This window comes from Kutzneria sp. NPDC051319 (genome assembly GCF_040682195.1).
In the GTDB taxonomy this organism is placed as follows: Bacteria; Actinomycetota; Actinomycetes; order Mycobacteriales; family Pseudonocardiaceae; genus Kutzneria.
Genome location: NZ_JBFBAM010000072.1, coordinates 1 through 48,631, shown reverse-complemented (window position 1 = coordinate 48,631; position 48,631 = coordinate 1). Strand labels below are relative to the sequence as shown.

The following is a 48,631-nucleotide window of genomic DNA, read 5'->3' as shown; positions in this document are numbered from 1 at the left end:
GCGGCGGGCGGCCACGAAAGGCCGCCCGCCGCGGTCAACCCGAAAGGCGGCTCAGAAACCGGCGAGGCCGTTGGGCACGCCGACGCCGGTCGGGCCGTCCCAGCCCTTGCCGGCGTTGCACAGCGCGATCTCGGCCGGCTTGCAGGAGCGCACCGGGGCGTTCTGGCCGAAGGTCACGTCGGTGAACGCGCCGGCCGGGGCGTTGTACATGGTGTTCGGGCCGATGACCTGCGAGAGGTGGCCGCCCCGCGCGTACAGGCCGGCGACGAACGGCGACGAGGCGCTGGTGCCGCCGACGGTGATCCAGTTCAGCGGCTGCCCGGAGAACGGCGCGTACGTGTCGTACACGGCGACACCGGTGGCCGGGTCGGCCACGGCGGACACGTCGGACGACGCCCGGTGGCCGCCGCAGACGGCGTTGACCGAGGCGGGAGCGCCGATGGCGCCGGGCAGGTCGGTCTCGCAGCCGCTGCCGGCCCCGGACCACACGTTGTCGACGTAGCCGTCGGCGGTCTGGAACAGCGAGGTGCCGCCGACCGACACGACCCACGGCAGGTTGGACGGCCAGCCGCCGTGCTGGTCACCCTCGTAGCCGCCGTCGCCGGACGAGGCCAGCACGGCCACGCCCGGGTGGAACAGGTCGCGGCCGGCCTGCCCGAACTCGACGACGGAGTCGCTCGGGTACTGGTAGCTCATGCTGACCGAGGAGGCCCCGAACTTGGCGGCGGTGTTGACCGCGGTGCCGAAATCGGCCATGGCGGCGTCCAGGTGGGCCTGGTCGCCGTAGTAGGCGTCGAGAATGGGCAGTTGGAGCTCGACCAGGTTGCACGAGGGGCAGGCCGCCGAGGCCATGTCCATGTCCAGTGCGGTCTCCACGCCGACCTGTTCCTCGCCGATCTGGAGGTCGGGGTCGGTGGACGGGGTCTGCGGCGCGCCGCCGTCGAAGCCGGCGACCTTGAAGCAGCCGCTGGCCGAGGTGCAGGCCGGCAGCCCGTACTGGGCGCGGTAGGCGTTGACGTCGGATTCCAGGGTCGGGTAGGCGCCGGCGTCGATGATGGCGATGGTGCCCTTGGCGCCGGTGGCGGCCGCGGGCAGGTGGTAGGCGGCGGCCAGCTCGTCGGCGCCGTAACCGGCGGGGGCCGGGGTCGACAGGGGTGTTTTCGACCCGGATCCGGTGGTGACGATCTGCGCCTGACAGGCGTCGCAGGCTTTCATCAGTCCGTGCGACTTCAACAAGGTGCCGCTGTGCACCTGGGCGCGCAGCGATTGGACCTGCGGGGTCACGGCGTGCGGATCACCGGCCGCGGAGGCGACCGGGGCCAGTGCGGTCAGTGCGGCGACAACGGCCGCGCCTGCGATGAACAGGGAATTTCTCGCGAACACGGGTCCTCCAGGAAAGGAATTACCGGAACCGACACCGCGAGCCTACCGAGACAATGCGGGAATCCCTTCACGACGACATCACTGTGAATAGGTTGCCCCGACCGCACCACAACGAAAGGAGGCATTAATTCAGCACAGACAGGAGTCGTGGCGGGCGGCGACCGAAACCGCCCGCCACAATTCACTGGTGAATCAGAACCCGGCCAGGCCGTTCGGCACGCCGATGCCGGTCGGCGCGTCCCAGCCCTTTCCGGACACACACAGCGCCGGCGTGGCGGTCGGGCAGGCGTGCGGCGGGGCGTTCTGGCCCAGCGTCACGTCGGTGAAGGCGCCCTGGGGCGCGGTGTACAGCGTGTTCGGGCCGATCACCTGGGAGGTGTGGCCGCCGCGGGCGTACAGGCCGGCGACGAACGGCGACGAGGCGCTGGTGCCGCCGACGAGGATCCAGTTCAGCGGCTCGCCGAAGAACGGCGAGTACGTGTCGAAGACGGACACGCCGGTGTTCGGATCGGCCACCGCGGACACGTCGGAGGCGGCGCGGTGGCCGCCGCAGTTGGCGCTGACCGAGGTCGGGGCGCCGAAGGCGGCGGGCAGGTCGGTCTCGCAGCCGCTGCCGGCCCCGCTCCAGGCGATGTCGGTGTAGCTGTCGCCGCTCTGCAGCAGCGAGGTGCCGCCGACCGAGACGACCCACGGCAGGTTCTGCGGCCAGCCGGTGTGCACGTTGCCCTCGTAGCCGGAGTCGCCGGAGGACGCCAGCACCGCGACACCGGGGTGGAACAGGTCGCGCCCGGCCTGGCCGAACTCGACGGTGGTGTCGCTGGGGTACTGGTAGCTCATGCTCACTGCGGTCGCGCCGAGCTTGGCGGCGGTGTTGACCGCGGTGCCGAAGTCGGCCATGGCGGCGTCCAGGTGGGCCTGGTCGCCGTTGAGCGCGTCGCCGATCGGCAGCTGGAGCTCGACCAGGTTGCACGAGGGGCACGCCGCCGAGGCCATGTCCATGTCCAGCGCCGTCTCGACGCCGACCTGCTCCTCGTAGTACGAGTTCGGGAAGTCGGTCGACGGCGGCAGCGTGGGGCCGCCGTTCAGGTCGGCCTGCTTGAAGCAGCCGTCGGCCGCGGTGCAGGCCGGCAGCCCGTACTGCGCGCGGTAGGCGTTCACGTCGGATTCGAGCGTCGGGTAGGCGCCGGCGTCGATGATGGCGATGGTGCCCTTGGCGCCGGTCGCGGCGTCCGGCAGGTGGTAGGCGGCGGCCAGGTCGGAAGCGCCGTAACCGATCGGAACCGTGGTCGACAGGGGTGTTTTCGACCCGGGTGCGGCGGTGATGAGCTTCGACTGGCAGAACGCGCAGGGCGCCAGGGTGCCGTGCGTCTTCAGCAACGTTCCATTGTGGACCTGGGCCGCAGGGACTGGACCTGCGGCGTGACGGCGTGCGGATCACCGGCCGCCTGGGCGACCGGGGCAAATGCGGTGAGCGCGGCGACGGCGGTCGCGCCCACGGCGAGCAGGGTTGATCTGACGAACGTTCCCGACACTTGTCCTCCTGAAATGGAAGAACACGTCCAACATCGGGAGCGTACCCACGCAATTGCAAACCCGGCCCACGTCAACTATTCACGGAGTTCTCTTGTGAATAATTCGTCCAGGTGGCCCACGACGAATGTCGTGAATCGCCGATAGCGGTCGGCGTACAAGACCGTGAAGGCATAAGGAACCAGATCCGAACCACGTCTCCACAACCACGGAATGCCCTTGAGCACGAGCCAGGCCACATGCTGCCACGCGGCGATCGCGGCCCCGCCGGCGCACTCCAGGCTGACCGGCGTCTCGATGGCACAGCCGGCCAGCTCCAGCTCCCCGGCGAAGGCAGTGGCCAGCATGCGGTGCCCCAGCTCGGACGGGTGCAGCCGGTCCACGCTCCAGGCCGCCAGGTCGTAGGCCCCGGGCAGCGCGTCGAGGTCGATGCAGCCGATGCCGCGGGCCAGCACGACCGAGCGGATCATGCCGTTGAGCTCGTCGACCCGGCGGCGCAGGGCGCGGCGCAGCGGGGCCGGCAGCCGGAACACCTTGGCGTGGTCGTGGTAGCTGGCCAGCACCACCACGGCGCCCACATCGAGCAGCTTGCCGACCACGTGGTCGAGATCGGCGCGCAGCTGGGTGGGATCGAAGTCCGAGCGCATGGTGTCGTTCATGCCGGCCACGACCACCACCGCATCGGGACGCAGCGCCGCCGCCATGGGCAGCTGCTCGTGCCGCACGGTGCCGATCCGGGCCCCGGTGCGGGACAGATTGGTCAGGTCGCAGCCGCCGAGCGCGTCGGCCAGCAGCGGGCCGAAGCCCCGCCAGCCGCCCCCGGGCAGCGGATCACCGAGACCGACGCTGGTCGAGTCCCCCAGCACCACGAGCCGTCCGACCGCACGCCGGGCGGGCACGCCCTCCGACATCGCCTGAACCGTCACCCGTCCACGATCACCCGCGGACAATCACTCCCGGTGATGGCCGGATGGCGTGACGGGGACAGCTCGGAAAACAGTGCTTGTTGGCGCCGCCTTCGGCGTCGCGTGCTCGGCCCCCCTTAAGCCCCTGCCTCGCCCTTGCTGGATTTTTCGAGGCCCGCGTCGGCTCGGGTGGTGGGGCGAGTTGGGTGGCGGACCTCGGAAAATCCAGCAACCGGGCGAAGCAGGGGCGGGGCCGAGCGCTCTGTGGGGTTGGAGGGGCAGAGCGTTATGTGCGGGCCGGGGGCCGAGCGGTCTCCGGTGTCGGCGGGGTGGTCAGCTGAAGGCGGGGAACAGGGGGAGGTGCACGGCTTCGGCACCGTGCTGTTCGGCGATCGCGATCGCCACCTGGTCGGCGTGCTCGGCGACGGCCGGGACCTTCATCCGGGCGGCGTCGTCACGCAGACGCAGCCAGCGGGCGTGCAGGGCGCTGCTGCGGCGGGGCGAGGCGAGGCGGTTGGTGATGGGACCGTCGGGCACGCCGGGCCGCGGCAGGTACATCCAGGTCGACAGCCACACCCACAGCAGCTGGCCGTGCAGCAGCTTGGGCATCAGCACTTCGTCGTCGTCCAGGTCGGCGAAGACGGGGCTGACCTCGGCCCGCCACGCCGCTACCATCGCCTCGGTCATGCCGTTGGGCAGCCGGAACGAGCAGCCGCAAAGCGGGAACGGGATGCGCAGCGCCGCGGCGTCCAGTGCGACGTCGCGCACGCAGCCGCCCTCGAAGTCCAGCACGCGCAGGCCCTTGCCGGTGATCAGGTTGTTGTCCGCGCACGCGTCCGACGGGCTGAAGGCCCGGTGCTGGCCGCTGGTGAGCAGCCGGCCGCCCTCGCGGGCGTGGACCAGCGCCTCGGCGCCGACGGTCACGCCCAGCACCGACTCCAGCAGCTCGGGCAGCTCGGCCAGCGCCACCTTGGCCCGGCGGGCCAGCGGATCCTGGCCCGGGCGGCCGCCCAGACGCCGGGTCAGCGCGTCGAAATCGGCCTCGCGGCCCGCAGTGGTGGCATGCAGCCGGCCCAGGGCACGGGCCCAGGCCAGCAGCGCCCGCTCGGCGCCGCGCGCGTCGTGTTCCAGCAGCTTGTCGGCCAGCGTCGGCGCCCGCCCGAGATCCTCCAGCACGATGACGCGCTTGGCGCCGTCGTGGGCGATCAGCTCGGGGCAGATGCGGTCTTCCTGGCCCAACGCCGTGAACAGCTGATAGCTCACGGCCTCGTGCGGGAACGGGTCGACCAGTTCCCCGGCCGGGGGCGTCTCGTAGCTCTTCACCACCAGCGTTCGTGGCAGCGAGAACGGCGTCGACGCAACACGGACCCGCAGCACGGTCGCCTTGCCGCTGCCGCGTAGGTCCTCCGGGTCCGCCAGTCTGATCGACGCCCCGAACCGCCTCGTGAGCACTGATTCGGCGGCCGCGACGGTCGCCAGGACCTCGTTGTCCGCTGCCCCGGCGGCGTTGGCGGGGCCGGCGGTGGTCTCCACGCTCATCCCTTCCGACCCTACTCCTTCGAGTGCACAGCACGTCCACACGATCGGTGCAATCGGCTACCCGGAGCAGCCGACGCACCCGTCATGTTCGAGCATCACCGCGCTGGAATACGGCTTGGTAACGGGTTGGTGCGGCCGGGGGACACCTGATCGGGTACCCCCGGCGGACTCACCGTCGATCAGGCCTTCGCGGCCTCGCCCTTCGAGGCCTCGGCGCCCTTCACGACCGGCTTGGCGTCCACGCCGGCCTCCTTGCGCTGCTGCGCGGTGATCGGCGCGGGGGCGGCGGTCAGCGGGTCGTAGCCGCCGCCGGACTTCGGGAAGGCGATGACCTCGCGGATCGAGTCGACGCCGGCCAGCAGCATGACGATGCGGTCCCAGCCGAAGGCGATGCCGCCGTGCGGCGGGGCGCCGAACTTGAACGCCTCCAGCAGGAAGCCGAACTTCTCCTCGGCCTCGGCCTCGCCGAGGCCCATGATCGCGAAGACCCGCTTCTGCACGTCGGGGCGGTGGATACGGATGGACCCGCCGCCGATCTCGTTGCCGTTGCAGACGATGTCGTAGGCGTAGGCCAGGGCCTTGCCCGGGTCCTCCTCGAAGCGGTCGATCCACTCCGGGGTGGGCGAGGTGAAGGCGTGGTGGACCGCGGTCCAGTTGCCGCTGCCGACCGCGACGTCGTCGCCGATCTTGTCGACCGACTCGAACAGCGGGGCGTCGACGACCCAGACGAACGACCAGGCCGACTCGTCGATCAGGCCGACGCGGCGGCCAATCTCCAGCCGGGCCGCGCCCAGCAGGGCGCGGGCGTCGGACGGGTCGCCGGCCGCGAAGAAGATGCAGTCGCCGGCGTTGGCGCCGACGGCCTTGGCCAGGCCCTCGCGCTCGGTGTCGGACAGGTTCTTGGCCACCGGGCCGCCGAGCGTGCCGTCCTCGGCGACGAGCACGTAGGCCAGGCCGCGGGCGCCGCGCTGCTTGGCCCAGTCCTGCCAGGCGTCGAGCGTGCGGCGGGGCTGGTCGGCGCCGCCGGGCATGACCACGGCGCCCACGTACGGGGCCTTGAACACCCGGAACGGGGTGTCGGAGAAGTACTCGGTGAGCTCGGTCAGCTCCAGGTCGAAGCGCAGGTCCGGCTTGTCGGTGCCGTAGCGGGCCATCGCGTCGGCGTAGGTGATGCGGGCGATCGGGCCCTCGATGGTGTGGCCGGCCAGCTCGCTCCACAGCGCCTTGACCACGGCCTCACCGAGCTCGATGACGTCGTCCTGCTCGACGAAGCTCATCTCGATGTCGAGCTGGGTGAACTCGGGCTGGCGGTCGGCCCGGAAGTCCTCGTCCCGGTAGCAGCGGGCGATCTGGTAGTAGCGCTCCATGCCGGCGACCATCAGCAGCTGCTTGAACAGCTGGGGCGACTGCGGCAGGGCGTACCAGGAGCCGGGCGCGAGGCGGGCCGGCACCAGGAAGTCGCGCGCGCCCTCGGGGGTGGAGCGGGTCAGCGTGGGCGTCTCGATCTCGACGAAGTCCCGCTCCTCCAGCACGTGGCGGGCGATGCGGCTGGCGGCGCTGCGCATCCGGATGGCCTTGGCCGGGCCGGTGCGGCGCAGGTCGAGGTAGCGGTGGCGCAGGCGCGCCTCCTCGCCGACCTCGAGGTTGTCGTCGAGTTGGAAGGGCAGCGGCGCGGCCTCGGACAGCACCTCGAACGCCGTGACCGTGACCTCGATCTGGCCGGTCGCGATGTCCGGGTTGTCGTTGCCCTCGGGGCGGCGCACGACCTCACCGGTGACCTTGAGGCAGTACTCGGCGCGCAGGCGGTGCGCGCGCTCGGCCATCTCGCCCTCGCGGAACACGACCTGGGCCACGCCGGAGGCGTCCCGCAGGTCGATGAAGATGACGCCACCGTGATCGCGCCGGCGTGCCACCCACCCGGTCAGGGTGACGGACTGCCCGGCCTGCTCGGCCCGGAGCGTCCCGGCCTCGTGCGTGCGCATCACGGGTACAGCACTCCTCGGTGACGTGGTCTTGTGAGTCAACGGACAGGTTAGCCAACCTCGCGCGACGCCATTCGCCGCGGTGCCGTTGACGAAGTGGTCCAGACCACCTACGGTGATGGACGACACACGCTTTGTCCCTTTTTCACGGGTCACGCACGGGCCCTCCGCCGCCGCCCCGCGCGCCGACCCCTCCTGCGGATTCAGGGAGAAACGCATGGCTACGTTCGGAAAGCGGCGGCTCATGGCGGGCGCCGCCGCACTGGTCGGCCTGGTGGCCGCCAGCCTCGTGGGCGCGGCCCCCGCATCCACCGCGGCACAGTCTTCACCCTCAAGCCTGGCGGCGGCCGGCAACACCATGGTCGGCTACTTCACCAACTGGGGCATCTACGACCGCGGCTACCAGGTCAAGAACCTGGAGACCAGCGCGACCGCGGGCAAGCTCAACGTCATCAACTACGCGTTCGGCAGCACGGCCAACGGCCAGTGCTCGCTGACCGACGCCTACGCCGACTACCAGAAGGTGTTCGACGCCGGCAGCAGCGTGGACGGCAAAGCCGACACCGGCCCGCTCTATGGCAACTTCGGCCAGCTGCGCAAGCTGAAGGCCAAGCACCCCGGCCTCAAGGTGGTGTTCTCGGTCGGCGGCTGGACCCTGTCGTCCGGCTTCACCCAGGCCGCGCAGAACCCGACCGCCTTCGCCAACTCCTGCTACAGCATGGTCAAGGACCCGCGCTGGGCGGACGTGTTCGACGGCATCGACATCGACTGGGAGTACCCGAACGCCTGCGGCCTGAGCTGCGACGCCAGCGGCGCGGCGGCGTTCAAGAACGTGCTGTCGGCCGTGCGGAAGAAGTTCGGCTCCGGCGCGCTGGTCACCGCGGCGATCACCGCCGACGGCACCAGCGGCGGCAAGATCGACGCCGCCGACTACGCCGGCGCGGCTGCCTCGGTGAACTGGTACAACGTGATGACCTACGACTACTTCGGGGCCTTCAATCCGACCGGTCCGACCGCGCCGCACGCGCCGCTGACCAACTACAGCGGCATCCCGACGGCCAACTTCTACGCCGACGCGGCGATCCAGAAGCTCAAGGGCAAGGGCATCGCGTCGTCCAAGCTGTTGCTGGGCATCGGCTTCTACGGCCGCGGCTGGACCGGCGTCACGCAGGCCACCCCCGGCGGCAAGGCCACCGGCGCGGCCCCCGGCAAGTACGAGGCCGGCATCCAGGACTACAAGCTGCTCAAGACGTCCTGCCCGTCCACCGGCACCATCGCCGGCACCGCGTACGCCAAGTGCGGCAGCCAGTGGTGGAGCTATGACACGGTCGCCACCGTGAAGTCGAAGATGAGCTACGCCAAGACCCAGGGCCTCGGCGGCGCCTTCTTCTGGTCCGCCGACGGCGACACCAGCAACGGCGAGCTGGCCGCCGCCATGAAGTCCGGCCTCGGCTAACCCTTCTCCCACCGCGAGTCCCGCTCTCGGGCAACCATGTGTCGAGTTCCGTAACTCGACATTCAGTTGCCTGAGCGCGGGACTCGCGGTTTTTCAGGTGATGGCGGCGGCGTCCTCGGCGGGGAACAAGATGGGGCTCAGCAGGTAGCGGCGCCGGTCCGCCGTCGGCTCCTGGGCCAGGCGGGGCACGATCACCTTGCGCAGCTCGGAAATCAGCGCCTCCAGCTCGTCACGGCTGAGCCAGATCGCGTGTTGACGGAAACCGACCAGGTCGGCCGCCGGGTCGGCGTCGTCTCGGTCGAGGTAGGCGGTGAACTCCGCCAGCAGCGTGGCCAGCGCGAGGTCGAAGCCGCGGCGGTAGTCGTCGACGGTCAGGTCCTCGGTGTCGATGGTCGCGTCGCGCAAGCGGTAGGTCCGCTCCACCGCGCCACGGACCCGGCGTTCCTCCGCGACCTCGATGACGCCACCTGCGGCCAGCGCCTCGACGTGCCGGTAGACCATCGCCTTGGAGACGTCCGGCAGCAGCTCGGCCAGCCGGCCGGTGGTCAGCTCGCGGCCCCGCAGGGCATGCACGATCCGCATCCGGACGGGGTGGGCCAGCAGTTCCATCACGGGTCCGATGTTCTCACATCGTGCTACCGTTCGCATATGTTGAGAACGGTTGTTGACCTGGCCGCCGCCGATCGCTTCGAGGAGCTGGCCGACCGCTTCACGCCGGAGCTGCGGGCCGCGGCGTCGGCCGACCTGGTTCGGCTGGCCTGGGCCAAGGAGGTCGGCGAACTGAGGTCGGTCGGCGAGCCGGTGGGCCTCGGCTCCGGGACGTTCAGCGTGCGACTCAACGGAAACGTCGACTTGTTCGCCTCGTTCGACGAGCAGGGCCAAGTGAGCGGGCTGCGGCTGGCCGCCGCCGCGCAATGGACGCCGCCGCCCTACGCCAGGCCCCGTCTCTTCACGGAAACCGAGGTGCTCGTCGGTCAGCGACCCGGCACATTGGCTTTGCCGCGCAAGGGAAACGGCGTCGGGGTGGTGCTGCTCAGCGGCGGCGGGCCATTCGACCGGGACGGCACCGCCGGGGCGATGAAGCCGTTGAAGGACCTCGCCTGGGGGCTTGCCGCCCGGGGCGTCGCGTCGGTGCGGTTCGACAAGCCGGTGAACGCGCCGACCTTGACCGAGGAGTACGTGCCGCACGCGGTCGCCGGCGTGGAACTACTCCGCGAGCACGTGGATCGGGTGTTCGTCGTCGGCCACAGCGCCGGCGGCAAGGTCGCACCCAAGGTCGCCCTGGCGGCGCCAGCGGTGTCAGGTCTGGTCTTGATGGCCGCCGACACCCAACCGATGACCGACACCGCCGTACGCGTGGGCCGACGCCTCGGGCAGGACCTCACCGAGGTGGCGGCCCGGACCGCCGCCGTCACCGCCGACACCCCGGACGGCGAGCTGCTGTTCGGCTTTCCGGCGACGTACTGGCTGGAGCTCAAGGCGTACGACCAGGTCGCGGTGGCCATCGAGGCCGACCGCCCGATGCTGGTGCTGCAAGGCGGCCGGGACTACCAGGTGACGGTCGAGGACGACCTGCCGGCGTGGCGCCGGGTGCCGCGAGCGGAGACCAGGATCCTCCCGGAGCTGGATCACATGTTCTTCCCCGACAACGGATCGCACGTGGACGAGCAGGTGATCGAGGACATCGCCGCCTGGGTCAGTTCACCCGTCGGCGGCTGAACTTGCGCAGGGCGTCCAGCAATAGCTCGACAAACTCCGGCAGCCGCCCGACGGCCTGGTCGTGCGGCCCGGCCAGGGCGACGGCCCCGACGACCAGGCCCTGTTCCCACACCGGCGCGGCCACCGAGGCGATGCCCCGCAGCATGGGGCCGCTGTCCCCCATGGTGTAGCCGGCCTCCCGGACGCTGCTCAGCTCGGTGAGCAACGCCAGCGCGCCGGGGCGGTCGTCGGGGAAGGCCGCGGCCACCAGCTCGTGGCGTTCGCGATCGGGCATGAACGCAAGCAGGACGCGACCTACTGCCGTCTCCGGCAACGGAGTGCGGAGTTGCTGCACGGTCAGGTAGTTGAAGGGGTCGTCGGTGCCGGCCCAGTCGGCGTACACGGAGGTGTCGCCGGTGCGCACGGCCAGCACGGCGCTGAGGCCGGTGCGGTTGTGCAGGTCCACCAGGTCGGCATGCCCCACGGTGGACACGAGCCGCTGCCCGGAGCGCATGGCCAGCAGGTAGGGCGCGGCGCCGAGACGGAAGCGCTTGTCGTCCTCTTCCAGGTAACCGACGGCGACCAGGCCGTTGACCAGCTTCTGCACCGACGACACCGGGGCGTGCAGGCGAAGCGCCAGCTGGGTGAGCGTCAGCCCCGACCGCTCGGTGACCACCGCCTCCAGGATCTCCGCGATCCGGTCCACCGCCCGGTGGTGCGGCCGCAGCTCGGACATGATCCACTCCTTACCTATATAGGTAGAAGCGTATCACATTGCGTAAAGCCAACGAACGGAGCAAGGTAGTTCATGTAAGGCAAACAACTGAGGAGGCGGAGAGCATGGGGGCTCTGGACGGCATCAGGGTGATCGACCTCGCGACCGTGGTCATGGGGCCGTACGCCACGCAGATCCTCGGCGACCTGGGCGCCGACGTGATCAAGGTGGAGCCGCCGACCGGCGATTCGAGCCGGCTGGCCGCGCCGTACCGCAACGAGGGCATGGGCTCGCTGGCCCTCAACGTCAACCGCAACAAGCGAGCGGTCGCCATCGACCTGAAGAACCAGCGCGGCAAGCAGGTCTTCCTGGACCTGGTCAAGACGGCCGACGTGCTGGTGACCAACATGCGCCCAGGCGCGCTGCGCCGACTGGGCCTGGACTACGAGCAGCTGGCCGAGGTCAACCCCGGCCTGGTCTACTGCAACGCGCAGGGGTTCCGCAGCGACTCATCGCTGGCCGACCGCGCCGCGTACGACGAGATCGTGCAGGCCGCGTCCGGCACCGCCGACCTGATGCGCCGCGCCACCGGCACGCCGACGTACATGCCGACCATTCTCGGCGACAAGGTCAGCGGCCTGACCATCGTCTACGCCGTGCTGGCCGCCCTGCTGCACAAGCAGCGCACCGGCGAGGGCCAGCGCGTCGAGGTGCCGATGACCGACACCATGCTGGCCTTCAACCTGGTCGAGCACCTCGCCGGCCGCACGTTCGAGCCGGCCGCCGGCCTGATGGGCTTCTCCCGCTCGCTGTCCCCCGGTCACCGCGCCGTGAAGACGAAGGACGGCTGGGCCTGCATCCTGCCCTACAGCCGGCGCAACATCGACGACTTCTTCGCCGAGGTCGGCCACGCCGAGTTGCTGGACGACCCCCGTTTCGCCGACTCGGCCAGCCTGGCGGCCAACTTCGACGCCTTCTACGACCTGATCGAGAAGTTCGCGGCGGAGCGCACCACGGCCGAATGGGAAGCGACCTGCGCCCGGCTGAGCATCCCCTTCGCCCCGGTGCTCGACCTGGACGACGTCACCGAGGACCCGTACATCACCGAGGTGGGCCTGCTGGAGTGCGCCGAGCACCCCACCGAAGGCACCTATCGGGTGATCGGTTCCCCCGTGCAGTTCTCGGCCACGCCTGCGAGTGTGCGGAGGCACGCGCCGCGGCTGGGGCAGGACAACGACGAGGTGCTGGGCGAACTCGGGTACTCCGAGGACGAACTGCGTGAGCTGGCCGAGGCCGGCGTCACGGTGAGGAGGTAGTGGTGAAGGCATCGGAAGTGGCCCGCCGGCTGGCGACCCCGCTGACCGCGCCCGCGTGGGCCCCGGTCCGGGCCCGGTTCACCGACCGGGAGTACCTGAACATCGTCTACCGCACCGATCCCGAGGCGCTGCGGGCCGCTGTGCCGGAACCCCTGGAGATCGACGAGCCGCTGGTCCGGTTCGAGGTCATGAAGATGGGCGACAGCACCAGCTACGGCCCCTACACCGAATCCGGCCAGGTGATCCCGGTCCGGTTCGGCGAGGAGCGCGGCGAGTACCTGCACGCGATGTACCTGGACAACGTGGCCGCGACCGTGGCCGGCCGGGAGATCAGCGCGTATCCGAAGACCGCCGGCTCGCCCCGGCTGTTCGCCGAGGCCGGCGCGCTCGTGGGCACCTTGGACGTCGGCACGCAACGGGTGGCCACGGGAACCATGGGGTACAAGCACTACGAGATGGACCTGGACGAGGCCCGCACCGAGCTGACGCTGCCCACGTACATGGTCAAGATCGTGCCCGGCTACGAGCGCGAGCCACGGGTGGCCGAACTGGTCCGCACCCAGATCACCGACATCACGGTGAAGGCCGCCTGGACCGGCCCGGCCCGGTTGCAGCTGTTCCAGCACGTCCTGGCCCCGCTGGCCGACCTGCCCGTGCTGGAGGTCGTGTCGGCCAACCACATCATCACCGACCTGACGCTGTCCGGTGTCCAGCCGGTGTTCGACTACCTCAAGGAGCGCTGACCATGACTGTCGCAGTTGTCGGCGCCGGCACCATCGGCCTGTCGTGGACGACCCTGATGCTGGCCAAGGGACACACCGTGCGCGTCACGGATCCCCGACCGGACCTGGAGTCCGCGGTTCGGGACGCCGTCCGCGAGTTCGCCCCGACCGTGCCGGGTTTCACCGGTGACGCCGAGGAACTGCTGTCCCGTCTGGAGATCGTCGGCTCCGTGGAAGACGCCGTCGACGGTGTCCAGGCGGTGCAGGAGAACGGGCCGGAGCGCCTGGAGTTCAAGCAGGATCTCTTTGCCGCCATCGAGAAGGCGGTTCCCGCCGACGCATTGATCCTGTCGTCCACCTCGGGCCTGACGCCGTCGTCGATGTCGTCGAAGATGGCGTCGCCGGGACGGCTCGTCGTGGGGCACCCGTTCAACCCGCCGCACCTTCTGCCGCTGGTCGAGCTGGTCGGCGCCGACGAGGCGGAAGTGGCCCGCGCCAAGGAGTTCTACCTGTCGCTGGGCAAGGTTCCGGTGGTGGTGCACCAGGAGGTCCGCGGCCACGTCGCGAATCGCCTGCAGCGCGTGCTGTTCGAGGAGTGCGTGAACCTCGTCGAGCAGGGCGTGGTGTCCATGACCGAGCTGGACGACATCGTCACCAACTCGGTGGGCGTGCGCTGGGCGACCGTGGGGCCGTTCCTGGCCTTCCACCTCGGTGGCGGCCCGGGCGGGCTGCGGCACATGATGGCCCACCTCATGCCGTACATCCCGGCCGACGTGCAGGCCCGGCTGGCCGACCAGGCCGAAGCCGTGTACCCGTTGGCCGACAACGAAAGGCGAGCCGCCGAGCGCGACCGCGAACAGCTTGGAATCATCAGCTTGAAGGAGCGTGACGACGATGTCCGGTGACTTCTACGACTTCGAGGGTTTGCTGACCGAGGACGAGAAGGCGATCGTCGCGAAGACGCGGGAGTTCCTGCGCAGCGAGGTCGCGCCGATCGCCAACGAGTCGTGGGCGAACGCCGAGTTCCCGCACCAGATCGTGAAGGGTTTCGCCGAGCTGGACATCGCCGGCCTGGCCTACCGCGGCGGGCGCAGCCTGCTCACCGGCTGGCTGGCCCTGGAGATGAACCGCGTCGACCCGTCCATCGCGACCTTCTTCGGCGTCCACAGTGGACTGGCCATGGGCAGCATCAACCGCTGCGGCTCCGACGAGCAGAAACAGCGCTGGCTGCCGGCGATGGCGCGGATGGAGAAGATCGGCGCCTTCGCCCTGACCGAGCCCAACGGCGGCTCGGACGTGGCCGGCGGCCTGCAGACCACCGCCCGCCGTGACGGCGACGACTGGATCCTCAACGGCGCCAAGCGCTGGATCGGCAACGCCACGTTCGCCGACCTGGTCGTGGTGTGGGCGCGGGACGAGGCCGACAACAAGGTCAAGGGCTTCGTGGTGGAGAAGGGCACGCCCGGCTTCACCGCCACCAAGATCGAGCACAAGATGGCCCTGCGCACCGTGCAGAACGCCGACATCACCCTGGTCGACTGCCGCGTCCCCGAGGCCAACCGCCTCCAGAACGCGCACGGATTCCGCGACACCGCCGATATTCTGCGGCAGACCCGCGGCGGCGTGGCCTGGCAGTCCGTCGGCGTGATGATGGGCGCCTACGACCTCGCGCTGGCCTATGCCAAGGAGCGCAAGCAGTTCGGCAAGCCCATCGCCGGCTTCCAGCTCGTGCAGGACCTGCTGGTGAAGATGCTGGGCAACGTGACCGCGTCGCTGGGCATGGTCGTGCGGCTGGCCCAGTTGCAGGACGAGGGCGTGTACCGGGACGAGCACTCCTCGCTGGCCAAGGCGTTCTGCACCTCGCGGATGCGGGAGGCCGTCGGCTGGGCCCGGGAGATCCTGGGCGGCAACGGAATCGTGCTCGACTACAACGTCGGCCGCTTCGTGGCCGACGCCGAGGCGGTGTACTCCTACGAGGGCACGCGGGAGATCAATTCCCTGGTCACCGGCCGGGCGATCACCGGGTTGAGCGCTTTTGTCTAAGCAGTGACAAGAAAAGCCGGGCTGTTGCCCGGCTTTTCTTTGCGTTCAGGACGGGCGCAGCGGCGGCATCCACAGCCGTTGCGCGCCCGGCACGACCATGCGCACCAGCGCGGCCACCAGCACCGGCAGGCCGGCGTCGTCCGGCCAGGCGAGGGTGCCGATGGTCTTGAGCGCCCAGTCGCGGTGCCGGCCGTCCCCGGTCGCTTCGGCCATGTCGAGAAGAAACTCCACGTTCTCGACGACGCCGTGGCAGGAGGCCGTGGCCATCGTCCACTGATCGGCCCGCACCGCCGCCGCCGCGGCGTCGGCGACCTTGCGGTAGCGCTCGTCGCCGGTGGCGAGCCAGGCTCGGACCAGGAAGCTGCCGACCCCGGCCGCATCGCCGCACCAGCCGCCGAGCGGGATGGCATCCCCCGGCCCCGACGGCCAGCGCGCCGCCATCCGGTCCCACATCGCGCCGTCACACAGGGCGTCGGCCAGGCGGATCGCCTTGATGCGGCAGAGCTTGTCGTCGGTGACCAGCGCGTAGTCCAGCAGGAACGCCGCGATGCCGGCGATGCCGTGGCCGAAGCCGTACTTGCCCTGATCGGTGTCCTGGTGCCGGGCGCATTCCGCGGCCCGGTCGAGGAACTGGGGATCCCCGGTCACCCGCCACGCGTGCAGCACCGTGAGGCCCGCGCCGGCCGAACCGTCGCAGACGTCCGGATTCGTGCTCACGATCGGGATCTCCGTGGCCAGCTTGACCGCCCGCGCCATCAGCTTCGGATCGGCCAGCGCCCGCGCCGCGTCCAGCAGCGCCCACACCGCCCCCGACTGGCCGAAGTGCAGACCCGGCAGGACCATCGACTCCCGCTCGCAGCGCTTGGCCGTGTACTTGGCCGCCGTGCGCACCACCGCCGGCAGCCGCTCGTTGCGCGGCATCGCCGCCACCAGCGCGCCCAGCACCGAGGCGCTGTGCTTGCGGAGATTGAGCCCGTCGAGCAGCTGAAGAATGCCGTCATCGAGCAGGCGATCACCCGGCGCACCCTCAGGATGCACCGCACCTGCTGTCACCGACCCGGTCGACATCACCGGCAGGACCCCCTCCGGCCTGCGAAAACCCCGCTACCCGTCCACAATCGCACCAGGTGATCGCGGGGCCGACCATACAGAGCATATAGTCCCGTCACCGTTGCCCCAACGGACACGGCCGGGTAATTCCGTGAAAGATATTCTTGTTTTAGCCGATCTGCTTGAGCAGCTTGGCGATCGTCTCCACCTGTTCCCTGACAGTTGTCAGGGCGGCGGCACAGGGCGCGGCGTTGGGGCCGGCGGTGCTCGGATCGGCGTTGTTGACGCCCGGATTCTGCGTGCCGACCCCGCAGGTGCGCTTCTCGTAGTCGGCGACGGCGGCCTGCACCTTGTCCACGGCGGCCTTGATGGCGTCGGCCTGCTTGCTTCCGGCCGTCTCCGAGACCACGCTGTTGCCGAAGTTGACGACCTGCGTCGCGTAGCGCTCGCATTCCGGATAGACCCGGGCCGCGTCCACGCTCTGGCACTGGTCGGCCTCCAGGGCGTCGACCTTCACCGAAAGGTCCTGCACCGACGGCCCGTACTTGGCCACCGGCGGCCCGGTGGGGCCGGCCTCCCGACTGCACCCGGCGGTGACCAGGAGCAATGCGGCGGCGGGCAGGACGAGCAGACGCAGGTTCACCACCCGGCCAGCGTAGAACAGGACGGGTCGGCCCCCGACGGCGCGTCCAGCGTGCAACCTCTACAGGTGCGGGAAAATTCCCGCCGGATACACAATTCGCCGATGGGGCAGGAATCGACGACCGACAAGCCAGGATTGGCTGACCGCCAGCTTCCGGACGCGTAGGTTCACTGTCGACACGACCAATACGTGTGACCGCGTGCACAGTTCTAACGAGGCCATCATGCAATCCAGCACCAATGCCTGCCGTACCGCCCTGGCCCCGAGCGGCCGCCGGCCGCGCCTCGGCCGGGCTCGCACCGCGGGCGCGTTGGCCGTCGGGTTCACCTTCCAGCGCGACGCCGTGCCGCAGCCGGCGCCGGACGCGTGGCTGATCCTGCGGCCGGGCGAAATCCTGTTGTACAGCAGGGACATCGCCTTCGACGCGGTGGCGCAGGCCGCGGCCAGCCGGATGATCGCCGAGGAGCTGCACCTCGACGAGGCGACCGTCCGCTTCAGCTCCGGCCAGGCCCTGCACAACGCGGGCCTGCCGTGCGGGATCGCGCTGCGCAAGGCGGCGGCATCGGCGTACTGGGGTCTGCACCGGGACGCGGCGGCGCTGCTGAACGTGCCGAGCCGCGCGCTGGCTTCGGACAACGGCCGCTTCCGCGTGCGCGGCGGATTGCGTCGAGTGTCCTATTTCGAGCTGTTGGACGCCACGACAACCGTGCTGTCGCTGGACACCCGGGTGCCGTTGGTCTCCGATCACGACTATCTCGCCGACTACGTCGCCCCGGCGGGCCTGCTCAGCAGCACGTCCTTCTCGTCGCAGGGCGCGGGCCGGTTCTCCGGCTACCTGCGCGAGGAGATCCGCCGGGACGACGAAGCGGCGACCGGGATCCGGTCAGGCACAGCCCGGGTCAGCTGAGCGGCACCAACTGGCCCGGCAGGAACGGCGGCTTCTGGCCCGTCGCGTCCTCGTATCCCTTGACGGCGCCGTCGAAAGCGCCGCCCGCCGCGCCACCGGCCGCCGCGCCGGCCAGCTGACCGCCGGCCGTGCCGACCGCGGTGCCGATGGCCGTGCCGATCGGGGCCGCCGGCGGGGCGATCGCGCCGCCGATGGCACCACCGATCGCCCCTCCCGCCGCGCCACCGACGGCACCGCCCACCGCCTTGCCGATGTCGCTGCCCGGCTTGGCCGTTCCCGTCGCCGTGCCGGTCACGCCGCCGATACCGCCGTCCACCGCGCCACCCAGGCCGCCGCCGGCGGTGGATCCCAGCACCGAGCCGGTCTGCTGGCCGAACTGTTCGCCGGCCTTCTGCCCGGAACCGTCCTTCACGCCGAAAATGCCGTCGGCCACCGCGCCGACCGTGCCGCCGGCGAAGCCGCCGAGGCCCGACCCGAACTGCTCGCCGGCGGTGATGCCGGCGTCGGTGAAGTCGGTCGGCTCGTTGTTCACCGTGCTCGCGCCGGCGGAACCGGCCAGCGGCAGCATCATCATCGCCGCGACCACTCCGCCGCCGACGGCGACGCTGAGCGCCGACCACCGGACCACACTGTGACGACCCATGGGAATTCCTCTCTCACAACGGAATTGCCTGGACCGTAGCCAGCCTTCGGCCCGGCCGGTTGCGCCGTGTGAGTCAGTTCATCCGTGGTTTCGAGGAGTTGTCACGTCGGTGCGCATCGCCGTCGGCTTCTGTTGTGCTCGCGGCGCTAGGCGACCCGCGCCGCGACCTCGCGGAGGTAGGTCCGGGCCGTCTCCTCGTCGGCCAGCCAGGGCACGTAGTCCGTGGGGTCGTTGAACAGGTGCGCGAAGCGGTGCGCCACCTCCGGATGCTCCTGCGCGGCCTGGAGGGTCTCCAGGATGTGCACGGGCGGCGGCGCGAGCAGGTCGTTGTTGAACCGCGTGGAGTGCTGGGCGTAGTCCCAGTACCGGTCGAAGCAGGTCTGCATGAAGTCGGCATCGAAGGGGCGATCCCCATGCGCGAGGATCAGCTGCTGGTAGATGCGGGCGCAGTGCACCGCGTTGTTGGCGCCCTGGCCGGCGATCGGGTCGTTGGTGATCGCCGTGTCGCCCATGGCCAGCACGTGCTCACCGGTCGGCAGCGTGCCGACGCCGTGCCGCACCACCGGCGCGATCCGGCCGGTCAGGAACTCCAGCGGGCCACCGGACTCCGCCCCTTCGGCCGCGGCGGTCGACCAGGGGAAGAACCGTCGCAGCTGCTCCTGGCACAGTTCGAGGTGCTGGTTGTGGTCGGTCACGCCCGTGAAGACGTCCATCGGGCCGCCCGGGATCGCCGAGAAGTACAGGCCCATCCTCGGACCGTCGGCCGTGAGCACCGGCAGCACGAAGAACTCGCCCACGCCGGGCACCAGCCCGAACGTCACTCCTTGGTAGAAGTCGGTCTTGTGCTTCACCAGGTGCAGGCTGATCCCGCGCTGGGGCTCGGTGTACGGGGAACGGTTGTCATCACGGGGGAAGACCCCGTCGAACTGGGGGCCTCTCCCGGCGGCCACGAGCACCAGGTCCGCTTCTCGGGTGTAGCCGGCGAGATCCTCCGGTGTCGCCTTATGCGTGTGGAGTTCGCCGCCGCGAGCCACGAACTCGGTCAGCCAGAACGACATCTTCAACCGCTGATCCACCGACTGCGCCGGCACGTCCAGCGGCGACGCCCACGAGATGAACGGATCCTGCGCGCCGGGCATGCCCGCGTCAAAGGCGATGCCTACCACGGGTGGCACTACGTCGTCCCAGTTGTTGAGGCCCAGGGCGCGCTCGTGCCTCAACGCCGGCTCGAAAACACACTGGTTCGATAAGATCCGGCCGGCCTTGATCTCCTCCGCCGTCCGCTCCGACACCATGGTCACCCGGTAACCCTCGGCCAACAGCCCCAGCGCCAACAGCGAACCCGCCTGCCCAGCCCCCACGATCACGACGTGTCGCACGCCAAACCCCCTTCGCGCCCCAGTATGCGGGCCAGCCTAGGCGGAAACGTCGGCCGGCGAAGCGCCTTTTCGGGTCGTTCGGGGTGAGGGGCTGCACTTTGGGGCAGACGGCCTCCGGGAAACGCAATCAGGCTCTCTTCGGCATGCGGCGCCGGGATGGAGGGGGTGCCGGAAAACGCATTCCAGGCGAAGGGGTCGAAGGCCGCCACGATCGTGTATACGTTGGCGTGTACCGGAAACTGATCACAAAGACGGGGAGGACGGTGACGATGGCGGATCGGCGGCCGGTGTTCTCCGATGGATCGGACGTTGCACGACGGTAGGATGCGGCGGTGAGCAACGAAGCGTTCCCGGCGGCGCTGGCGGAGGTCGCACGGGTGGACTTTCCCTACAACAGCGACGAAGACGTCGACTTCGAGCCGTACGGGGAGTTCCGGCCGAACGAAGACACGGCCTACTGGCTGCCGCTCTGGACAGGCACGGATCGACTGGACTCCAAAGACTTCCTGGTGATCGGGCAAGACGGCAGCGGGGGCTACGCGATCATCTGGCGGGCCAAGGAGGGCGCGGCGGTGAGCGAACAGCCGGTGGTGTTCATGGGATCCGAAGGCGAGCACGGGGTGATCGCCAGCGACCTGGGCGACTTCCTCTGGCTGCTGGCCGACGGATCGGGGCCGTACGAAGCGGTGGAAGAGCCGGAACGGGCGTCGAAGCCCAACGCGGAGCTGACGGCGATCGCGGAGCGGTGGGCGGCGGAGGCACGGAAGACGGCGGCCGAAGTGACTGCCCTGGCCCGAGAGCGGTACGCGGAGTTCGACAGGCTCATCGCGGACGCGATCGGCTAAGAGGCGGCCCGGTAGGCGAGACCGACGTCGGTGGGCTGCCCGGACGACCGGTACAGGCCGGTGTCCTCGCCCTCGGACGGCAGGGCGAACCACGAATAGCGCTCCAAGAAAGGCAACGAATCCAGCATCGCGGCGGCGTTGGTGACAAAAGCCGACTGCTGGGCCTGGGTGGGGAACTTCGGCGAACCGGAGAAGTTGATCAAAGCGAACTCGGTGAGCCAGATGGGCTTGTGGTAGCGGGCGTACACGGCCTGGAGATAGCCCCGGAGCTGGCTGACGGCGGCGACGCTGAAATCGGAGCAGTACCAGTGCAAAGGAATGAAATCGACACGGTAGCCACGAGAAGCGGCGCCGGACATGAACTGGTCAAGCCAACCGCCGGCCCGATCACCGCCGAAAGCGACGGCGGGACTGCCCAAGCGCAAGCCGGTGGCCTGAAGCTGAGGCCAAAGGTCCAGGGCCTGGGCGGGGGCCATGTTGGACTGCTGGGCCATATCGGGCTCGTTGAAGCCGAGCAGCTGGGAACCCTGCTTCTTGACCTGCGCCAAGGTGTCGGCGGTGACCGACTTGGCGCCCCAGATCATCGGCACGAACTCGACGCCGGCGGGGGCGGCGATGGCATTGTGGTTGGAATCCCAGTCGTAGAACCAACTCGCGCCGACATCCTTGAGCGACGCCGTGGCAGCGCCGAACGCCCAAGTGCTGACGCCCTTGCGGGCCGACTTCTGCGCCGGGGACTGCTGCTGCGGCACCGCGCGGCTGCTCAACGCCGGCTTGGTCGACGTGGTGGTCGAGGTCGGCGGCGGCGATGCGCTGGTCGTGGTCGGGGCCGTCGTGGTCGCGACAGCCGTGGTGGTGATCGGGGCGGCGACGGCGATCGGCTGGGGCGTCGCATACTTCGGGACCAGGACGGCAGCGACGACGGCGATGGCGGCGGCTGCGGCGACCAAGGGCTTCGTGGCGGAGTGCTGCCACCAGCGCTTCGGCGGCACAGACGGCGCCGAGGTGGGGACGGCACCGAAGTCGGCCGGGATCGGCACCAGAGGGATGCCCAACAAGAGCCGCTCGGCGGGCATCAGGTCGTCACGACGGCACCGGACGCAATCACGAACGTGACGGGCGATTCGCTTGCGCCACAAAGGGCTGGGGCGGCCGTCCCACTCGGCGGTGAGGTACGACAGGTCCGGGCACCGCTGCCGCAAAGCCCGAACCACCAGCCGGGCGGCGTCCAGCTTCGCCCGCATCCGCTGCACCCGCACGGCCGTGTGCTGCGGCGTCAGACCCAAGCCCGCCGCCACCTCCGCCCGAGTCAACCGGCCGGCGGCCTCCAGCCACCACAGCGACAGCAGCTCGCGCTCGTCGTCCTCCAACCACCGCGTCGCCTCGACCAGATCCTTGCGCTGGTCGGCCAAGTGCAGGCGATCGATGGTCAGGTCGACGAAATCCGCGCCCGGATCGGCCACGTCATCGGGCGGCACGGGCGGGAAACCCTCGCCGGCGCGGCGGCGCTTGCGGACCTCGCGCACGGCGATGACCACCAGCCAGGAGCGGAAGTCCGCCGGGTCCGGCAGGCTCGGCAGGCCGTCCAGGGCGGCGAGCATGGTGTCCTGGACGGCGTCGTCCATGTCCGGATGCCCGGCCATGGCCCGGCCCACGATGTTGTACACCAGCGGCAGGTAGGCCGCCACCAGCTCGTCGAGGGCGTCCGCGCGGCCCTTGCGCGCCGCGATGACCAGGTCCCAGTCGTCGCTCACAACATCACTCCCGGACGCGAGGCGGATTCCTCCGCATGCTCGCACCTACGCCCGGGAGCGCTCCACGTGTTCAATTCCACTGGCCGGTTCACCAGCGGATAACGGTTTTTCGGCTCAGACGATTCGCCGGAAGGCGGCGTCGGCGACGCTCGGCGGCACCTCGTGCCCACCCGTAAACTCGCGGTAGTCGACGCGGTAGCCCACGATGCGCAGCGCGGGCACGATACGACGGCTGGTGCCCTCGATCGGCAGCACGCCGTCCTGACGTCCGTGCGACACGAACACCTCAGGCCTGCCGGCCCGAGCACCGGGCACGACGAAGCCCGGCGAGAAGGCCACCACGTCCTCGAACAGGGTGCCGTTCACCAGCCCCAACGACAGCGCGTACGAGGCCCCGTCCGAGAAGCCGGCGATCGTCGCCCGGCCCACCTCGAAGTGCTCGAACAGCTCGACCAGGCCGCGGTCCAGCGCCTCAACGTCCGGCCCGAAGTTCCCGTGGATCGCGTCCCACGTTCTGGCGCCGGACTTCGGCGCGTACACCAGCGCCGGCCGGTCCTTCATCACGGTCAGCACCCGCTCAGGGGTCGAACCAGCCCCATGCAGCAGCACCACCAGCGGCACCGGCCCCTCGGCCAGACCCGCCGGCACCTGGAGCAGCCCGTCCCCGAACTCGTGGCGGCCCGCCGGCAGGCGCTCCCGGGAAGGCGTCCCCGGCCGCGCGGCCAGCTCGCCCAGCCGCCACCCCGTGCCCAGCTGCGCTGTCGTGCCCATGGCCACCCTCCCTTTGTACGACCTTTGTCGAACACAACGGCCGCACACGGGCCTCCCATTCCCACCCCGACCAAACGGGCACCCACCGGCCCCCACCCAGCCAGATCCGAGGTTCGGAAGGGACCATTCCTCCACTCGGAGTGGAGGAATGGTCCCTTCCGAACGTTACTAGCTAGTAGGACTTGGGGAGGCCGAGGGTGTGCTGGGAGACGTAGTTGAGGATCATCTCCCGGCTGACCGGGGCGATGCGGCCCAGCCGGGAAGCCCCGAGCAGGGCGCCGAGGCCGTACTCGGTGGCCAGGCCGTTGCCGCCGTGGGACTGGATGGCCTGGTCGACGGTGGCGGTGGCGGCCTCGGCGGCGGAGTACTTGGCCATGTTCGCGGCCTCGCCGGCGCCCTTGTCGTCGCCGGCGTCGTAGAGCGCGGCGGCCTTCTGGGTCATGAGCCGGGCGAGCTCGACCTGGATGGCGCACTGGGCCAGCGGGTGGGCAAGGCCCTGGTGGGCGCCGATGGGCACGTCCCACACCTTGCGCGTCTTGACGTACTCGGTGGCGCGGCCCAGGGCGTTGCGGGCCAGGCCGGTGGAGAACGAGGCGGCCATGATGCGCTCCGGGTTGAGGCCGGCGAACAGCTGCCCGATGCCGGCGTCGGGCGCGCCGACCAGGGCGTCGGCGGGCAGGCGGACCTCGTCGAAGAACAGGGTGAACTGCTTCTCCGGCGAGACGATGTCCATCTCGATGGGCTGCCACTCGAAGCCGGGGGCGTCGGTCGGCACGATCATGAGGGACGGCAGCAGGCGCTGGCCCTTGGAGTCCACGTGCCGGGCGACGACGAGCACGGCGTCGGCCTCGTCGACGCCGGAGATGTAGGTCTTGCGGCCGTTGAGTACCCACTCGTCGCCCTCGCGGCGGATGGCGGTGGACAGCTTGTGCGAGTTGGAGCCGGCGTCGGGCTCGGTGATCGCGAAGGCCATCTTGGTGGTGCCCTCGGCGAAGCCGGGCAGCCACCGCTGCTTCTGCTCGGCGGTGCCGAAGCGGGCGATGATGGTGGCGCAGATGGCCGGCGAAACGACCATCATCAGCAGCGGGCTGCCGGCGGCGGCCAGTTCCTCGCACACGGCGGCGAGATCGCCGATGCCGCCGCCACCGCCGCCGAACTCCTCGGGCACGGCGACGCCGAGATAACCGAGCTTGCCGGCCTCGGACCACAGCTCGGTGGTCTTCTCGCCGGCCCGCGCCTTGGCCGTGAAGTACTCGGAGCCGTATTTGGACCCGAACTCGAAGACGGCCTTGCGCAGCGCCCGCCGCTCCTCGCTCTCGACAAAGCTCATGCCTGCTCACCCTCCACCACAGCGAGCACGGCGCCCGCCTCGACCTGCTGACCTGCCTGCACAAGCACCTCGGCCACGGTGCCGCCGGCGGCGGCCACGACCCGGTGCTCCATCTTCATCGCCTCCAGAACCAGCAGCTCCGCGCCGGCCTCGACCACGGCGCCGGGCTCGACCGACACCCGGACCACAGTGCCGGGCATCGGGGCCACGGTGGCGCCCTCGGCGACCTTGTCGGTCGGGTCCGGGAAGCGCGGGACCAGCGTCAACGCCACCGGACCGACGTACACGGTGTCGCCGTGGCGGGCGACCTCGTAGCGCTGCCGCACACCGTCGGCATCGAGGACGACCTCGTCGGCCGAGGCCCTGACCAGCTCGATTCCGGCCGGTTCGGCGAGCTTTCCGTTACGGTCGAACCGATACGTCACCTCGGCCTGCTCGAACGCCGTCCGCTGCGGCTGGGACGGGATGTTCCGCCACCCCAGGGGGAAGCGAGTCTTGCGCTCATGGGCCAGGGCGATGGCCGCAACCAGGGCACTGCGGTCCACATCGGACACCAGCGGCTTGGCCAGCGCGTCGAGGCCGACCCGGTCCAGGAAACCGGTGTCGGTGTCGCCGGCCAGGAATTCCTTGCTGCGCAACACGTTCACCAGCAGGTCACGGTTGGTCAGCACGCCATGGATCTTCGCCGACGCCAGCGCGGCCGACAGCCGACGGGCGGCGGCGGCCCGGTCCGGGCCCCAGGCGATGACCTTGGCCAGCATCGGGTCGTAGTGCACGCCGACGACCGACCCGTCCTCGACGCCGCTGTCCAGCCGGAGACCGAACTCCCGAGGCACGGCGAACTCCGCGTCCACATCGGACAGCGCGAACCGGTGCAGCACACCGCTCTGCGGCCGCCAGTCGAGGGAGGGGTCCTCGGCGTACAGCCGGACCTCGATGGCGTGGCCGCGGGGCTCTGGGCGGTCCGCCGGCAACTGGGCACCCTCAGCGATGGCCAGTTGCCAGCGAACCAGGTCGATACCGTACACGCACTCGGTCACCGGGTGCTCCACCTGGAGCCGGGTGTTGACCTCAAGGAAGTGGATGCTCCCCTTGGCGGACAGCAGGAACTCCACGGTGCCGGCCCCGACGTAGCTGATCGAACGGGCGGCGGCGACCGCGGCGTCGAACAGCTTCGTCCGGATGTCCTGCGTCACCGCCGGTGAAGGCGTCTCCTCGACGATCTTCTGGTGCCGCCGCTGAATGGAGCATTCCCGCTCCCCCAACGCCCACACCGTGCCGTGCGAGTCGGCGAGGATCTGGACCTCGACGTGCCGCGCGCCCTCCAGCAGCGGCTCGCAGAACACCGTGCCGTCGCCGAACGCGGACTCGGCCTCGCGACGCGCTGCGGCGACTTCCTCACGCAGCGTGGACAATTCGCGCACGATCCGCATGCCGCGACCGCCGCCGCCGGCCGACGCCTTGATCAGCACCGGCAGGTCGTCCTCGGTCACCGTCTCCGGGTCGAGCTCGGCCAGCACGGGCACGCCGTCGGCGGCGACACGCTTCTTCGCCGCCACCTTGGAGCCCATGGCCTCGATGGACTCCGGCGACGGGCCGACCCAGGTCAGCCCCGCGTCCAGCACCGCCCGCGCGAAGCCGGCGTTCTCCGACAGGAAGCCGTAACCGGGGTGCACGGCGTCGGCCCCGGCGGCCTTGGCCGCGGCGATCAGGGCGTCGACGCGCAGGTACGTCTCGGACGGCGCGGCGCCGGGCAACCGCACGGCGTGGTCGGCCTCGGCGACGAACGGGGCGTCGGCGTCCGGGTCGGAGAACACGGCGACCGGCGAGATGCCGGCCAGTCGGCAGGACCGGAAGACCCGGCGGGCGATCTCGCCCCGGTTGGCCACCAGCAGTCGGGAGATCATGGCCCTCACATCCGGAAGACGCCGAAGCCCTCGGCGCCCTTCACGTCGTTGCTGTGCACCGCGGACAGGCACAAGCCCAGCACGGTTCGGGTGTCGCGCGGGTCGATCACGCCGTCGTCGTAGAGCCGGCCCGACAGGAACGCCGCCAGCGACTGCGACTCGATCTGCCCCTCGACCATCTGTCGCATGGCGGCGTCGTGCTCGTCGTTGTACGGCTGGCCCTTCGCGGCGGCGGCCTGCCGCGCCACGATGGACAGCACGCCGGCCAGCTGCGCCGGCCCCATCACCGCGGACTTGGCGTTGGGCCAGGTGAACAGGAAGCGCGGCGCGTAGGCCCGGCCGCACATGCCGTAGTTGCCGGCGCCGTAGGACGCGCCCATCACCACGGTCAGGTGCGGCACCTTGGAGTTGGACACAGCGTTGATCATCATCGAGCCGTGCTTGATGATGCCGGCCTGCTCGTAGGAGGCGCCGACCATGTAGCCGGTGGTGTTCTGCAGGAACAGCAACGGAGTGTCGGCGCGGTTGGCGAGCTGGATGAACTGCGTCGCCTTCTGTGCTTCTTCGCTGAACAGCACGCCGCGGGCGTTGGCCAGGATGCCGATCGGATAGCCGTGCAGGGTGGCCCAGCCGGTGACCAGGCTGTCGCCGTAGCGCGGCTTGAACTCGTCGAAGTCGGAGTCGTCGACGATACGGGCGATGACTTCCCTGGGATCGAAGGGAATCCGCAGGTCCGTCGGCACCAGCCCGAGCAGTTCCTCGGCGTCGTAACGAGGTTCGAGCACGTTCGCCCGCGGCTCCGGCCCACGCTTGCGCCAGTTCAGGCGGGCGACCACACGACGGATGTTGCGGATCGCGTCGACCTCGTCCGTGGCCACGTAATCCGCGAGCCCGGAAACGCGGCCGTGCATGTCCGCGCCGCCCAGCGCCTCGTCCTCGGCCTCCTCGCCGGTGGCCATCTTGACCAGCGGCGGGCCGCCGAGGAAGACCTTGGAGCGCTCCTTGATCATGATCACGAAGTCGGACATGCCCGGCACGTACGCGCCGCCGGCGGTGGCGTTGCCGAACACCGCCGTGACGGTGGGAATGCCGGCCGCCGACAGCCGGGTCAGGTCGCGGAACATCTGGCCGCCGGGAATGAAGATCTCGGCCTGGCTGGGCAGGTCGGCGCCGCCGGACTCGACCAGGCTGATCACCGGCAGCCGGTTGGCCACGGCAATGTCGTTGGCCCGCAACGTTTTGCGTAGCGTCCACGGGTTGCTCGCGCCGCCGCGCACGGTCGGGTCGCTGGCCACGATCAGGCACTCGACGCCCTCGACCACACCGATGCCGGTGACCACGCTGGCCCCGACCTGGTAGTCGCTGCCCCACGCGGCCAGCGCGGAGAACTCCAGGAACGGCGCGTCCTGGTCTACGACCAGCTCGATGCGCTCGCGGGCCAGCAGCTTGCCCCGCTTGCGGTGCCGCTCCACGTACTTCGGACCGCCGCCGGCCAGCGCCTTGGCGTGCTCGGCGTCCAGCGCGGCCAGCTTGTCCAGCAGCGCCTCACGGTTCTCCTTGTGCTCAACGCTGTTCGCGTCCACAGTGGACTTCAGTGCGGTCATCAGGCAAATCCCATCCTGCGCGCGGCCAGCTCGGCCATCACCTCGCGGGCGCCGCCGCCGATACTGAGGATGCGCGCGTCCCGGTAGTGTCGTTCCACTTCGGACTCCCGCAGGTAGCCCGCGCCGCCGTGCAGCTGCACGGCCTCGTTCACGACGAAGTCGCAGGCGTCGGTGCTGGCGTTCTTGGCCATGGAGACCTCGGCGATGACCTCTTCGCCGGCAGCTACCTTGACCGCGACCTCGCGGGTGTAGGTGCGGGCCAGCGCCGTGCGCTGGGTCATCTCCACCAGCTTGTGCCGCACCACCTGGCGGCTGATCAGCGGCCGGTCGAAGGTGACGCGGTTACGGACGTAGTCCACGGTCAGGTCGAGGGCGCGCTGCGCGGTGGCGTAGGCCTGCACTGCCAGCGACAGCCGCTCCACCTGGAACTGTTGCATCAGCTGCGGAAAGCCACCGTTGCACGGTCCGACCAGGTTGGTCGCCGGCACACGGGCGTCCGAAAAGGACAGCTCGGCGGTGTCGGAGCAGTGCCAGCCCATCTTCTCCAGCTTGCGGCTGGCGGTGAAGCCGGGCGTGCCGCGTTCGATCACCAGCAGGCTCACGCCCTGGTAGCCCGGCTCGCCGGTGCGCACCGCGGTGGTGACGAAGTCGGCGCGGGTGCCGGAGGTGATGAACATCTTGCTGCCGTTGACGATGTAGTGGTCGCCGTCGCGGACCGCCCTGGTGCGCAACGAAGCGACATCCGACCCGCCGTCGGGCTCGGTGACGGCCAGCGAGCCGATCTTCTCGCCGGCCAGCGCCGGCCGGACGAAGCGCTCGATGTGGTCAGGGTCGCCGGCCGCGACGATGTGCGGGATGGCGATGCCGTGCGTGAGCAGCCCGGCGATCAGGCCGGACGAGCCGCCGGCCTGGATCAGCTCCTCGGTCACCACCACCGTGTCGAGCAGGTCGCCGCCGCTGCCGCCGATCTTCTCATCGAAGCCGACACCGAGCAGACCGACCGCGGCGGCCTTGCGGTGCAACGACCTCGGCAGCTCGCCGTCACGCTCCCACTGGTCCATGTTGGACCGGACCTCGCGCTCGACGAACGCGCGCACGGTGTCGCGCAACTGCCGTCGTTCCGGAGTCTCCCAGGGACTCACACACTCACCTCGACCGATCGGAGCCACTCCCCCAGCGCCTTTGCCTGGGGGTCGAACCGGGTGCTGGCCGCGACGCCCTCGCCGAGCAGGCCGCGGACCACGAAGTTGACCGCCCGCAGATTGGGCAGCGGATACCGCTGCACACTCAGGTCCTTGAGCTCCGGCAGCAGCTCCTTGAGCCGCGCGGAACTCAGGGTCCGGGCCAGCCAGGCGTAGTCCTCGTCGGTGCGGGCCCAGACGCCGAGGTTGGCGTCGCCGCCCTTGTCGCCGGAGCGGGCCCCGAACCGTTCGCCGATGCGGAACCGGGCCGTGGCACCAGGTTCGCCGTCCGGTTCGACGCTGGCTGCCGGCTCGACGGGTGCGGTCGTCGCCGGCGGTGTCACCTCGACACGCCGCCCGTCGGGCAACACGACCGTGTGGGCAATCGCTTGCTGCGGGAGGAAAGCCGCCGAGAACACGCCGAAGGGGGTGGCGTCTCCGGGCGGCGCGGTGACGTGGAAGCCCGGGTAGGAGGCCAGTGCCAACTCGACCGCGGCCTGCGAGAACGCTCGTCCCGATCGCTTGCCGTCAGCGTCCTTGATCGTCACGTGGAGCAGCGCACTGGCGGATTCCTCGGTCGGCGGGTCGTCGTGCGCGACGGTGCCGAGGCTCCACGTCACACCGTCCGCGCCGATGCGCTCGGTCAGCTGGCGTTTCACCAGGTCCGCCTTGGCCTCGACATCCAGTCCACACAGGACGAACGTCATGGAGTTGCGGAAGCCGCCGAGCTTGTTCAGGCACACCTTGGCGTCCGGCGGCGGCGGGGTGCCCCGGACGCCGGTGATGCCCACCCGGTCGGGGCCGTCCTGGGTCAGGGTGATCGTGTCGAACCGGCTGACCACGTCCGGGCCGAGGTAGTTCGGGCCGCCGATCTCGTAGAGCAGCTGGGCCGTCACGGTTTCCGTGGTGACCGCGCCGCCGGTGCCGGCGTGCTTGGTGATCACCGACGAGCCGTCGGCGGCGATCTCGGCGATCGGGAAGCCGGCGTGCAGCAGGTCGGGAATCTCCGTGAAGAACGCGAAGTTGCCGCCGGTGGCCTGGGCGCCGCACTCGATCACGTGGCCGGCGACCGTGGCCCCGGCCAGGGCGTCCCAGTCGTCGCGGGCCCAGCCGTAGTGCGCCGCCGCCGGGCCGACGATCAGCGACGCGTCCGTCACCCGGCCCGTGACGACGATGTCGGCGCCCGCGTTCAACGCCTCGACAATGCCCCAGCAGCCCAGATAGGCGTTGGCCGTGAGGAATCCGTCGAACTTCGACCGCACGTCGTCGCCTTCGACATGCGCCACCGACACCGTGATGCCGAGGCGGTCGGCCAGCTCGCGGATCGCCGTCGCCAGGCCGGCCGGGTTCAGGCCGCCGGCATTGGCGACGATCTTCACGCCCCGGTCCACGGCCGTGCCCAGCGAGCCTTCGAGTTGGCGCAGGAAGGTCTTGGCGTAGCCCTTGGTCGGGTCCTTCATCAGGTCCCGGCCCAGGATCAGCATGGTCAGCTCGGCCAGGTAGTCGCCGGTGAGCACGTCCAGCGGGCCGCCTTCGAGCATCTCGCGGACCGCGTCGAAGCGGTCCCCGTAGAAGCCCGAGGCGTTCCCAATGCGGTAGGTCACAAGAACTCCCCCGGCTTCCGCCCCGACCCCGGAAGGCCGGCAAACGCTTGCGCCACGCGGAGGAACTGCTCGGCCACCGGGCCGACCGCCGTGACGTCGAGGTCATCGAGGTGCCGCCGCTGCGTGACCAGGAAGCAGAAGTCGAGTGCCGGCGCGGTGATCCGGTTGTCGGCGTCCTCGTCGTTCCAGGTCCAGAGCTCGCCGTCCGGTCCGGTCAGCTCGAAGCGGACCGGCTCGGCCGGCTTGGGCAGGCCGTTGACCTGGAAGGCGAATCCCATCGCCCGCACGCCGATGTGCGCCACGTGCCGCAGACGGCCCGTCGGCTCGCGGCGGACCTTGAGCGTGTCGGCGATGTCCTGGCCGTGGGCCCAGGTCTCCATGATCCGCGCGGTGGCCATCGACGCCGACGCCATCGGCGGCCCGAACCACGGCAGCTTCTGTCCACTCGGGACACCGGCAAGCGCTTGCGCCAGGTCTTTCCGGCCCTGCCGCCACTCGTCGAGCAGCTCCGCCGGATCCTGTTGCGACCACGCCTCGGTCGCCCGGTCGACGTAAGTGGTCGGGTTGGCCGTCGCCTGCTTCAGCGAGTCGGCGAAGGCCCCTTCGTCGGTGGCCGCCATCGCCGCCTGCCGGTCCGTCCAGGCCAGGTGCGCCACCTGGTGCGCGATTGTCCAGCCCGGCGCCGGCGTCGGCGTCGCCCAGGCGTCCTTGGGCAGCTCGGCCACCAGCGTGTCGACGCTCGCGCTCTCCGCCACCAGATCCGCCAACAGGGCGGAGATGTCCGTCATGACTGCTCCTGTGTGTTCACCACGTCATCGAGCATCGACGCCCACTGCCGGACGATCCTGGCCCGGCGGCGCGAATCATCCGTCAGCTGGTTGGCCAGCGCCAGGCCGCGGGCCAGGTCCAACGTCGCCTGGACCGTCTCGCGGACCCCAGGCTGCTTCTCGTCGGCCGCCAGCAGCTCCACCGTCAGCCGGTGGCACTGCCGTCCGAGGCGGGCTTCCAGCTCCACCACCACCGGCTTCAGCTCCGGGTCCGTCCGTGCCGCCACCCACAGCTCCAGCGCCGCCGTGAACATCGGGCTGGCGAAGAAGTCCACCACCAGCTCCACGACCGCGCGGGTGCGGTCCTGTGCCGTCGTCACGCGCTCCGACTCCCGCAGCAGCTGTTCCGCGCTCTCGTGGCCCACGTACTCCACCGCTGCCGTCACCAACTCGTTGCGTGTGCGGAAGTGGTGCAGCTGCGCTCCCCTTGAGACGCCCGCCCGCTCCGCCACCTGCGTCGTCGTCGTGCCCGACCAGCCGTGCTCCACCAGGCAGTCGACCGTCGCCTCCATCAGCTTGCGCCTGGTCTCCCTGCTCCGGTCGGCCTGCCGCTGCCGCGTCAGCTCCGGTGCCATGGCTGCGAGTGTGGCCTCCAACTAACAAACAGTCAAGACTGATTGTTAGTGGCGGTTCGCCTCGGCCCCGGCCTCCTGGCAGAGTGCAGCAATGCTGAACGAGGTAGCCGACGGCGTCTGGGTGCGGCAGAGCGAGTGGGTGCAGAGCAACGCCACCGTGGTGCGCGGGGACGACGGAGTGGTCCTGGTCGACCCCGGCATCTCCGGCGCCGACCTCGACCAGCTCGCCGACGACATCGACGGGCTCGGACTGCCCGTGGTCGCCGGGTTCTCCACCCATCCGCACTGGGACCACCTGCTCTGGCATTCCCGCTTCGGCGACGTTCCGCGCTACGCCACCGCCGCCAACGCCCAGCTGGCCGTTCAGGCCCGTGAGCGGGCGCAGGCCATGGCCACCGAGAGCACGGTCGGCGTCCCGCTCGACCTGGTCGCCCTGCTCACCCCGCTGCCCGCCGACGGCGGACCCATACCGGGCGAGATCATCGAGCACGGCGCCCACGCCATCGGCCACGCCGCCATCCTGCTGGCCGACCGTGGCGTCCTCATCGCCGGCGACATGCTCTCCGACGTCCTGATCCCGATGTTCGACCCGCGCCGCACCGGTCAGCTGGCCGTCTACACCGCCTCCCTCGAACTCCTCGGCGAGGCCGCCCAGCAGGTCGACGTCCTGATCCCCGGCCACGGCACCGTCGCCACAGGTCCCGAGGTGGCCGCCCGCTTCGCCGCCGACTGCACCTACCTCGACGCCCTGCGGCAGGGAACCGACCCCGTCGATCCGCGCCTCGACCAGGACTGGCTCGCCCGCCCCCACCAGGCGAACGTCGCGCAGGCCCAGCAGGCGTGATTTTCGCGGCCGGTGTCGATCGGGGCGCCGTGCGTTCGTACAGAGGGTGAGAATCCACCTCAAGGAGGCGCTCACCATGAAGAACTACCTGCTCAGCGTGTACCAGCCGGACGGCCCGACGCCCGGCCCCGAGGTGCTGGGGCCGATCATGACGGCCGTGGCGTCCCTGAAGGAGGAGATGCGGGCGGCCGAGGCGTGGGTGTTCGATGGCGGGCTGTTCCCGCCGGACACCGCGACCGTGGTGCGGGTGACCGACGGCGACGTCGGCATGACCGACGGCCCGTACGTGGAGGGCAAGGAACACCTGGGCGGCTTCACCATCGTGCGGGCGACGGACCTGGACGCGGCGCTGGAGTGGGGACGCAAGCTGGCCGCGGCGACGACGTTGCCGATCGAGGTCCGACCGTTCCAGTGAGTGTCGAGGGCGTGTTCGCGGCGGAGTACGGGCGGGCGGTCGCGGTCCTGGTCCGGGTGTTCGGCGACATCGACGTGGCGGAGGAGGCCGTGCAGGAGGCCTTCGCGACGGCGGTGCGGAAGTGGCCGGAGACCGGCACGCCACCGAGCCCGGCGGGCTGGATCATCACGACGGCCCGGCACGCGGCGATCGACCGGCTGCGCCGGGAGTCGTCCCGGCAGGACCGTCACGCCCAAGCGGCGCTGGTGCACGCCAACGACTTCGTGGAGGAGGGGCCGGTGCGGGACGAGCGGCTGCGGCTGATCTTCACCTGCTGCCATCCGGCACTGGCCCCGTCCACGCGGGTGGCGCTGACCCTGCGGCTGCTGGGCGGTCTGGCCACACCGGCCATCGCGCGGGCGTTCCTGGTGCCGGAAAAGACCATGGCGCAACGGATCGTCCGCGCGAAGGCGAAGATCCGCGACGCCGGCATCCCCTACCGGGTGCCGCGCGACGCCGACCTCCCCGACCGGCTGCGGGCCGTGCTCGCGGTGCTGTACCTGATCTTCACCGAGGGACACACCGCGAGCTCGGGCGCGGAGCTCGTACGGGACGACCTGTGCGCGGAGGCGATCCGGCTGACCCGGGTGCTGACCGAGCTGATGCCCGACGAGCCCGAGGCTTGGGGTCTGCTGGCGCTGATGCTGCTCGTGCACTCCCGCCGCGACGCCCGCACCACACCGTCCGGCGACCTCGTGCTGCTGGCCGATCAGGATCGCAACCGATGGGACGCCCGGCTCGTCGCCGAGGGGCAGGCCATCGTGCGCCGGTGCCTGCGCTGGCGGCGGCCCGGTCCGTACCAGATCCAGGCCGCGATCAACGCCGTGCACAGCGATCCCCCGACCGACTGGGGCCAGATCGTCCAGCTGTACGACCAGCTCCTGCACTTCACGCCCACGCCCGTTGTCGCCCTGCACCGGGCCGTGGCGGTCGCCGAGGTGTCCGGACCCGAGACGGCTTTGGACCTGGTCGACGACCTGGAACTGCCGTCGTACCACGTGTTCCACCTCGTGCGGGCGGACCTGCTGCGGCGCCTGAACCGCGGGCACGAGGCGGCCGATGCCTACCGCCGGGCCATCGGCCTCACGGAGAACACGACGGAGCGGGCCTTCCTGACCCGCCGGCTTCAGGAGCTGAGCGCCTGACGCAGCTCGGCGATCTCCGCCGGCCACGGGTTGTCGTCCGCCCGTTCCGCCCAGAGCTGAGCCAACTCGGAGTCGTCGCCGAGCACGCGAACCAACGCCTGCTCGGCGAGTTCACCCAGGCCGTCGTACTCGCCGCCGGCGACGAGGGCGGCCGCGGCGACCGCGACCGAGCCGATGTCGGCGTCCAGATAGTCGTCCTCAGCGACGGCGGCCGTCAGCGCGGCCCGCACGGCCGCTGTTCGGTCAGCCCCGTCCAATCGGCCGACTTCGCTGACGAAGTCGGCCGCGTCATCGTTGTCCATCGGACCCGAACCCCAGGCGCCCCTGACAACACCGGATCGATCACTCGGCGATCTCGGACAGCGCTTCGCGCGGTCGGCGGAGCAGGGCCCACAGCACCCAGCCGACGCCAATCACCAGCACCAGGCTGATCAGCCGGTACAGGATCACCCCGGCGACGGCGTCGTCGATCGGCGTGCCGCCGGCCACCAGACCCAGTGTCAGCGCCCCGTCCACGACGCCGAGGCCACCGGGCACCAGCGGCACGCTGGCCGCGGCCATACCGGCCGTGTACGCCACGAAGATCTGCGCGACCGACAGGCCCTGCGCGCCGGCGGCGAGGCAGCACAGGCCGAAGCACACGGCGTCCAGCAGCCAGTTCCCGGCGGCGAAGCCCATCGCCACCCGCAGGTCCCGGGTGGACATCCGGATCACCGACAGCTGCTCGACGGCGCCGCTGACCAGGCGCGTGCCTCGCTCCGCGGACCGCCCGGTGAGCCGGGCGAAACCGGTCAACACCTTGCCGCACAGCCACAGCAGCCAGTTCGGGTGCTGCACGAAGGTGCGCAGGCAGACGGCGAGGCCGATCGCCACGACCACGTCGCCGGCCAGCGCGAGCCAGCCGTGGCCGCCGCGGGTCAGCACCCCGCCGACCGCGCCGATGAGAATCAGCGTTCCGGTGGACAGCAGGCCGCTGACCGCGACCGCCCAGGACGCCACCGCCGACGTCGCCCCGAATCGCCGCATCTGGGAGAAGTTGAACGCGGTGGAGAAGACAGGACCACCCGGCAAGGTGACGCTCAGGGAGTGGGCGGCATAGGCGAGGGCGACCGCGCGCTGGATCGGGACGAGCGTCCCGGCAGCGCGCAGCAGGCGGCGTTGCATGCGGGCGAACAGGCTCATCGAGCCCAGATCGGCGAGCACCGCGAGGCCGAGCAATGACCAGTTCGGCGTCCGGAGGTGGCCGAGCGCCGAGGCCAGGGCCGGAGCCCCGTACCAGAGTTCGACGGCGAGCAGGACGAGCGCGAGGCCGGTGGCGATGATCTTGATCCGGCGCACCGCGGTCATCCGGCGATGGTAGTCGGGCCGGGCCGGACCGCTCAGGAAGCGACGGCGTGGCGCAGCAGGACCGTGCCGGGGGTGCGGTCGTCGGGGAGGCTGAGGAGTTCGGCCAGGACCTCGCCGGCGGGGCCGGCGGAGCGCCAGGTGATGCGGGTGGGGGTGAGGAAGTTCGTCTCGTCGCCGGGCATGCGGGTGGCGACGACGTCGTCCTCGCCGCGCAGCCACACGACGTCGATGACGTTGTGGTGGGCCCGCACACCGATGACGGCGACGACATGGCCGTCGGGATTGCGGGGGTGCATGAAGCGGAACCCGCGGGTGACCAGCTCGGCCAGGCGCAGGTCGGTTGAGCTCGGAGCCTCTGTGGTGGGAGTCATCGAATTCGCCATTCTCCGGGGGCGGCCGCGGCGACGGTCGGGCCAGCCGGGTAGCAGCTGAACACGCTCGTGCACCGAACAGCGGCCCCCATGGGGCGCGCGGCGTGTACGTCGGCCATGCTCCCCAGCCTCCAGACCTGCATTCGGGCTTGCAGCTGCACGTGCATCTGAGCGCTGCGTCACACTAGCACGACCACATGCACGTGCATCTGCGCGACACCGAAGTTGGGCCGGTGGGGTGATCTTCCGCGGGAGGGCTAAAGGGCGTCCATGACTTCGCCCAGGGAACGCCGGCTGCGCTCGGGCGTCTCGGCGTCGACCATGAGCCGGTCGACGACCCGGCTGTACTGCTCGATCTCCTGCCGCTTGTCCAGATACAGGGCGCCGGTCAGGTGCTCGATGTAGACCAGGTTGGGCAGCTCGGGCTCGGCGAACCGCAGCATTGTGAACGAACCCTCGGCCGCGTACCCGCTCAGATCGAACGGAACCACCTGAATGGTGATGTTGGGCCGCTTGGTGAACTCGATCAGCCGCTTGAGCTGGGCCCGCATCACTTCCTTGCCGCCGATGGGCCGGTGCAGCACCGACTCGTCGAGCACGGCCCACAGCCGAGGCGCGTTGGATCTGGTCAGCAGCTCCTGCCGCTTCATGCGCAGCCGCACGCGGCGCTCGACGACGTCGCTGGCCGACTCGGGCCGGCCGCGGGTGGCGATGGCCCGCGCGTAGTCCTCGGTCTGCAGCAGTCCGGGCACGAACTGGGACTCGTAGGTCTGGATGCGGGCCGCGGACTCCTCCAGGCCGACGTAGTCCTGGAACCAGTCGGGCATCAGGTCGGTGAAGCGGTGCCACCAGCCGGGCTCGTTGGACCGCTTGACCATGTCGAGGAAGACCTCGCGCTCGCCGGGATCGTCCACCCCGTACAGCGAGAGCAGATCGGCGACGTCGCGCTCCTTGAAGCTGACGCGGCCGAGCTCAAGACGGCTGATCTTGGACTCGGAGCCGCGGATGGCGTAGCCGGCGTCGGCCCGGGTGATCTCCGCCGCCTCGCGCAGCCGACGCAGCTGCGAGCCGAGCACGATCCGCCGCGCGGTCGGCCCTGCACCGTGTTCAACCGAGCGGCCATTACCACTTTCGGATGAATTGGTGGGGTCAATCGCGCCCATTCCGGCTCCTCCCTCACGCCCTCGACAGCCGGGTCGCCCCGGCTGCCCGGCCCCGCTCCAGGTGCTTCCATCAGGGCCTTTTGCCGGCGAACCCGACTACTCAACGTACACCGAGGCGGGCCGAGCCCGACAGCGCACCGCCGTTTACCGCAGTGGTGGCGCACCAATAGGCTTACTCGCTCGGTTGTCGGAACCACCCTGACGGTCTGCGAGGCGGAGATGCCCACTCCCAAAGCCCCAGTTCACATCGACACGACCAAGGCCAGCATTGCCCGCGTCTACGACGCCTTCCTGAACGGGAAGGACAACTACGAGGTCGACCGGGAGGTGTTCCGGCGGGTGAAGTCGGTCGCCCCGGAGGCCGCGCTGCTGGCCATCGACAACCGGAACTTCCTGATCCGCGCGACCCGGTTCATCGCCAGCCAGACCAACATCACCCAGTACCTGGACTGCGGGTCGGGCCTGCCCACGGCGGAGAACACCCACCAGGTGGCGCAGCGGCTCAACCCCGACTCCAAGGTCGTCTACGTGGACAACGACCCGGTGGTGATCGCGCACGGTCGCGCGCTGCTGGAGGAGAACGAGCAGACCCACTTCAGCGCGGCCGACATCTTCGAGCCGGAGCAGGTGCTGCAGGACGAGGTGGTGCGCAAGCACATCGACTTCAACGAGCCGCTGGCCCTGTTCCACATGGGCACCATGCACCACTACACCGGTGACCGGGCGCAGGAGATCATGCAGACCTACATCGACGCGCTGCCGTCGGGTTCGTATGTGGGGCTGAGCCACTTCTACGACCCGCAGACCGAGGAGTACAACGAACTGGCCCGCCGCATGGAGGACATGTTCGTGCACAGCCCCATGGGCAGCGGCGTGTTCCGCACCCGGGCCCAGATCGAGGGCATGTTCCCGGGTCTGGAGATGGTGGAGCCGGGCGTGGTGGAGTGCGTGCGCTGGTGGCCGGACGGCCCGCAGATCAAGCCGATGGACCCGGTGCAGTACTGCATCGTCGGCGGCATCGGCCGCAAGCCCTAGTCACAGCGGGGTCGTAGTCACAACAGGGTCAACTGCTCCTGGTCGACGCGGTGGACAGGGGCCACCGCGTCGACCGGCAGCGCCCCGGCCGGCCAGGTCGCGTCCTGGTCGCCGGGCACGCCGGACGGCTCGTTCCTCATGACCTTCGGCGCGAGGCCGTGCTTGCGCACCAACGGTTCCACCCGGGCCGCGAGCCGGTTCCGGTAACGACGGTCCGCGTAGCTCTCGTTGCCGTAGAGCTGGCGGTAGCCGGGGAGCAATGACGGGTGTTCCCGTTTCAGCCACTGCGCAAACCATTCTTTCGCACCCGGCCGCAGATGCAGGGCCAGCGTGCTCACGCCGGTGGCCCCGGCCTCGGCGATCGCGCCGAGCAGATCGTCCAGCTGCTGCTCCGAATCGGTGAGCCCGGGCAGCACGGGCGCGATGAACACGCCGCACGGCAGCCCGGCGTCGGTGATCCGGCGGACCAGCTCCAGCCGGGCCTGCGGGGTGGGCGTGCCGGGCTCCAGGGTGCGGTGGATCTCCTTGTCCAGCAAGGCGATCGACACGCCCAGCCCGACCGGCACCCGCTTGGCCGCCTCGGCCAGCAGCGGGATGTCCCGGGACAGCGTGGTGCCCTTGGTGAGGATCGAGAACGGGGTGCCGGTGTCGGCCAGCGCCCGGATGATGCCGGGCATCAACCGGTAGCGGCCCTCGGCCCGCTGGTACGGGTCGGTGTTGGTGCCCATGGCGACGTGCTCACGGGTCCAGCGCGGCGAGGAGAGCTTGGCCCGCAACAGTTCCGCGGCGTTGACCTTGACCACGACCTGGCTGTCGAAGTCGTGGCCCGAGTCCAGATCGAGATACGTGTGCGTGTTGCGGGCGAAGCAGTTGTGGCTGACGACGCCGTCGGCGATGAAGTCGCCGGTGCCGGTGGTGATGTCGTAGAGCTGCCGGGTCTCCAGGCGTTCGATGTTCGTGACGATCAGGTCCGCGGCCGGGGCGAGCTCGCCGTCGACGGCGAGGCGGTCGGCCATCGCCGGGCCGACGGTCTGCCGGAACCGCAGCCGCTCCCCCAGATCCGCGGTCAGGATCACGGCCCGGCGGTCCTCGCTGACCTGGTGGGAGAAGTCGAGTTCCTTCAACGCCAGGCAGATCGCGTCCAGCAGCCGGGCGTCGCGGGTGAAGATCCGGGTCACGCCGTCGCGAACGCTGCCCCGGGCGTCGAAGATGCCGGCCAGCAAGCCCTTGTGCCAGTCGAGGCCGGGAGCGAGCGGCAGTTCCTCCGGCACGGCCGAGGTGCCGAGCTCGGACAGGTAGCGCTCGGTGCGGTCGATGCCCTCGGCGCCGGCCAGCGCGACCCGGAAACCTTGCGTGCCACCGCCCTGGACCATGCCGCAGAGGTAACCCCGTTGGTAGCTCTCAGTTTCCTCCGGCGGTAACGAGAACATCCCCGTGCCGACAAGGCGCGCGCCGACCGTCAGATGTGGACGCATGGAGCCGGTGACGTGCCGCCAGCCGTCGGCGGCGAGGAAGCGGTGGTCCCCGCTGGCCACGATCTCCGTGCCGTCGTGCAGGGTGATCCGGTAGGCGCGCTTGGTGGTCCGCCAGTGCGCCAACACCTTCGTGCGCACGTAGCGCCGCTGCGCGCCGACGGCCTGGGTGCCGACGATGTCGTCGCCGACTTCCAAGCGGGCCAACGTTTTTGTGCTGCCGTCGGCCAGCAGGATCGGGGTTTCCCCGTCCAGGCAGTAGACGCAGGCATGGGTGCAGCCGCGATAGGGGTTGACGGTCCAGCCGAACGGCATGGGCGATCCGCCGGGCACCTTGTTCAGCACGCTCTTGGCCCGCACCTCGTGGAAGACCACGCCGGCGAACTCCGGCGAGCGCACCGACCTGATCAACCCGGACAGGCCCAGCAGGGCAGGTTCGTCGCGGTCCACCCGTTGCTCGTCCCATCGCACCCCAGCAGTCGAACACATGTTCGATCAGACGTCAACCGGATCGGCGTCCGGAGCAACCGAACAGGTGGTTCGGGAGTCTGCCCCGACATGAAAGACCGCACCCGAGTCGGGCCCCGCACGGGGACCAGTCAGGATGTGGAGATGAGCCACGGGCACGGGCACGGGTCTCACGGCCACGAGCCGGCGGCCCCGGCGTCGGCCAAGGTGCGCAGGCTGGTCATCGGCCTGCTGCTGCCGTTGGTCGCGCTGACGATCGTCGGCGTGGCACTGCTGTTCCCGTGGAGCGGGCACACAACGAGCACGCCCGCGGGCGGGGCGATGGTCACCGAGCAGGGCGTCGTCACGAAGGTGGTGGCCAGCGACTGCGGTGGCGGCGCCGGAAACGGCGGCGGGGCCAAGCAGTGCGAGGCCGTCACGGTGCAGCTGGACAATCGGCAGACCATCACCGAGCCGATGCCGATCGAGCCGTCGACGCCGCGCTTCACCGTCGGCGACAAGGTCGTGCTCGGCTACAACGGCGGCGACCCCAACGACCCCGGCTCCTACCAGCTCCAGGACTTCCAGCGCGGTTTCCCGTTGGCACTGCTGGGTGTGCTGTTCGCGGCGGCGGTGCTGATCCTGGGGCGGATGCAGGGCCTGAAGGCGTTGGGCGCGCTGGTTCTCACCTTCGTGGTCATCGTCCTTTTTGTACTGCCGGCGATGGCCGCCGGAAAGGACCCGTTGTCGGTCGGCGTGGTCGGCGCCGCGGTGATCATGTTCATCGTGCTGTACCTGACGCACGGCCTGTCGGCGCGAACATCCACCGCCGTGGTCGGGACCCTGGTCAGCCTCGGCCTGATCGGCGTGTTGGGCTGGCTGTTCTCCTTGGTGGCGAACCTGACCGGCCTGGACGAGGACACCGCCAACCTGATCTCCGTGCTGGGGCACGGGATCGACGCCCGAGGCCTGCTGCTGGCCGGCATTGTCATCGGCTCCGTCGGTGTGCTCGACGACGTCACGGTCACGCAGACCAGCGCCGTGTGGGAGCTGCGGCGGGCCAACCCCAAACTCGGCTGGCGCGACCTGTACGCCGCCGGGCTGCGCATCGGCCGCGACCACATGTCGTCCTCGGTCAACACGCTGGTGATGGCCTACGCCGGAGCGGGCCTGCCGCTGCTGCTGGCGTACGCGGCCAGCGGCCGCGGGCTCACGGATCTGCTGACCGCCGAGACGGTGGCTCAGGAGATCGTGCGGACCCTGGTCGGCAGCATCGGGTTGGTGGCCTCCGTGCCGATCACCACCTTCCTGGCGGCGAAGATCGCCATGCAGGAGACGGTCGACGAGCCGACGGTCGCCGAGCCCGAGGTCCCGGAACCGCAGCCCTCGAAGGCCAAGGCGGAGGAACCGGAACAGCCGGTGCGGCGCAAGCGTGTCAACCCGGACGACATGCCCACCGAACGCTTCGAGGGCGTCCGCCCGCGTATCCAGAACCCACCCGGGGCTGAGCAACACCAGCCGACACAAGCCCTCCGCCGGCCGCAACCGCCCCGCCAGCAGTCGCCCGAGCAACAACCGCACCGGCAGCAAGCGCCCGAGCAGCACACGCAGGTGGCGCCGCGCCGAGGGCAGCTCCCTCCCCCGCCGGACCGCCAGCAGCCGCCGCCGGGGCAGGCCCGACGGCTGCCGCCACCGCCCGAACTGCCGGGCGGCCACCCGTCGGCCCCGCCCGAGCTGCGGAACCGGCCGTACCAGCCCGAGGCCGAGGACCGGCGCTAGATCACTTGCCGAGCGGGCGTTCCTCGGCCTGCTCGGTGTCGGCCTTGAGGTGGATCAGCGACGTGAAGCCGGCCGCCTCCAGCCGGCCCAGCTGCGCCCCGAACTTGCCGGAGCGCGGCTGCACGGCGGCGTTGCGGCCGCCGGCCCGCACCTCGCGGGCCACGCCGAACACCTTGGCCAGCGGGACGTCCGACTCGAACAGCACGGCCACGCTGTCCTCGCGGGGCAGGTCGCCGAGCATGTCGACGATGCGCTCGAAGCCGATGGAGAAGCCGCAGGCCGGCACGTCCTTGCCCAGCGAGCGGCCGATCAGCTTGTCGTAGCGCCCGCCGCCGGCCAGCGAGTAGCTGACCGACGGGTGGCCGACCTCGAAGATCTGCCCGGTGTAGTAGCCCATGCCGCGCACCAGGGTCGGGTCGAACTCCCAGGTGAGCCCGGGCATCTCGTCCAGGCAGCCGGCGACGGTGCCCAGGTCGGCGACGACGTCCTCGGCCAGCGCCGGGATGACGTCGGACAGGGAGTCGGCGACCTTGTCGGCCGCCAGGCCGGTGAGCGCCTCGATCCGCTCGCGGGCGGCGTCCACGGCCTCGCCGGGCAGGCCGCGCCCGGTGAGCTCAGCCCGCACGCCGTCCCAGCCGATCTTGTCGAGCTTGTCCAGGCCGATGAAGAACGTGGACCAGGCCGACTCGTCCAGGCCGACGACGGCGGCCAGCGCGGACAGGTACCGCCGGTCGGCCAGCCGCACGGTGGTGCCGCTCAGGCCGACGGCGGCCAGCGCCTGCGCGGTGGCCTCGATCAGCTCCACCTCGGCCAGCACCGACGCCTCGCCGATCATGTCGATGTCGCACTGGTAGAACTGCCGGTAGCGGCCCTTGGCCGGCCGCTCGGCCCGCCACACCGGCCCGAACTGGAAGGACCGGAACGGCTGCGGCAGCGTGGCCTGGTTGTTGCCGTAGAACCGGGTAAGCGGCACCGTCAGGTCGAAGCGCAGCCCGAGGTCGATCAGCTCGGACAGCGGCGTCTCCGCCTCCACGGTGGCCGGCAGGCCGCGCCGCAGCACCTGGAACAGCAGCTTCTCGTTCTCGCCACCCTGCCCGCCGGTGAGCCGGGTGATGTCCTCCAGCGCCGGTGTCTCGATCCGCTGGTAGCCGAACCGGTGGTAGACGTCCGTGATCGTCGCGAGCACGTGGTCACGGGTGGCCACGGCCGACGGGAGCAGGTCACGGGTGCCCCGGGCGGGGCTGTTGTCCATCTTCACGGTGTCGGTTTCCTCAGCGAGTGGTTACGAGTCGAGCGTGGCCACGAAACGGGTCACGGCGTCGGTCTGGATGCGTTGTGCCAGCTTGCCGCCCGGCACCGCGGAGGCCAACTGATATAGCGGCCGACCAGGCATGTCCTCGCCGCGGGCCTCGGCCCGCAGCTGGGCCACGAGCAGCTCGGCGAACACCAGCGGGCCGGGGTCGCCGGCGCCGGACAGGCCGTCGGCCAGCCGCCGCAGCGCCAGGATGCCCAGTTCGCGCCCGCCGACCGCGCTGTACGTGGCCAGGGCGATGTTGATGGTGCGGCCCTTGGGCGCGCCGCTGATCAGCATGCCGATGGTGCGGTTGCCGCGCACGTCGGTGACCATCAGGTCCAGGTTGGTCAGGCCGTGCAGGTCCACGGTCCGGGTGCCCAGCGCCCGCACGGAGACCTTGGGGCTCTCCAGCCACACCCGTCGGCGGGCCTCCACGACGGCCAGCACGATCAGCGGGATGGCGACCACGAGGGCGGCGATGCCGCCGGCGAGGAAGCCGCCGAGCAGGGCCACCAACTCGCCGATGACCAGGCCCAGCACGAGGGCCGCGACCACGACGTAGCGGGCGCGCTTGCGCACCACCGCCACGTCCAGCAGGTCAAGCGGGATGCGCTCGGGCACGCCTCACATCCCCCGTCGCGGCGCGGAGGGACGGTCGTCGAGGCCCAGCAGGAACGGGTTGCCGGCGCGCTCGCGTCCGATGGTGGAGGAGCCGCCGTGGCCGGGCAGCACCACGGTGTCGTCGGGCAGGGTCAACACCTTGTCCCGCAACGAGTCCAGCATCGCCGAGTGGTCGCCGCCGGGCAGGTCGGTGCGGCCGATCGAGCCGGCGAACAGGGTGTCGCCCGACAGCACCAGGCGGCCGCCCTCCTCGGTGCCGGCGCGGAACATCACCGAGCCGCCGGTGTGGCCCGGGGTGTGGTCCACCAGCAGTTGCAGGCCGGCCAGGTCCAGGGTGACGCCGTCGGCCAGCTCGCGGACCTCGGACGGCTCGCGCATCTCCAGGCGTCCGCCGAAGAACGCGGCCGTCTCGGCGCTCACGCCCTTGAGCGGGTCGGACAGCATGGCGCGGTCGGCAGGGTGGATCCAGGCCGGCACGTCATTGCCGTCGCACACCGGCGTGACCGAGAAGGAATGATCGAAATGACCGTGCGTGAGCAGCACGGCGACCGGCGACAGCCGGTGCTTGCGCACCGCCTCCATGATCGGCTCGACCGCGTCCTGGCCGGGGTCGACGACGACGCAGGCCTCGCCCTCACCGGCCGCGAGCAGGTAGCAGTTGGCCTGGAGGGCGCCGGTCGGGAACCCGACGACGAGCACGGGCGAACCTCCATCTGGGCGCGGAACGACCGGCCAAGCCTACCGGTTGGGGACCACCACACAGCGGTCACACCCCGTCGTCCTACACTCGCGGCAGTCTTGTCGTCACTACCATGGGGAGAGCGCAGGTGCCGAGCAACGAACAGCGCCGCGAGGCCGCGAAGCGGAAGTTGGAGCGGCAGCTCGTTCGTCGAGCTCAGCGGGCCCGGCGCCGCCGCGTCACCAGCATCTCCGTGACCACCGTCGTGGTCCTACTGGTCGCGGGTGGCATCTGGTTCGCCGTCGCCAACGCCGGCAGCGGCTCGTCGACCGCGGCGTCGCCGTCCTCGGACGCGCCGACCTCGACGTCGAAGCCGCCGATCACCATCCCGACGGCGCTGGCCGCCGCACCCAAGCGGCCCACGCCGCTGGCCCCCACGGTGGACTGCAAGTACACCAAGGACGGCGACGCCGCCAAGGCCAACAACCTGCCCAACGGCTCGGGCATCTCCACCCAGGGCACCGTGTCGGTGACGCTGAAGACCAACGACGGCGACATCCCGCTGACGCTGGACCGAGCGCTCGCGCCGTGCGCGGTGAACAGCTTCGTGAGCCTGTCCGGCCAGGGCTACTACGACAACACCAGCTGCCACCGGCTGAGCACCTCCGGCCTGCAGATGCTCCAGTGCGGCGACCCCAAGGGCGACGGCACCGGCGGCCCCGGTTACAAGTTCGACGACGAGGTGTGGCCCTCGCTCACCTACGGCCGCGGCTACCTGGCCATGGCCAACTCGGGCCCGAACACCAACGGCAGCCAGTTCTTCCTGGTCTACGGCGACGCGCAGCTCCAGCCGAGCTACACCGTCTTCGGCACCATCTCCGACGCCGGGCTGAAGGTGATCGACGACATCGCCAAGGCCGGTGACGACGGCGCCTACGACAGCAGCGCCGGCGGCGGTCACCCCAACAAGAAGGTGACCATCACCAAGTCCCAGGTCGCGGCCTGAGTCGGACGTGAAAAAGGGCCCCGCCTCCCGGCGGGGCCCTTTTTGTGTGCCCTGCTACGACGCCGAGGTCACGCGGTAGACGTCGTAGACGCCCTCCACGCTGCGGACCACCTTGAGCACGTGGCCGAGGTGCTTGGGGTCGCCCATCTCGAACGAGAAGCGGCTCACCGCCACCCGGTCCTTGGACGTGGTCACCGAGGCCGACAGGATGTTGACCTTCTCGTCGGCCAGCACCTTGGTGATGTCGGACAGCAGGCGGTGCCGGTCCAGCGCCTCGACCTGGATGGCCACCAGGAACAGCGAGGACGAGTTGGGCGCCCACTCCACGTCGACCAGCCGCTCCGGCGAGTCGAGCAGCTCGCTGGCGTTGGTGCAGTCGGTGCGGTGCACGGACACACCGCCGCCGCGGGTGACGAAGCCCAGGATGTCGTCGCCGGGCACCGGGGTGCAGCAGCGGGCCAGCTTCACCCACACGTCGCTGGCGTCCTTGACGACCACGCCCGGGTCGCCGGGCGCGCGCCGCCGCACGGCCGTGGACGGCGTGGACCGCTCGGCCAGCTCCTCCTCGGCGTGGTCGACGCCGCCGAGCAGCGCCACCAGCCGCTGCACGAGGTGCCGGCCGGAGACCTGCCCCTCGCCGACGGCCCGGTACAGGGCGCTGACGTCGGCCAGCCGCAGCTCACGGGCCACCGCGCCCATCGAGTCGGCGGTGACCAGCCGCTGGATCGGCAGCCCGACCCGGCGCACCTCCTTGGCGATCGTCTCCTTGCCGTTCTCGATCGCCTCTTCGCGGCGCTCCTTGGCGAACCACTGCTTGATCTTGGCCCGGGCCCGCGGCGAGGCGGCGAAGGCCAGCCAGTCCCGGCTGGGACCGGCGCCCTCGGCCTTCGAGGTGAAGATCTCGACGACCTCGCCGTTCTCCAGCTTGCGCTCCAGCGCCACCAGCCGGCCGTTCACCCGCGCGCCGATGCAGCGGTTGCCGACCTCGGTGTGCACGGCGTAGGCGAAGTCGACCGGGGTCGAGCCGGCCGGCAGCGTCTCCACGTCGCCCTTGGGCGTGAACACGAAGATCTCGCGGGCGGCCAGGTCGTAGCGCAGGGCCTCCAGGAACTCGCCCGGGTCGGCGGCCTCCCGCTGCCAGTCCAGCAGCTGGCGCATCCAGGCCATCTCGTCGACCTCGACGCCACGGCCGTTGTGCGTGCCCTTGGTCTCCTTGTACCGCCAGTGCGCGGCGATGCCGTACTCGGCGGTGCGGTGCATGTCGTGGGTGCGGATCTGCACCTCGAGCGGCTTGCCGTCCGGCCCGATCACGGTGGTGTGCAGCGACTGGTAGACGCCGAACCGGGGCTGGGCGATGTAGTCCTTGAACCGGCCGGGCATGGGCTGCCACAGCGCGTGCACCACGCCCATGGCGGCGTAGCAGTCGCGCACGTCGTCGACCATGATGCGCACGCCGACCAGGTCGTGGATGTCGTCGAAGTCGCGGCCCCGGACGATCATCTTCTGGTTGATCGAGTAGTAGTGCTTGGGCCGGCCCTCGACCTTGGCGCCGATGCGCGAGGACTCCAGCTGGCTGTTCAGCTCGTCGACGACCTTGCGCAGGTAGGTGTCGCGGGACGGCGCGCGGTTGGCCACCAGGCGCACGATCTCGTCGTACTTCTTGGGCTGCAGGATGGCGAAGGCCAGGTCCTCCAGCTCCCACTTGACGGTGGCCATGCCCAGCCGGTGGGCCAGCGGGGCCAGCACCTCCAGCGTCTCGCGGGCCTTGCGGGCCTGCTTCTCCGGCGGCAGGAAGCGCATAGTGCGCATGTTGTGCAGCCGGTCGGCCAGCTTGATGACCAGCACGCGGGGGTCGCGGGCCATGGCGATGACCATCTTGCGGATGGTCTCGGCCTCGGCCGCCGCGCCCAGCTTCACCTTGTCCAGCTTGGTGACGCCGTCGACCAGGTGGGCCACCTCGTCGCCGAAGTCCTCGCTGAGCAACTCCAGCGAGTAGTCGGTGTCCTCCACCGTGTCGTGCAGCAGGGCGGCGACCAGCGTGGTGGTGTCCATGCCCAGCTCGGCCAGGATGGTGGCGACCGCGAGCGGGTGGGTGATGTACGGGTCGCCGGACTTGCGCCGCTGACTGCGGTGCTTCTCCTCGGCGACGTCGTAGGCGAACTGCAACAGGCCCAGGTCGGCCTTGGGGTGCAGTTCGCGGTGCACCGCGGCCAGCGGCTCCAGCACCTGCTTGACCGGCGCGGCGCGCTGGGCGGTGATGCGGCGGGCCAGGCGCGCGCGTACCCTACGCGTCGCCGAGGGTGGCCGAGCGGCCACCGGCTGTGGCGATGCCCCGGGTTCGACGTCTTGGCTCAACCACACTCCCGGTGCTATCGGGGTAGCAAAGTTTCTGCACCGAGGATAGCTCTGTATCGAGCCGGAAACGTCCCGGTCGCGACAAGCGTGCCGCTCGACACGACGAACGCGGTCCGAATATCGGCCCCGCTAGTCACCCCTGTTCACCGGACCACCCCCCCCAAAGCCGCGAGTCCCGCTCTCGGGCAGCCATGTGTTGAGTTCATGACTGCCCCAGAGCGGGACTGACCCGAAAATAGTGGTGAGTCGACCATGTCCAGGGCATGGCTGTTCCCTCAGACCACCGCCGAGCCGCCGGCAGCCTGAGCAC

General features: G+C 70.4%; 44 protein-coding genes. 14 read left to right on the top strand and 30 right to left on the bottom strand.

Going from position 1 to position 48,631, the window contains the following annotated elements; genetic code table 11:
* Positions 1-51: 51 nt before the first annotated feature.
* The 6 genes from AB0M73_RS40805 to aspS form a co-directional block, all read right to left on the bottom strand.
* Positions 52-1,383, bottom strand: coding sequence for a hypothetical protein (locus AB0M73_RS40805; RefSeq protein WP_363903291.1), 1,332 nt, complete (start codon positions 1,381-1,383; stop codon positions 52-54).
* A 192-nt stretch (positions 1,384-1,575) separates the two neighbouring features.
* Entirely contained in the window at positions 1,576-2,760 is a 1,185-nt protein-coding gene (locus tag AB0M73_RS40800; RefSeq protein WP_363903288.1) for a peptidase S8, read from the bottom strand.
* Positions 2,754-2,915 carry a hypothetical protein gene (locus AB0M73_RS40795; RefSeq protein WP_363903285.1) on the bottom strand — a complete coding sequence of 54 codons (162 nt, stop codon included), beginning with the start codon at positions 2,913-2,915 and terminating at the stop codon, positions 2,754-2,756. The genes AB0M73_RS40800 and AB0M73_RS40795 overlap by 7 nt, the downstream gene beginning before the upstream one ends.
* A gap of 75 nt (positions 2,916-2,990) precedes the next feature.
* On the bottom strand, positions 2,991-3,839 hold the full coding sequence (locus AB0M73_RS40790) for an SGNH/GDSL hydrolase family protein (RefSeq protein WP_363903282.1): 849 nt from the start codon (positions 3,837-3,839) through the stop codon (positions 2,991-2,993).
* Between the two features lie 312 nt (positions 3,840-4,151).
* Complete coding sequence (locus AB0M73_RS40785) at positions 4,152-5,357, bottom strand: hypothetical protein (protein ID WP_363903279.1); 1,206 nt, start codon at positions 5,355-5,357, stop codon at positions 4,152-4,154.
* A gap of 179 nt (positions 5,358-5,536) precedes the next feature.
* Complete coding sequence (gene aspS, locus AB0M73_RS40780) at positions 5,537-7,342, bottom strand: aspartate--tRNA ligase (RefSeq protein WP_363903276.1); 1,806 nt, start codon at positions 7,340-7,342, stop codon at positions 5,537-5,539.
* 214 nt (positions 7,343-7,556) lie between these two features.
* On the opposite strand from aspS, the gene AB0M73_RS40775 reads away from it, so the two are divergent.
* Entirely contained in the window at positions 7,557-8,795 is a 1,239-nt protein-coding gene (locus tag AB0M73_RS40775; protein WP_363903273.1) for a glycosyl hydrolase family 18 protein, read from the top strand.
* A gap of 93 nt (positions 8,796-8,888) precedes the next feature.
* Here the strand turns inward: AB0M73_RS40775 and AB0M73_RS40770 are convergent, their stop codons facing one another.
* Positions 8,889-9,404, bottom strand: coding sequence for a helix-turn-helix domain-containing protein (locus tag AB0M73_RS40770; RefSeq protein ID WP_363903298.1), 516 nt, complete (start codon positions 9,402-9,404; stop codon positions 8,889-8,891).
* A gap of 39 nt (positions 9,405-9,443) precedes the next feature.
* Here AB0M73_RS40770 and AB0M73_RS40765 point away from each other — a divergent pair, with 39 nt between their 5' ends.
* Entirely contained in the window at positions 9,444-10,514 is a 1,071-nt protein-coding gene (locus AB0M73_RS40765; protein WP_363903270.1) for an alpha/beta fold hydrolase, read from the top strand.
* On the opposite strand, the gene AB0M73_RS40760 is transcribed toward AB0M73_RS40765, so the two are convergent.
* Entirely contained in the window at positions 10,492-11,229 is a 738-nt protein-coding gene (locus AB0M73_RS40760; RefSeq protein WP_363903267.1) for an IclR family transcriptional regulator C-terminal domain-containing protein, read from the bottom strand. The two genes, AB0M73_RS40765 and AB0M73_RS40760, sit on opposite strands and share 23 nt — an antisense overlap.
* A 104-nt stretch (positions 11,230-11,333) precedes the next feature.
* On the opposite strand from AB0M73_RS40760, the gene AB0M73_RS40755 reads away from it, so the two are divergent.
* Genes AB0M73_RS40755 through AB0M73_RS40740 form a run of 4 tightly spaced genes read left to right on the top strand, consistent with a single transcriptional unit; the run spans position 11,334 to position 15,289 of the window.
* On the top strand, positions 11,334-12,524 hold the full coding sequence (locus tag AB0M73_RS40755; protein ID WP_363903264.1) for a CoA transferase: 1,191 nt from the start codon (positions 11,334-11,336) through the stop codon (positions 12,522-12,524).
* A gap of 2 nt (positions 12,525-12,526) precedes the next feature.
* Positions 12,527-13,267 carry an acetoacetate decarboxylase gene (locus tag AB0M73_RS40750; RefSeq protein ID WP_363903261.1) on the top strand — a complete coding sequence of 247 codons (741 nt, stop codon included), beginning with the start codon at positions 12,527-12,529 and terminating at the stop codon, positions 13,265-13,267.
* Between the two features lie 2 nt (positions 13,268-13,269).
* Entirely contained in the window at positions 13,270-14,151 is an 882-nt protein-coding gene (locus AB0M73_RS40745; RefSeq protein WP_363903258.1) for a 3-hydroxyacyl-CoA dehydrogenase NAD-binding domain-containing protein, read from the top strand.
* On the top strand, positions 14,141-15,289 hold the full coding sequence (locus tag AB0M73_RS40740; RefSeq protein WP_363903255.1) for an acyl-CoA dehydrogenase family protein: 1,149 nt from the start codon (positions 14,141-14,143) through the stop codon (positions 15,287-15,289). Before AB0M73_RS40745 ends, AB0M73_RS40740 begins: the two co-directional genes overlap by 11 nt.
* Positions 15,290-15,334: 45 nt before the next feature.
* On the opposite strand, the gene AB0M73_RS40735 is transcribed toward AB0M73_RS40740, so the two are convergent.
* Together AB0M73_RS40735 and AB0M73_RS40730 are read right to left on the bottom strand one after the other, a co-directional pair.
* The gene (locus AB0M73_RS40735; RefSeq protein ID WP_363903252.1) at positions 15,335-16,327 is read right to left on the bottom strand and encodes a lanthionine synthetase LanC family protein; all 993 of its coding nucleotides are present in this window, start codon (positions 16,325-16,327) and stop codon (positions 15,335-15,337) included.
* Positions 16,328-16,508: 181 nt separating this feature from the next.
* On the bottom strand, positions 16,509-16,985 hold the full coding sequence (locus AB0M73_RS40730) for a hypothetical protein (protein ID WP_052394301.1): 477 nt from the start codon (positions 16,983-16,985) through the stop codon (positions 16,509-16,511).
* Between the two features lie 220 nt (positions 16,986-17,205).
* On the opposite strand from AB0M73_RS40730, the gene AB0M73_RS40725 reads away from it, so the two are divergent.
* Complete coding sequence (locus AB0M73_RS40725; RefSeq protein ID WP_363903249.1) at positions 17,206-17,889, top strand: hypothetical protein; 684 nt, start codon at positions 17,206-17,208, stop codon at positions 17,887-17,889.
* Here the strand turns inward: AB0M73_RS40725 and AB0M73_RS40720 are convergent.
* Both AB0M73_RS40720 and AB0M73_RS40715 read right to left on the bottom strand, forming a co-directional pair.
* On the bottom strand, positions 17,882-18,532 hold the full coding sequence (locus AB0M73_RS40720) for a hypothetical protein (protein WP_363903246.1): 651 nt from the start codon (positions 18,530-18,532) through the stop codon (positions 17,882-17,884). The genes AB0M73_RS40725 and AB0M73_RS40720 overlap by 8 nt on opposite strands.
* Positions 18,533-18,678: 146 nt before the next feature.
* On the bottom strand, positions 18,679-19,911 hold the full coding sequence (locus tag AB0M73_RS40715) for a styrene monooxygenase/indole monooxygenase family protein (protein ID WP_363903243.1): 1,233 nt from the start codon (positions 19,909-19,911) through the stop codon (positions 18,679-18,681).
* Between the two features lie 332 nt (positions 19,912-20,243).
* Here AB0M73_RS40715 and AB0M73_RS40710 point away from each other — a divergent pair, with 332 nt between their 5' ends.
* The gene (locus AB0M73_RS40710) at positions 20,244-20,756 is read left to right on the top strand and encodes an SMI1/KNR4 family protein (protein WP_363903240.1); all 513 of its coding nucleotides are present in this window, start codon (positions 20,244-20,246) and stop codon (positions 20,754-20,756) included.
* On the opposite strand, the gene AB0M73_RS40705 is transcribed toward AB0M73_RS40710, so the two are convergent.
* The 9 genes from AB0M73_RS40705 to AB0M73_RS40665 all read right to left on the bottom strand — a co-directional run bounded on the left by AB0M73_RS40705 (position 20,753) and on the right by AB0M73_RS40665 (position 32,309).
* The gene (locus AB0M73_RS40705; protein ID WP_363903236.1) at positions 20,753-22,510 is read right to left on the bottom strand and encodes a sigma-70 family RNA polymerase sigma factor; all 1,758 of its coding nucleotides are present in this window, start codon (positions 22,508-22,510) and stop codon (positions 20,753-20,755) included. The genes AB0M73_RS40710 and AB0M73_RS40705 overlap by 4 nt on opposite strands.
* Positions 22,511-22,624: 114 nt before the next feature.
* Positions 22,625-23,281: a hypothetical protein gene (locus AB0M73_RS40700; RefSeq protein WP_363903233.1), complete on the bottom strand. Its 657-nt coding sequence runs from the start codon at positions 23,279-23,281 to the stop codon at positions 22,625-22,627.
* Positions 23,282-23,453: 172 nt separating this feature from the next.
* Positions 23,454-24,611 carry an acyl-CoA dehydrogenase gene (locus AB0M73_RS40695; RefSeq protein ID WP_363903230.1) on the bottom strand — a complete coding sequence of 386 codons (1,158 nt, stop codon included), beginning with the start codon at positions 24,609-24,611 and terminating at the stop codon, positions 23,454-23,456.
* Positions 24,608-26,518: a biotin carboxylase N-terminal domain-containing protein gene (locus AB0M73_RS40690; protein WP_363903227.1), complete on the bottom strand. Its 1,911-nt coding sequence runs from the start codon at positions 26,516-26,518 to the stop codon at positions 24,608-24,610. The genes AB0M73_RS40695 and AB0M73_RS40690 overlap by 4 nt, the downstream gene beginning before the upstream one ends.
* Before the next feature lie 5 nt (positions 26,519-26,523).
* Positions 26,524-28,122: a carboxyl transferase domain-containing protein gene (locus AB0M73_RS40685; protein WP_363903224.1), complete on the bottom strand. Its 1,599-nt coding sequence runs from the start codon at positions 28,120-28,122 to the stop codon at positions 26,524-26,526.
* Positions 28,122-29,264: an acyl-CoA dehydrogenase family protein gene (locus AB0M73_RS40680; protein WP_363903221.1), complete on the bottom strand. Its 1,143-nt coding sequence runs from the start codon at positions 29,262-29,264 to the stop codon at positions 28,122-28,124. The genes AB0M73_RS40685 and AB0M73_RS40680 overlap by 1 nt, the downstream gene beginning before the upstream one ends.
* Entirely contained in the window at positions 29,261-30,907 is a 1,647-nt protein-coding gene (locus AB0M73_RS40675) for an acyclic terpene utilization AtuA family protein (protein ID WP_363903218.1), read from the bottom strand. Before AB0M73_RS40675 ends, AB0M73_RS40680 begins: the two co-directional genes overlap by 4 nt.
* On the bottom strand, positions 30,904-31,695 hold the full coding sequence (locus tag AB0M73_RS40670) for a TIGR03084 family metal-binding protein (protein WP_363903215.1): 792 nt from the start codon (positions 31,693-31,695) through the stop codon (positions 30,904-30,906). Before AB0M73_RS40670 ends, AB0M73_RS40675 begins: the two co-directional genes overlap by 4 nt.
* Positions 31,692-32,309, bottom strand: a complete 618-nt coding sequence (locus AB0M73_RS40665; protein WP_363903212.1) for a TetR family transcriptional regulator — start codon at positions 32,307-32,309, stop codon at positions 31,692-31,694. The genes AB0M73_RS40670 and AB0M73_RS40665 overlap by 4 nt, the downstream gene beginning before the upstream one ends.
* Positions 32,310-32,400: 91 nt before the next feature.
* On the opposite strand from AB0M73_RS40665, the gene AB0M73_RS40660 reads away from it, so the two are divergent.
* From AB0M73_RS40660 to AB0M73_RS40650, 3 genes are all read left to right on the top strand, one after another.
* On the top strand, positions 32,401-33,153 hold the full coding sequence (locus AB0M73_RS40660) for an MBL fold metallo-hydrolase (protein WP_363903209.1): 753 nt from the start codon (positions 32,401-32,403) through the stop codon (positions 33,151-33,153).
* 76 nt (positions 33,154-33,229) lie between these two features.
* Entirely contained in the window at positions 33,230-33,568 is a 339-nt protein-coding gene (locus AB0M73_RS40655) for a YciI family protein (protein WP_363903205.1), read from the top strand.
* Complete coding sequence (locus AB0M73_RS40650; protein ID WP_363903202.1) at positions 33,565-34,752, top strand: RNA polymerase sigma factor; 1,188 nt, start codon at positions 33,565-33,567, stop codon at positions 34,750-34,752. The genes AB0M73_RS40655 and AB0M73_RS40650 overlap by 4 nt, the downstream gene beginning before the upstream one ends.
* Here AB0M73_RS40650 and AB0M73_RS40645 read toward each other — a convergent pair.
* From AB0M73_RS40645 to AB0M73_RS40630, 4 genes are all read right to left on the bottom strand, one after another.
* Complete coding sequence (locus AB0M73_RS40645; RefSeq protein WP_363903200.1) at positions 34,734-35,165, bottom strand: DUF4259 domain-containing protein; 432 nt, start codon at positions 35,163-35,165, stop codon at positions 34,734-34,736. The two genes, AB0M73_RS40650 and AB0M73_RS40645, sit on opposite strands and share 19 nt — an antisense overlap.
* Entirely contained in the window at positions 35,095-36,099 is a 1,005-nt protein-coding gene (locus AB0M73_RS40640; protein WP_363903197.1) for a YbhN family protein, read from the bottom strand. The genes AB0M73_RS40645 and AB0M73_RS40640 overlap by 71 nt, the downstream gene beginning before the upstream one ends.
* Before the next feature lie 32 nt (positions 36,100-36,131).
* Positions 36,132-36,470, bottom strand: a complete 339-nt coding sequence (locus tag AB0M73_RS40635) for a hypothetical protein (protein WP_043728901.1) — start codon at positions 36,468-36,470, stop codon at positions 36,132-36,134.
* A gap of 257 nt (positions 36,471-36,727) precedes the next feature.
* A complete protein-coding gene (locus tag AB0M73_RS40630) occupies positions 36,728-37,546 on the bottom strand; it encodes a helix-turn-helix transcriptional regulator (protein ID WP_232240745.1) in 819 nt (272 codons plus the stop codon).
* Between the two features lie 306 nt (positions 37,547-37,852).
* Between AB0M73_RS40630 and AB0M73_RS40625 the strand changes: the two genes are divergently transcribed.
* Entirely contained in the window at positions 37,853-38,668 is an 816-nt protein-coding gene (locus AB0M73_RS40625) for an SAM-dependent methyltransferase (protein WP_363903192.1), read from the top strand.
* A gap of 17 nt (positions 38,669-38,685) precedes the next feature.
* Here the strand turns inward: AB0M73_RS40625 and AB0M73_RS40620 are convergent, their stop codons facing one another.
* A complete protein-coding gene (locus AB0M73_RS40620) occupies positions 38,686-40,629 on the bottom strand; it encodes an intein-containing Rv2578c family radical SAM protein (RefSeq protein ID WP_363903189.1) in 1,944 nt (647 codons plus the stop codon).
* A gap of 123 nt (positions 40,630-40,752) precedes the next feature.
* Between AB0M73_RS40620 and AB0M73_RS40615 the strand changes: the two genes are divergently transcribed.
* Positions 40,753-42,366 carry a YibE/F family protein gene (locus AB0M73_RS40615; RefSeq protein ID WP_363903186.1) on the top strand — a complete coding sequence of 538 codons (1,614 nt, stop codon included), beginning with the start codon at positions 40,753-40,755 and terminating at the stop codon, positions 42,364-42,366.
* Position 42,367: 1 nt separating this feature from the next.
* Here the strand turns inward: AB0M73_RS40615 and hisS are convergent, their stop codons facing one another.
* Genes hisS through AB0M73_RS40600 form a run of 3 tightly spaced genes read right to left on the bottom strand, consistent with a single transcriptional unit; the run spans position 42,368 to position 44,980 of the window.
* Positions 42,368-43,618: a histidine--tRNA ligase gene (hisS, locus tag AB0M73_RS40610; protein ID WP_363903295.1), complete on the bottom strand. Its 1,251-nt coding sequence runs from the start codon at positions 43,616-43,618 to the stop codon at positions 42,368-42,370.
* A 30-nt stretch (positions 43,619-43,648) separates the two neighbouring features.
* Positions 43,649-44,281 carry a hypothetical protein gene (locus AB0M73_RS40605; RefSeq protein WP_363903183.1) on the bottom strand — a complete coding sequence of 211 codons (633 nt, stop codon included), beginning with the start codon at positions 44,279-44,281 and terminating at the stop codon, positions 43,649-43,651.
* Between the two features lie 3 nt (positions 44,282-44,284).
* Positions 44,285-44,980, bottom strand: a complete 696-nt coding sequence (locus AB0M73_RS40600; RefSeq protein WP_363903180.1) for an MBL fold metallo-hydrolase — start codon at positions 44,978-44,980, stop codon at positions 44,285-44,287.
* 128 nt (positions 44,981-45,108) lie between these two features.
* Here AB0M73_RS40600 and AB0M73_RS40595 point away from each other — a divergent pair, with 128 nt between their 5' ends.
* The gene (locus AB0M73_RS40595; RefSeq protein WP_363903177.1) at positions 45,109-45,966 is read left to right on the top strand and encodes a peptidylprolyl isomerase; all 858 of its coding nucleotides are present in this window, start codon (positions 45,109-45,111) and stop codon (positions 45,964-45,966) included.
* Between the two features lie 54 nt (positions 45,967-46,020).
* On the opposite strand, the gene AB0M73_RS40590 is transcribed toward AB0M73_RS40595, so the two are convergent.
* Positions 46,021-48,321 (bottom strand): bifunctional (p)ppGpp synthetase/guanosine-3',5'-bis(diphosphate) 3'-pyrophosphohydrolase, encoded by a 2,301-nt coding sequence (locus tag AB0M73_RS40590; RefSeq protein WP_043728913.1) that lies wholly within the window; start codon positions 48,319-48,321, stop codon positions 46,021-46,023.
* Positions 48,322-48,631 lie beyond the last annotated feature (310 nt).

Bases quoted from the DNA above. Each gene is read 5' to 3' on its own strand.
- AB0M73_RS40785 (WP_363903279.1), bottom strand. From the start codon at position 5,357: ATGAGCGTGGAGACCACCGCCGGCCCCGCCAACGCCGCCGGGGCAGCG.
- AB0M73_RS40775 (WP_363903273.1), top strand. From the start codon at position 7,557: ATGGCTACGTTCGGAAAGCGGCGGCTCATGGCGGGCGCCGCCGCACTG.
- AB0M73_RS40770 (WP_363903298.1), bottom strand. From the start codon at position 9,404: ATGGAACTGCTGGCCCACCCCGTCCGGATGCGGATCGTGCATGCCCTG.
- AB0M73_RS40765 (WP_363903270.1), top strand. From the start codon at position 9,444: ATGTTGAGAACGGTTGTTGACCTGGCCGCCGCCGATCGCTTCGAGGAG.
- AB0M73_RS40760 (WP_363903267.1), bottom strand. From the start codon at position 11,229: ATGTCCGAGCTGCGGCCGCACCACCGGGCGGTGGACCGGATCGCGGAG.
- AB0M73_RS40755 (WP_363903264.1), top strand. From the start codon at position 11,334: ATGGGGGCTCTGGACGGCATCAGGGTGATCGACCTCGCGACCGTGGTC.
- AB0M73_RS40745 (WP_363903258.1), top strand. From the start codon at position 13,270: ATGACTGTCGCAGTTGTCGGCGCCGGCACCATCGGCCTGTCGTGGACG.
- AB0M73_RS40740 (WP_363903255.1), top strand. From the start codon at position 14,141: ATGTCCGGTGACTTCTACGACTTCGAGGGTTTGCTGACCGAGGACGAG.
- AB0M73_RS40725 (WP_363903249.1), top strand. From the start codon at position 17,206: ATGCAATCCAGCACCAATGCCTGCCGTACCGCCCTGGCCCCGAGCGGC.
- AB0M73_RS40720 (WP_363903246.1), bottom strand. From the start codon at position 18,532: ATGGGTCGTCACAGTGTGGTCCGGTGGTCGGCGCTCAGCGTCGCCGTC.
- AB0M73_RS40700 (WP_363903233.1), bottom strand. From the start codon at position 23,281: ATGGGCACGACAGCGCAGCTGGGCACGGGGTGGCGGCTGGGCGAGCTG.
- AB0M73_RS40695 (WP_363903230.1), bottom strand. From the start codon at position 24,611: ATGAGCTTTGTCGAGAGCGAGGAGCGGCGGGCGCTGCGCAAGGCCGTC.
- AB0M73_RS40690 (WP_363903227.1), bottom strand. From the start codon at position 26,518: ATGATCTCCCGACTGCTGGTGGCCAACCGGGGCGAGATCGCCCGCCGG.
- AB0M73_RS40685 (WP_363903224.1), bottom strand. From the start codon at position 28,122: ATGACCGCACTGAAGTCCACTGTGGACGCGAACAGCGTTGAGCACAAG.
- AB0M73_RS40670 (WP_363903215.1), bottom strand. From the start codon at position 31,695: ATGACGGACATCTCCGCCCTGTTGGCGGATCTGGTGGCGGAGAGCGCG.
- AB0M73_RS40665 (WP_363903212.1), bottom strand. From the start codon at position 32,309: ATGGCACCGGAGCTGACGCGGCAGCGGCAGGCCGACCGGAGCAGGGAG.
- AB0M73_RS40660 (WP_363903209.1), top strand. From the start codon at position 32,401: ATGCTGAACGAGGTAGCCGACGGCGTCTGGGTGCGGCAGAGCGAGTGG.
- AB0M73_RS40655 (WP_363903205.1), top strand. From the start codon at position 33,230: ATGAAGAACTACCTGCTCAGCGTGTACCAGCCGGACGGCCCGACGCCC.
- AB0M73_RS40640 (WP_363903197.1), bottom strand. From the start codon at position 36,099: ATGACCGCGGTGCGCCGGATCAAGATCATCGCCACCGGCCTCGCGCTC.
- AB0M73_RS40635 (WP_043728901.1), bottom strand. From the start codon at position 36,470: ATGACTCCCACCACAGAGGCTCCGAGCTCAACCGACCTGCGCCTGGCC.
- AB0M73_RS40625 (WP_363903192.1), top strand. From the start codon at position 37,853: ATGCCCACTCCCAAAGCCCCAGTTCACATCGACACGACCAAGGCCAGC.
- AB0M73_RS40620 (WP_363903189.1), bottom strand. From the start codon at position 40,629: ATGTGTTCGACTGCTGGGGTGCGATGGGACGAGCAACGGGTGGACCGC.
- AB0M73_RS40615 (WP_363903186.1), top strand. From the start codon at position 40,753: ATGAGCCACGGGCACGGGCACGGGTCTCACGGCCACGAGCCGGCGGCC.
- hisS (WP_363903295.1), bottom strand. From the start codon at position 43,618: ATGGACAACAGCCCCGCCCGGGGCACCCGTGACCTGCTCCCGTCGGCC.